At 38.7% G+C, this 41967-nt stretch carries 35 protein-coding genes and 1 tRNA gene; 27 read left to right on the plus strand and 9 right to left on the minus strand.

Annotated features, from left to right (window positions below; genetic code table 11):
* Positions 1-525 precede the first annotated feature (525 nt).
* From H5115_RS16550 to ihfA, 5 genes are all read left to right on the plus strand, one after another.
* Complete coding sequence (locus tag H5115_RS16550; protein WP_182756367.1) at positions 526-1581, plus strand: DUF2066 domain-containing protein; 1056 nt, start codon at positions 526-528, stop codon at positions 1579-1581.
* Entirely contained in the window at positions 1581-2291 is a 711-nt protein-coding gene (hda, locus tag H5115_RS16555; RefSeq protein ID WP_002960693.1) for a DnaA regulatory inactivator Hda, read from the plus strand. The genes H5115_RS16550 and hda overlap by 1 nt, the downstream gene beginning before the upstream one ends.
* Positions 2292-2634: 343 nt before the next feature.
* Positions 2635-3615 (plus strand): phenylalanine--tRNA ligase subunit alpha, encoded by a 981-nt coding sequence (pheS, locus tag H5115_RS16560; protein WP_039486289.1) that lies wholly within the window; start codon positions 2635-2637, stop codon positions 3613-3615.
* A 15-nt stretch (positions 3616-3630) separates the two neighbouring features.
* Complete coding sequence (gene pheT / locus H5115_RS16565; RefSeq protein ID WP_002960691.1) at positions 3631-6018, plus strand: phenylalanine--tRNA ligase subunit beta; 2388 nt, start codon at positions 3631-3633, stop codon at positions 6016-6018.
* 2 nt (positions 6019-6020) lie between these two features.
* On the plus strand, positions 6021-6320 hold the full coding sequence (gene ihfA / locus H5115_RS16570; protein ID WP_002960690.1) for an integration host factor subunit alpha: 300 nt from the start codon (positions 6021-6023) through the stop codon (positions 6318-6320).
* 239 nt (positions 6321-6559) lie between these two features.
* Here ihfA and H5115_RS16575 read toward each other — a convergent pair whose 3' ends face one another.
* Positions 6560-7360 (minus strand): DUF2989 domain-containing protein, encoded by an 801-nt coding sequence (locus H5115_RS16575; protein WP_024596170.1) that lies wholly within the window; start codon positions 7358-7360, stop codon positions 6560-6562.
* Positions 7361-7534: 174 nt separating this feature from the next.
* Between H5115_RS16575 and H5115_RS16580 the strand changes: the two genes are divergently transcribed.
* From H5115_RS16580 to ccoG, 10 genes are all read left to right on the plus strand, one after another.
* Entirely contained in the window at positions 7535-8977 is a 1443-nt protein-coding gene (locus H5115_RS16580) for a glyceraldehyde-3-phosphate dehydrogenase (protein WP_002960684.1), read from the plus strand.
* Between the two features lie 183 nt (positions 8978-9160).
* Complete coding sequence (locus H5115_RS16585) at positions 9161-10288, plus strand: M14-type cytosolic carboxypeptidase (protein WP_002960683.1); 1128 nt, start codon at positions 9161-9163, stop codon at positions 10286-10288.
* Between the two features lie 379 nt (positions 10289-10667).
* Positions 10668-12170 carry a sodium:alanine symporter family protein gene (locus H5115_RS16590; RefSeq protein ID WP_002960681.1) on the plus strand — a complete coding sequence of 501 codons (1503 nt, stop codon included), beginning with the start codon at positions 10668-10670 and terminating at the stop codon, positions 12168-12170.
* Positions 12171-12309: 139 nt separating this feature from the next.
* On the plus strand, positions 12310-12636 hold the full coding sequence (locus tag H5115_RS16595) for a hypothetical protein (RefSeq protein WP_024605018.1): 327 nt from the start codon (positions 12310-12312) through the stop codon (positions 12634-12636).
* A gap of 1 nt (position 12637) precedes the next feature.
* Positions 12638-12919 (plus strand): YeaC family protein, encoded by a 282-nt coding sequence (locus H5115_RS16600; RefSeq protein ID WP_007378333.1) that lies wholly within the window; start codon positions 12638-12640, stop codon positions 12917-12919.
* Entirely contained in the window at positions 12909-15590 is a 2682-nt protein-coding gene (locus tag H5115_RS16605) for a DUF349 domain-containing protein (protein ID WP_182756369.1), read from the plus strand. The genes H5115_RS16600 and H5115_RS16605 overlap by 11 nt, the downstream gene beginning before the upstream one ends.
* Before the next feature lie 99 nt (positions 15591-15689).
* Complete coding sequence (locus tag H5115_RS16610) at positions 15690-16244, plus strand: DUF1439 domain-containing protein (RefSeq protein WP_002960677.1); 555 nt, start codon at positions 15690-15692, stop codon at positions 16242-16244.
* 68 nt (positions 16245-16312) lie between these two features.
* Positions 16313-17617: an AarF/ABC1/UbiB kinase family protein gene (locus H5115_RS16615; protein WP_182756370.1), complete on the plus strand. Its 1305-nt coding sequence runs from the start codon at positions 16313-16315 to the stop codon at positions 17615-17617.
* 93 nt (positions 17618-17710) lie between these two features.
* Positions 17711-19129: a sigma-54-dependent Fis family transcriptional regulator gene (locus tag H5115_RS16620; protein ID WP_182756372.1), complete on the plus strand. Its 1419-nt coding sequence runs from the start codon at positions 17711-17713 to the stop codon at positions 19127-19129.
* A 144-nt stretch (positions 19130-19273) separates the two neighbouring features.
* Positions 19274-20656, plus strand: a complete 1383-nt coding sequence (gene ccoG / locus H5115_RS16625) for a cytochrome c oxidase accessory protein CcoG (RefSeq protein ID WP_182671834.1) — start codon at positions 19274-19276, stop codon at positions 20654-20656.
* Positions 20657-20697: 41 nt separating this feature from the next.
* Here the strand turns inward: ccoG and H5115_RS16630 are convergent, their stop codons facing one another.
* From H5115_RS16630 to H5115_RS16640, 3 genes are all read right to left on the minus strand, one after another.
* The gene (locus tag H5115_RS16630) at positions 20698-21108 is read right to left on the minus strand and encodes a hypothetical protein (protein WP_182756374.1); all 411 of its coding nucleotides are present in this window, start codon (positions 21106-21108) and stop codon (positions 20698-20700) included.
* Between the two features lie 73 nt (positions 21109-21181).
* On the minus strand, positions 21182-22096 hold the full coding sequence (locus H5115_RS16635) for a M14 family metallocarboxypeptidase (RefSeq protein WP_182756376.1): 915 nt from the start codon (positions 22094-22096) through the stop codon (positions 21182-21184).
* A 114-nt stretch (positions 22097-22210) separates the two neighbouring features.
* The gene (locus tag H5115_RS16640; protein WP_182756378.1) at positions 22211-22948 is read right to left on the minus strand and encodes a hypothetical protein; all 738 of its coding nucleotides are present in this window, start codon (positions 22946-22948) and stop codon (positions 22211-22213) included.
* Between the two features lie 271 nt (positions 22949-23219).
* Between H5115_RS16640 and H5115_RS16645 the strand changes: the two genes are divergently transcribed.
* Positions 23220-26069, plus strand: coding sequence for a UvrD-helicase domain-containing protein (locus tag H5115_RS16645; protein WP_182756379.1), 2850 nt, complete (start codon positions 23220-23222; stop codon positions 26067-26069).
* A 126-nt stretch (positions 26070-26195) separates the two neighbouring features.
* A complete protein-coding gene (locus H5115_RS16650) occupies positions 26196-28466 on the plus strand; it encodes an EAL domain-containing protein (protein ID WP_182756382.1) in 2271 nt (756 codons plus the stop codon).
* Between the two features lie 23 nt (positions 28467-28489).
* Here H5115_RS16650 and H5115_RS16655 read toward each other — a convergent pair whose 3' ends face one another.
* The 3 genes from H5115_RS16655 to H5115_RS16665 form a co-directional block, all read right to left on the minus strand.
* Positions 28490-28888 carry a hypothetical protein gene (locus tag H5115_RS16655; protein WP_182721061.1) on the minus strand — a complete coding sequence of 133 codons (399 nt, stop codon included), beginning with the start codon at positions 28886-28888 and terminating at the stop codon, positions 28490-28492.
* A 1-nt stretch (position 28889) separates the two neighbouring features.
* Complete coding sequence (locus H5115_RS16660; RefSeq protein WP_165724316.1) at positions 28890-29804, minus strand: zinc dependent phospholipase C family protein; 915 nt, start codon at positions 29802-29804, stop codon at positions 28890-28892.
* A gap of 95 nt (positions 29805-29899) precedes the next feature.
* Positions 29900-30487 carry a hypothetical protein gene (locus H5115_RS16665; protein WP_182756383.1) on the minus strand — a complete coding sequence of 196 codons (588 nt, stop codon included), beginning with the start codon at positions 30485-30487 and terminating at the stop codon, positions 29900-29902.
* A 262-nt stretch (positions 30488-30749) separates the two neighbouring features.
* Here H5115_RS16665 and H5115_RS16670 point away from each other — a divergent pair, with 262 nt between their 5' ends.
* Positions 30750-32387, plus strand: a complete 1638-nt coding sequence (locus H5115_RS16670; RefSeq protein ID WP_182756385.1) for a cyanophycinase — start codon at positions 30750-30752, stop codon at positions 32385-32387.
* Between the two features lie 92 nt (positions 32388-32479).
* Positions 32480-32728, plus strand: a complete 249-nt coding sequence (locus tag H5115_RS16675) for a hypothetical protein (RefSeq protein ID WP_024596835.1) — start codon at positions 32480-32482, stop codon at positions 32726-32728.
* A 438-nt stretch (positions 32729-33166) separates the two neighbouring features.
* On the opposite strand, the gene H5115_RS16680 is transcribed toward H5115_RS16675, so the two are convergent.
* Positions 33167-33243: transfer RNA gene (locus H5115_RS16680), tRNA-Pro, on the minus strand.
* 111 nt (positions 33244-33354) lie between these two features.
* The gene (locus H5115_RS16685) at positions 33355-33978 is read right to left on the minus strand and encodes an arylesterase (protein WP_039490141.1); all 624 of its coding nucleotides are present in this window, start codon (positions 33976-33978) and stop codon (positions 33355-33357) included.
* Here H5115_RS16685 and H5115_RS16690 point away from each other — a divergent pair, their 5' ends adjacent.
* The 8 genes from H5115_RS16690 to tolA form a co-directional block, all read left to right on the plus strand.
* Positions 33979-34692 carry an ABC transporter ATP-binding protein gene (locus H5115_RS16690; RefSeq protein WP_182756393.1) on the plus strand — a complete coding sequence of 238 codons (714 nt, stop codon included), beginning with the start codon at positions 33979-33981 and terminating at the stop codon, positions 34690-34692.
* Positions 34682-37183: an ABC transporter permease gene (locus tag H5115_RS16695; RefSeq protein ID WP_182756387.1), complete on the plus strand. Its 2502-nt coding sequence runs from the start codon at positions 34682-34684 to the stop codon at positions 37181-37183. The genes H5115_RS16690 and H5115_RS16695 overlap by 11 nt, the downstream gene beginning before the upstream one ends.
* Before the next feature lie 130 nt (positions 37184-37313).
* Positions 37314-37838, plus strand: coding sequence for a crossover junction endodeoxyribonuclease RuvC (gene ruvC, locus H5115_RS16700; protein ID WP_002960649.1), 525 nt, complete (start codon positions 37314-37316; stop codon positions 37836-37838).
* A gap of 2 nt (positions 37839-37840) precedes the next feature.
* Positions 37841-38458: a Holliday junction branch migration protein RuvA gene (gene ruvA / locus H5115_RS16705; RefSeq protein ID WP_002960647.1), complete on the plus strand. Its 618-nt coding sequence runs from the start codon at positions 37841-37843 to the stop codon at positions 38456-38458.
* Between the two features lie 7 nt (positions 38459-38465).
* Entirely contained in the window at positions 38466-39473 is a 1008-nt protein-coding gene (gene ruvB / locus H5115_RS16710; protein ID WP_182756389.1) for a Holliday junction branch migration DNA helicase RuvB, read from the plus strand.
* Between the two features lie 964 nt (positions 39474-40437).
* On the plus strand, positions 40438-41142 hold the full coding sequence (tolQ, locus tag H5115_RS16715; RefSeq protein WP_002960643.1) for a protein TolQ: 705 nt from the start codon (positions 40438-40440) through the stop codon (positions 41140-41142).
* Positions 41129-41557 (plus strand): protein TolR, encoded by a 429-nt coding sequence (tolR, locus tag H5115_RS16720; protein ID WP_182756391.1) that lies wholly within the window; start codon positions 41129-41131, stop codon positions 41555-41557. The genes tolQ and tolR overlap by 14 nt, the downstream gene beginning before the upstream one ends.
* Before the next feature lie 4 nt (positions 41558-41561).
* Positions 41562-41967: cell envelope integrity protein TolA (gene tolA, locus H5115_RS16725; protein ID WP_182682941.1), on the plus strand; the 406-nt coding region annotated here is incomplete at its 3' end.

The raw sequence follows: 41967 nt of genomic DNA on the forward strand, positions 1-41967 counted from the left end.
CCCACCTGACTCCATGCCGAACTCAGTAGTGAAACGAAACAGCGCCGATGATAGTGTAGCATTTGCTATGTGAAAGTAGGACATTACCAGGCTTCAAATTGTAGAGAGCCCGACTAGAAATAGTCTGGCTTTTTTACGTCTGCAGAAAAGTGAAATGCGCGCAATTATCATACACTCATATCGCGACACAAAGATAGTGTAGCATTTCACTGTGGCTCTCTACCGCTGTGGGCACTACGACATCCTACTGCGTAGCGCACCGACCTCACATTGTAGAGAGCCCGACTAGAAATAGTCGGGCTTTTTTACGTCTGCAGAAAAGTAAAATGTGCGCAATTAATATCCACTCACAGCAACACCCATCACGTAGGTCGGGCAAGCGCAGCGACTTCTGATGTTAATTTAATTTTTTTATTTTTTATAAAAGCTAATTACTTTCATTTCCTTAGATAACAAATTTAATTTTGCTTTGTTACTGTCTTTGATTTAGGATCAAATCAGTTTAAAACCAAGAACTAACAGCCTGTGTATAGATTATTAATTAGCGCCATATCCATTTTATTTTGTTTTTCTGTGTCGGCAGTTGAAGTAACTGATCTATATCAAGATATTTTAAAAGTGGATGACAAAACACGAGATACTCGATTAGCTGCGAGTCGTAAAGCTTTGCTTAATGTTTTAGTGAAAGTAAGCGGTGATGAAACTGCGGATCAAAATAAATTAGCGCAGCAACGTACTAAAGATATTTCTGATTATATGCTTAAGTTTGAATATGACGAGAGAGCAAATGGACAATTGAAACTCGTTGTTAAATTTGAAGCTCGAAAGATCAACGCGCTAATCAAAGAGTTAAACTTACCTTTATGGGGAGTACAACGTCCATTAGTCGCAATATGGTTAGGTATTGAAGACAATTGGCGCAGAGAATTAGTAACACAAGAAAGTTACCCGCAGTTAGAGCAGTTAATTTATGACAAAGCAGGGCGTCGTGGTTTACCTGTCGTTGTTCCATTACTTGATTTACAAGATCGACGTCTAGTAGGTATTCCTGAGGTATGGGGTAACTTTTCAGAACCAGTAGAAGAGGCCTCTAGACGCTACAGTGCTGAGCGAAGTATTACAGCAAGAATGTATAAAGAAGCAGATAGCGAGAATTGGATTTTAGATTGGCGTTTTACTAATGATGATCAATTTGATTCAAATCGATTAACTGGTGATAAACAGCAAATAGTTAGCCAGATGATTGACACCTTAGCTCGAGGCCTTGCAAGCGAGTATGCAATTGACCCAAATACTTATTATGAACAAGCAACTGCTACGCTCACGCTAAAGGGTACACAAAGTTTTGTTGATATAGAATTAGCGAAACGAAGATTATTGAGCCTGAGTGTTGTTACGCAAGTCAAAATTGTTCGTAAAACACCGGAATTTGTTGAATTTAAACTAAACCATACTGGTAACTTGAGTGATCTTAAAAAAGGGTTAGGGCTAGACTCTTCATTTAAAGATTATGAGGATCCACGCGCATTTTATCATGTTGTTGATAAAAATAGCTTAGAGTATCAATGGGTAACACCATAATGCTAATGTCTGAGCCGATGCAAATGGCACTACCGGTTACTTTACCGGATGACGAAACATTTGCATCGTATTTTGGGGGAGAAGACTCTTTGGAGGTTAATCACCTAAAAGATAGCTTTTCCAAATTAGCAAAAACGTTTCAGTATACATACCTATGTGGTTTAGGTGATTCGGGCAAGTCTCATCTTTTATATGCAACCTGCATAAAAGCACAAGAGCGTGGCTTATCTAATATGCTACTGTCTATGCGCGAAGTAATTGACTTTGGACCTATGGTATTAGACGGTTTAGAAGCGCTTGATGTTCTATGTATTGATGACGTGCATTTAGTTGCAGGGAATGATGCGTGGGAAAAAGCACTATTTAACTTTTTTAACCGGTTTAACGAACCCGGTAAAATGTTAGTAGTAACTGCTGATTTACTTCCTAGCATGCTCAATATATCTCTGCCTGACTTAGAGTCTCGTTTAACGTGGGGAACAACCTTTCAAATTCGTTCTATGAGTGATGACGATAAAGCACAAGCACTCGTTAAGCGCGCTCACATGCGCGGCCTTGAATTAAGTGATGAGTGTGCACGCTTTTTATTAACCCGTTTAAGCCGTGATATGCGAGCTTTATTAGATGTACTCGACAAATTAGATCATGCATCTATGGCTGCACAGCGAAAATTAACTATTCCTTTTATAAAATCAACGTTAAAGCTGTAGTAGGTCTAGAATCTAGACCCTGCTTTCAGTTATCATAAGCTATTATCAGAGCGTGTTTACCTTTCCTGATTGGAATTTGTTTAACTTAAGGGTGCTTTAATCGCGTCGTGAGGACATTAGCATAGTTTTTATATGTAAAACCCGAACAACAAAGAGAGTAGCCTTCAAGATAAACACTTCAAACAACACGTGTTTGGTCTTTATTTAGCGTTATTGCATGACTGATGTAGAAACTACAGCCCAATGCCTAACCTTATTTATTTGCCAATCACACAGTTGAAAGCAATCTTGAAAGGCCAACACGCTCTTAAGCAATCACCTTCTGTGAAAGATCAGGTATCGAATGAACTTAGAAAACATATTAGCGCAAGCACTTGAGGCGGTAGCCAGTGCCAGTGAAATAGCGCAGTTAGAAGATATCAGGGTTAATTACCTTGGTAAAAAAGGCGAAATCACTAGCTTACTTAAAACGTTAGGTAAAATAGCACCTGAAGAACGTAAAGAAGCAGGCCAAGTTATAAACCAAGCTAAACAAGATGTGCAAGTTGCTATTAACGAAAAGCGTGAATTGCTTGCAAGTAAAGCACTTGAAGAAAAGCTAGCTGCTGAAACTATAGATGTAACTCTACCAGGGCGTGTTATGCCTACCGGCGGTTTACACCCAGTTACGCGCACTATTGAGCGTATAGAAAGCTTTTTTGGTGAGTTAGGTTTTGAAGTTAAATCTGGTCCAGAAATCGAAGACGATTTTCATAACTTTGATGCGCTAAATATTCCAGAGCATCATCCAGCACGTGCTGATCACGATACCTTTTATTTCAATCCTAAATTAGTACTACGCACACAAACCAGTGGCGTGCAAATTCGTACTATGGAAACTGAGCAGCCACCACTGCGCATTATTTCACCTGGACGTGTATACCGTAACGATTACGACCAAACACATACACCAATGTTCCACCAGGTTGAAGGTTTAATGGTTGATACCGATGTTAGCTTTACTGAGCTAAAAGGTATTTTGCATGATTTTTTACGTAACTTCTTTGAAGAAGATATGGAAATTCGTTTTCGTCCTTCATTCTTCCCGTTTACAGAACCTTCAGCTGAAGTAGATGTTATGGGTAAAGACGGTAAGTGGTTAGAAGTACTAGGCTGCGGCATGGTACATCCAAATGTACTTAAGTCTGTGGGCATTGACCCAGAAAAATACACCGGCTTTGCCTTTGGCATGGGTGTAGAGCGTTTAACTATGTTGCGCTATGGCGTAAACGATTTGCGTGCATTTTTCGAAAATGACTTAAAATTCCTGAACCAGTTCCGTTAAGAGTGAAACAATAAAATGAAATTTAGTGAAAAGTGGTTAAGAGAGTGGGTTAATCCTGCTATTGATACGCAAGCTCTTTCGGAACAGCTTTCAATGGCTGGTCTAGAAGTTGATGGTGTTGAGCCTGCTGCTGCCAAATTTAATGGCGTAGTTGTTGGTGAAGTTGTTGAATGTGGTCAACACCCTGATGCAGATAAACTTCGTGTTACCAAAATTAACGTAGGTGGCGATGAGCTACTTGATATTGTGTGTGGTGCACCAAATTGTCGTTTAGGTATTAAAGTTGCTGTTGCAACTGTGGGCGCTGTACTTCCTGGAGACTTTAAAATTAAAAAAGCCAAACTACGCGGCCAACCTTCAAACGGAATGCTATGTGCTTTTGTTGAGCTAGGTATTAGCGAAGAAGGCGACGGCATTATGGAATTGCCAAGCGATGCACCAGTAGGCACTGATTTACGTGACTACCTAGGTCTTGATGACAATATTATAGATGTTGACTTAACACCAAATCGTGGTGATTGTTTAGGTATTAAAGGCCTTGCTCGTGAAGTAGGTGTTTTAAATAGCATTGACGTAAATGTATTAGATATCCCAGCGGTTACGCCAACAATTGATGACAAAGTATCAATTGAGCTAGTTAACGAAGATGCATGTCCTCGTTACCTTGGCCGTGTGATAAAAGGCATTAACCTTGATGCTGAAACACCACTTTGGATGGTTGAAAAATTACGTCGTAGTGGCGTACGTTCAATCGACCCAGTAGTTGATGTTACTAACTATGTTTTACTTGAACTTGGTCACCCAATGCACGCGTTTGATTTAAATGCGATTGAAGGTGGTATTAAAGTTCGTAGTGCAAACGCAGGCGAAGAACTTGTTTTATTAGACGGTAATACCGCTAAATTAAACGACACAACACTTGTGATAGCCGATCATAATAAAGCACTTGCAATTGCGGGTATTTTTGGTGGGGAGCAATCAGGTGTTACAGATAAAACATCTGATATATTACTTGAAAGCGCATTTTTTAATCCTGTAGCAATTGCAGGACAAGCACGTAGCTACGGTTTACACACTGATGCTTCACACCGTTATGAACGCGGTGTTGATTTTGCTCTACAACACGATGCAATGGAACGTGCAACAGCACTTCTTCTTGAAATTGTGGGTGGTCAAGCAGGTCCAGTCGTTGAAGCTGTTGCGGCTGATAAACTACCAAAAGTGACTGAAGTACGTCTTCGTCGTGCACGTTTAGACCGTGTGATTGGTCATCATATTGAAGATGCTAAAGTAACAGACATTCTTACGCGTTTAGGTCTTGATGTTAAAGTAGAAAATGAAAGCTGGAGTGCGGACGTACCAAGCTACCGTTTTGATATTCGCATCGAAGAAGATTTAATTGAAGAAGTAGCACGTGTTTACGGTTACAACAGCATTCCTAATGTTGCACCAACTGCAAAACTTAAAATGACGACACATAACGAAGCAACTATTGCGCTTAGCAAGTTCCGCAATACGTTAGTGACTCGTGGTTACCAAGAAGCAATTACGTACAGCTTTGTAGACCCTAAAGCACAAGCTATTTTACACCCAGAGTGTAAAGCAATGGTATTACCTCATCCTATTTCAATTGAAATGTCAGCAATGCGTGTAAGTTTAATGCCGGGTTTATTAGCGTCTGTAGCGTATAACCAAAATCGCCAACAGCCTCGTATTCGTTTATTCGAACATGGTCTTAAATTTATAAGCGACGAAAGTGCAGAAAATGGTGTTTACCAAGTACCGGTTATTGGCGGTGTTATAACTGGCCTTGTAAATGGCGAGCATTGGGTTGAAGAAAAACGTAATGTTGATTTTTACGATTTAAAAGGTGATGTTGAAGCCTTACTTGCAATTACCAATGACATTACTCGCTTTGAAATTAAAGCCGAGCAGTCAGATGGACTTCACCCTGGTCAATCAGCAGTAATATATGTTGATGGTAAAAAGGTTGGTTTTTTTGGTGCTTTACATCCTCAAGCTCAAAAGTCGTTAGATATCAACAACGCAACTTTTGTTTTTGAAATTGAAATGTCAGCAATAGAAAAAAGAAATTTACCGCAAGCCGAAGGAGTGTCTAAATTCCCTTCAAATCGCCGCGACATCGCGATTTTAGTGGCAGACAGCGTTAAATCTGGCGACATTTTAAGCGTGATCGAAAAAGTTGGCGGAAATCAATTGGTTGACCTAAACTTATTCGATGTGTATAAGGGCAAAGGTATTGAGCCAAATTATAAGAGTTTGGCGATTGCTCTAACACTGCAAGCGGTTGATAGAACACTCGAAGAGAAAGATATCAATCTAGTAGTTGATAACGTGGTGGCCGAATTGGCCGAACAGTTTAATGCATCGTTGAGGGACTAGATATGGCGCTTACTAAAGCCGACATAGCTGAACACCTATTTGAAAAGCTCGGGATCAATAAAAAAGATGCCAAAGATTTAGTTGAAGCGTTTTTTGAAGAAATCCGCTCAGCGCTAGAAAAAGGCGAGCAGGTTAAGCTCTCTGGATTTGGTAACTTTGATCTTCGAGACAAAAAAGAAAGACCAGGCCGCAACCCGAAAACAGGCGAAGATATTCCTATTTCGGCACGTCGCGTGGTGACTTTTCGACCAGGTCAAAAGCTTAAAACCCGCGTAGAAGTGGGCACAAGCAAAGCAAAATAAAAAAAGGCAGCGTAAGCTGCCTTTTTATTTGCCTGAATAACCTAGTTATTAAATTATACCAACCTGCATAAATCTTTGATCAATTTAACGAATTAAATAACACTATAACGTCGTTAAAATATTTTTATCTAGAACAACTAGATACAAAAATTTTTGCCTAGTTCTAGCGTAATTTCCTTAACGTTAAATAGACCCCATACATAAGCAGATTGGTATTAGGTTATTTTTGCGATTATAAATTAAAACTCTCGAGGAGATACAAAATCACCTGCCATTATTTGCTGAAATGTTTGCTCTGCAAGTACATCTAGGCTATCTAAGCTTTTACCATTTGCGACTAATTTCTGCTCAATTTCAAATACATCAATATTTTCAATCCCCGACATTTGCGCTACTTTAGAAAATATATATGCGTGCTTAAACTTATCATGTTTATAAAAAAGACTAATAAGTGATGTATACACTTCCGGATTCGGTATGTTGTCTTTTTTATTGAGCTCTAGAGTTTTATAAAGTAAATCAATGGTTTTTTCATCATCAAATTTAATATAGTACGATGCTAAAAAAAATTGCATTTCGGCACTTTGCGTTACACTTTTATCATTTTCTATAGCCAATAATTTAGTCAACGCACTTTGGTTGTTATTTCGTGACCATTGGTAGTAGAGCAAACCTGGGTGGTTTGTATTTTGGGTATCTTGATATAACCGAGTCATTTCTTTAATACTCGTTAATTGACCATCAATACGTGACGTTTTTTTAGCTTTTAACTTAATATGTTCAATTTTAGCGGCCAAAGTTATGCATTGGTTATAAGATTCAAAGTCCTTGAGTAATTGGTATTTATTTTCATCAGTAGGGTCTTTGTATTCTATGTAGCGTTTGATAATTACATCAGAACGCTCATCCTTGCAGTGACTGTCTTTGTTTAAGTCGCTACAAAAGCCAGGTGTTTCTTTGCACACTTGTGCGAGTGTTAACGGCTCTTCACACCCTGCCAATGTTAGCAAACCCAATAGTACACTTGCTTTTTTAAGCATTCCTTAACCCCAAATGAATATTTACTTTGTTATTCTAACGCAATCATTTAACGCCTAACAGTAGAGAATAACTTCAGTTTAAATTAGAATAGCCCTGCCTGAAGTGCATTACTCTCAAAATATAGTGCATTTTTAAAGGCTATCCGTTCAAAATGATAAACTTAGGTAAATAAAATGACCTCATCTCACGAGTTAGAATACACAAATAGTTGGCAAGAGCGCCAAGATTACGCAGAAAGCATGCAACCAATTATTGGTAAGCTTTACCGTAATCGTGGTATCGAAATCGCTGTATATGGCCGTCCTCTCGTAAATGCCAGTACTATCGATATTATCAAATCTCACAAAACCGTTGCTCAGTTTGAAGGCACTAAATTACGTTTGCGCGAAAGCTTCCCATTTTTAGAAGCTATCAGCAAAATGGAATTAAACTCAGCACGTATTGATATTGGTAAGCTTGCATATAGTTATTTGTTCACTGAAGCCGCAAAAGGTCGTTCAGTAGAAGAGTTTGTAAAAGATGAACTTGCAGAAATAACAGACTCACCAGCGAAAGAGCCACGCGATGTAGTATTGTATGGTTTTGGTCGTATCGGTCGTTTATTAGCGCGCTTATTAATTGAAAAATCAGGTCCATATTCAGATTTACGTTTGCGCGCTATTGTTGTGCGTGGTGGTAAAGATGGGGATCTTGAAAAGCGTGCAAGCTTACTGCGTCGTGATTCAATTCACGGTCCATTCAATGGCTCAATCACGATTGATAAAGAACGCAATGCAATTAAAGCTAACGGTAGCTACATTCAAGTTATTTACGCTAACTCTCCTAGCGAAATTGATTACACTCAATACGGTATCGACAATGCATTAATTGTTGATAACACAGGTATTTGGAAAGACGAAGCGGGCCTTGGCCAGCACCTAGAGTGTAAGGGCGCTGCAAAAGTATTATTAACAGCTCCTGCAAAAGGCAATATCAAAAACATCGTATATGGTGTTAATAACAAAGATATATTACCTGAAGATAAAATTGTTTGTGCAGCAAGCTGTACAACCAATGCAATTACACCAACGCTTAAAGCATTAAACGATAAGTTTGGTATCAATAATGGCCATGTTGAAACTGTACACTCGTACACGAACGATCAAAACCTTATTGATAACTACCACAAAGCAGAGCGCCGTGGCCGTGCCGCAGCTCTTAATATGGTAATTACTGAAACAGGTGCTGCAAAAGCGGTTTCAAAAGCATTACCAGAGCTTGAAGGCAAGTTAACAGGTAACGCAATCCGCGTACCTACACCTAATGTGTCGCTAGCTATTTTAAATCTTAACTTAGCAACAAGCACATCAGTTGAAGAGCTAAACGCATTTTTACGTGACACAGCACTTCATTCAGACTTACGTGATCAAATTGATTACACAGCATCAACGGAAATTGTATCTACCGATTTAGTAGGTAGCCGTTACGCAGGTGTTGTTGATTCACAAGCAACAATTGTTGAAGATAACCGTATTGTTTTATATGTATGGTACGACAATGAGTTTGGTTACAGCTGCCAAGTAGTACGTTGTATGCGCGATATGGCCGAAGTGTCATTCCCAAGCTTACCTCGCTAGTTTATTTGCAGTGACTTAAAAGCCAGCATGTTGCTGGCTTTTTTGGTCGTGTATTATTTTTAAAGCGTATGCCTTGTGATAGGCTTTAATTAAGAAAGTGCACATTCGTTTTACTATTTATAAAATAATGTCAGTTCTGTGAATTAATAAGCAGATAAACTTATTCAACCTAAAGGTTTTTTCATGAAAATCAGCAGCAATTTCGACAGTGGTAATATCAAAGTTATTGAAGCCACCGATCCTTTAAATATTCAATTAGAAATTAATAAAGATCACCAGTCTGAATTTTATCAGTGGTTTCACTTTCGTCTTGAAACAACACCTTACCAATTGCATAAGTTAAATATTAATGAGCTTGATAAATCAGCTTACCCAGATGGTTGGGAAGGGTATCAAGCCGTTGCATCATATGACCGCCAAACATGGTTTCGTGTACCATCAAGCTATGAAAATGGAACATTAAGCTTTGAAATTGAACCAGAGTGCGGCAGCGTATATTTTGCTTACTTTGCGCCATACAGTTACGACCGCCATTTAGATTTATTATCTTGGGCACAAAGCCAAGGCGCTTGCCAATTAATAACGCTTGGTGAAACACTCGATGGCCGCGATATGAGTGTGCTTAAAATTGGTGAGCCAAGTGAAGACAAGAAAACCATTTGGATCACAGCACGTCAACACCCAGGTGAAACGATGGCGCAGTGGTATGTTGAAGGTCTACTGCACAAACTTCTTGATGACGAAGACCCACATGCAGCTGCGCTTCTATCAAAAGCAGTATTTTACGTAGTGCCTAATATGAATCCAGACGGTAGCGCACGCGGACATCTTCGTACTAACGCTAAAGGTGTTAACTTAAACCGTGAATGGCAAACACCAAGCATGGAAAATAGCCCTGAGGTTTACTTAGTGCTTAATAAAATGCGCGAAGCTGGCTTAGATATGCACCTAGACATACACGGCGATGAAGCTATCCCATATAACTTTGTGGCAGGCAGTGAAGGTATTCCAAGTTACGATGAACGCTTAAAAGGCTTAGAAGATAGCTTTAAAGCTGCGCTTTTAACTATTACACCAGAGTTTCAAGATGAGCATGGCTATCCAAAAGATGAGCCAGGTCAAGCTAACCTAACGGTAGGTTCATCAGCTACGGCTGAAGAATTTAAAGCATTAACGTACACAATTGAAATGCCATTTAAAGACAACAACGATTTACCTGATCCAGATTATGGCTGGTCAGATCGTCGTTCGTATCAATTTGGTCAAGATACATTAGCGGCTATTGTTAATGTTGTTGATGATTTGAGATAAAACGCTTATCTAAAAGGGTATCAATAGTTTTGATACCCTTTTTGCTTTTAATAAAACCCCTTGTATAAAAAAATAATAATCATATGGCAGCTTTATTCTTAAAACGTTTTCAACGCTTCTTCGCTGCGTATCATCACCGTATCGGTACAAATCAATCTACTTTCATTTAAATACTACAGATGTAGTGCCTTTCGCCAAGCGTGTAATTATATATTTTGAAAATTAAGTGTTAACAAAGTTAGGTTACTTAAGTTAAGATTAATTAAATCATGAGTCGGGACGGGAGAGGTAAAACCTTATTTCGTAAAGCTTATGTAGCGTAGTAGCTAAAGCAGAGTCTCGTAATTAAAAATAATAAATATAACTATAGAGGATATCCATGGAAGCTTTTGTAAGTGCTGTTAATGATGTTGTTTGGAGTAATGCACTCATCTATTTATGCCTAGGCGCAGGCTTGTTTTATTCAGTATTAACTCGATTTGCTCAAGTTAGACATTTTAAAGAAATGTGTAAGTTATTATTTAGTCCTAACACGTCTGATAAAGGTATCTCATCTTTTCAAGCCCTTGCAGTATCGTTGTCTGGACGAGTAGGCGTTGGTAATATCGCTGGCGTTGCTGCTGCGATCGGCTTTGGTGGACCAGGCGCAATTTTTTGGATGTGGGTTGTTGCATTTTTAGGTGCAAGTACTGCATACGCAGAGTCTACTTTAGGCCAAATTTATAAAACAGAAGAAGACGGGCAATACCGTGGTGGCCCAGCGTATTATTTTGACCGTTGTTTAGGGCAAAAGTGGCTAGCTGTTTTATTTGCTGTTTCGGCGATTATTGCCTGTGGTGTTTTTCTGCCAGGCGTACAAGCAAATGCAGTAGGTAATGCGTTTACCCAAGTGTTTGGCAGTGGCAACATGGTTACTACTAGCTTTGGTGACGTAGGTAGCTTTAAGTTAGTCGCTTTAGCAATCATCCTTATTGTTTTAGCGTTTATTATTTTTGGCGGTATAAAGCGTATTGCAAACTTTACGCAAGTAGTAGTGCCATTTATGGCACTGGGTTACATAGTACTGGCATTAATCGTGGTTTTTTTAAATTTAGATAAAGTAGCTGATATATTCTATTTAATTATTAGTGATGCATTTACTGCACAGGCTGGTTTTGGTGCCGCTATTGGTTGGGGCGTAAAGCGTGGTATATATTCTAATGAAGCTGGCCAAGGTAGTGGGCCTCATGCTGCAGCTGCTGCAGAGGTTGATCACCCAGCTCAACAGGGTTTAGTACAAGCTTTTTCGGTTTATGTTGATACCATTTTTGTGTGTACTGCAACAGCATTAATGATTTTAATAACGCAGCAATATAATGTTGTGGGTGATTTACCAGCAGGACAGTTTATTGTACAAAATGTCGATGCAGCGACTGAAGTAGGCTCAGCAGCCTTTACTCAAATGGCTTTATTTAGTGTATTTGGCAGCTTTGGACAAGCATTTGTCGGTATTGCATTATTCTTCTTTGCCTTTACCACAATACTTGCTTATTACTTCATTGCAGAGACAAATATTGCTTACTTAAATCGTTACTTTAAAGGCAATATCCCGCTTGTCCTTGTGAAATTTGTGATTATGTTCATGGTTGCATACGGTATGGTTAATAATTCAGGTTATATCTGGACTATTGGAGATATTGGCGTTGGCTTAATGGCTTGGATTAACATATTGGGTATTTTAGCTATTTTCTTTGTAGCTAAGCCAGCTTTGTTATGTTTGAGCGATTATGAGGATCAGAAGAAAAAAGGCGGAAAAATCACATTTGATCCAGTTAAATTAGGGATTAAAAACGCCTCGTTTTGGGAAAAGCGTCTAGAGAAACAGTCAAAAGACGCTGAGTAATTAAACTTAGTGGGCAACTTAGAAAATTATAGCCCCTAAATCAGTTGTTGGTTTGAATTCAAAAAAGACAACGAGAAATAAAACAAGTACAATAAAGGCGCCGAAAGGCGCTTTTTTTATGCGTAGTATGGAGAGAAGTATGGCGATTATTCGTTGCCCAAAATGTGCAAAATCAATTTCAGATAAACATAAGCAATGTCCGCATTGCGAAAGCAACATTGCAGAGCTAAACGACGAGCAAGTTTTACAACTTCAGCGCGAACAGCGAATTAAAAAAAAGCAGATGTTTATAAATCACTCCTTTTTGGCGCTTATCTTATTTTTAGGTGGTTTTTTCTGCTTGTACTTTTTACAACCGCAAGAAGAAACACTTCAGTGGTATGCTTACACTGCCGCGATAGGCATAGGCTGTATTTGGTACCTTGTAAATCGTATTATTTTAGTGACTCTAAAAAAGAAAAAATGACATGAACATCGACAATCTTGTACAAAATATTACTCCCGAATTATTTGAACGCTTACAATACGGTGCTTCTACTGGCAAGTGGCCAGACGGTACCGTTTTATCAGATGAACAAAAGCAACAAACAGTGCAGTTGGTTATGTTGTATCAAGCAAAGGTGGCTCAATCAAACGAGCAATTTACGATTGGTGCTAATGGTGAAATGATCCAAAAGACAAAAGCTCAACTACAAAAAGAATTCAAATCAGACAACGAAATAGCTAGGTTTAGTGAACATGATCTTTAAGCACCTTTTTACACCTAAGTGGAAACACCCTAAGCAACAAGTACGTCTTGATGCTATCGAAAAATTAGACATTGAACGTGATGCAACCATATTAAACACGTTAGCACTTGAAGATAGCTCAGCTGAAATTCGCCGTAAAGCGCTGCAAAAGGTAAACAATTTGCCGCTATGGTGGAAAGCGTATAAACAAGATCAAGCATTAAAAGATATAGCAGAGCTGCAAATATCTAATGCTGTTTTAAATAGCGAAAGTACACTAACAGCGCAAATCAAAAATGAATACATAGAGCGTTTTGCACCTGTTAAAACACTTGAAAAGTTAGCATTTGCAGAAAAAGAACTGCAAGTACGCGTTAAATTATTAAAACGTTTAGCAAATCCAAAATTAGTAGAAAAAGCATTTAAAGAAGGTAGCGAAGAGCTTCAAACTCAGTTAGTTGAACTTGTTATTACCCATCAATTAATTAAGCCATTAGTAAAACATGCAAAAGGTGATGCAAAAGCAGCATTTGAAACGCATATTGAAAATGAGCGTTTAGCAATTGAAATGCCACTTCAGGTTGAAAGTGCAACACGTGTTATTTTAGCTAAGTTAAATGCTTTACGTGAAAAAACAGATTTTGGTGTTGTAAATCCACAAGCCGGCGAATTAATGGCCCAGTGGCAAGCACTTGAGCTCAAATGGCTAAGTGATGAACGTGTAAAGCTGCTTGATGAAAAATATATTTCTATTACTACTAAGTTAGACGCACACATTGAACAGCTAAAGGCAGTACATGACAAAGAGCAGCAGCAATTAGCGCTACAACAGCGTCAATTATTAGCACTTGCAACACTTGAAGCTTTAGGTGAAGAAATTGAAAATGCCTTACAGCTTGGTCTTGAAACTCCAGAGCAAATTCAACAAGATTGGCTTGATGCAAAAGTAGCGCAAGCTAAGCAAGCTATTAGCGAAACAGAACTTGCTAATAATGCACAATCAAAACTCGCTGTAAGCAAGTTAGAAAAACTATTTACTCAAGTTGCTAAGTTACCCGAGCTAACAACGGCTATTAAAGAGTACAAACTCGCTTTTGCAGCATTATGCGAAATTAAGCCAGCAGAGGATTTAGCACAATACGATGCAACTCTAACTGAATTTAATAATGGCTTTAAAGCAGCGCGTAATCATTTGAATATATTAGATGGCGCACTGCAAAGTACCTTTAAAACACAGTTAAATGGGCATAAAAAGCAATTTTTAGCACCAATGAATGAGCTAGTTAAGTCACTTGAAAAAAACCAAAGCCAAGCAAAGCGCAAAGCGCGTGATGTTAAGCGCCTAATTGAAGAAGGTCGTTTTAATGTTGCTTTTGGCGTATTTAAAGGCTTTGAAGAGTTATTTAATACACTTACTGAGCAATATCAGCAGCCACTTGTGAACATAAAAGCAGACCTTGAAGCGCAACTTGCAGATGCGAAAGATTGGCAAAAATACGCTGCAGCACCAAAGCGTAAAGCTTTATTAGAAGAAGTAAGTGCATTAGTAAGCGAAGAGTGTACAGACCCACAACAACGCGCAGAGCAAGTAAAAGCGCTACGTAAACGCTGGAATGAGTTAGGTCGTTTAGATACAGATGAAGAAAAGCTACAAGGTGTGCAGTTTGATGAACAAATCGAGTTGTTATTTGCGCCTTGCCGTAGTTACTTCGCAGAGCAAGAAGTGCAACGTGAAGCATCAAAAGCACAGCGTGAAAGTATTATTAACGACATGCATGCGCTCCATTTACAGCCAACTGCTGAGGATGATTTTGATTGGAAACAATATGAAAGCCAATACAATCGTTTAAATAAAGCGTGGCGCAGTGTGGGTAAAGTTGACCCTAAAACATACCGTACACTAAACGATCGTTATAAAAATGAGCAACAACAAGTACTGGCTTTATTAAACGCATTTCATAAAAGTAATGCAGCACTTAAAAATGAACTAGTGGAAAAAGCGCAGCAATTATCACAAAGCGAAGATTTAGCGGCTGCTTGCCAAGAGTTGAAGCAAATGCAGCAGCAATGGCAAACCATTGGCTTTGCTGGCTTAAAGGCTGAAAATGCGTTATGGCAGAAGTTTCGTCAGTATAACGATGAAACATTTACTAAGCGTAGTAGTGAGTTTGAGCAGCAAAAACTCGAGCAAAACGAGTCAGATAAACAAGCAATTGCAGAACTTGCTGAGCTTGAAGCAGCACTTAGTGATGTTAATCAAAGAGCACAGTTGCACGACCTAGAAACAAAAGTGAAAGGATACACGCAATTTAGATCGTTAGCGCCAAGGGTTACTAAGTTACTAGCTGCTATTGACGATAAACTTGCATTGCTTACAAGTAAATCTGAGCAAGCTAATTTAGATGCATTAATTACTGCACTTGAGAACAATGAAACGTTACCAAGTCAGTATCAAGCACCGCTTAAAACAACATTAAGTAAAGAGCAACTTATTACTCGCATGGAAATACTAGCGAACGTAAGTTCAACCGATAAGTCACTTAGAATGGCAGAGCAAGTAGCCATGCTAGATGACAAACATCGTGGTGATCATGCTGATTTAAACTATTATTTAAAACAGTTATTAGCGCTCAGTGACGGTTCAGTTGAACCTGACACACTAACGCGACTTAAAGCGACACTTGCAGCTTAATGTACTAGAACCAGCATAAATGTGCTGGTTACTATTTTAATAAGCCGCTTTAATAGCGGCTTTTTTATGTACCACTAATTTATAAAAAAAAGGGTTCTCATGAGAATTTTAGTTATTATTGCAGCGCTATTTTTAACAGCCTGTAATACCACTCAAGGCATATCAGTATATTCATTTACTAACTCTGAGGTTGAATCTGTACTGGGTAAGCAACTACCAAAGTTAAGTGAAAAAGTAAGCTTAATGGGTTTACCCGTCCAGTTTGATGTAAACGACTTAAGTGTCAACATTGGACCTGATAACCGCGATGTTGTTGTGCTTGGTGCCGATTCGAGCGCTGAAATTAATGCATTCGCACTTAAATATCCAGTGCGTTTAAAGCTGCAAATTGAAGGTAGCCCATTTTACGACAGTGAGAAAAAAGCAGTGTTCTTACGTAATATTAAATTACTTGATTCGAGTGTAGATGCCGGTGGTTTTAAAGGTAATTTAGGTGCGCTTGATAGCCAAGCAATGGATGTTATTAATGCTTTTTTAGCGGTTAACCCAGTTTATACATTAAACATGGATGACCCTAAAATGATGCTACTTAGTAAACTTCCACTTGATATGAAGGTGGTTGAAGGTGCAATTAAGCTAGTACCTCGTCTATAAGTAGATCGACCTACTTACAATATACGTATTGATTAGCCTGACTTTCAGGCTAATTAGGTTTTAATATTATGGCGGCTCCTCGTACTGTCCCCACTTCTCGGCTTTCTCGATTTGCAAAATTAGGCTCACTTGCCACAGGTGTTGCTACCAACATGTTAGTTGATGGTGCTAAGAGCGCGCTAACAGGTAAAGGTTGGGATAATAAAAGCTTACTACTACAACCTAAAAACATTGAAAAACTAGCCACACAGCTATCACATTTACGTGGTGCAGCAATGAAACTCGGGCAATTGCTCTCAATGGATGCCGGTGATCTACTTAGTCCTGAATTAGCTCAGTTACTTGCTTTACTTCGCTCAGACGCGAACCCAATGCCTCATAAGCAGCTTGTTGAAGTGTTAAAAGAGCAATGGGGGGATGAGTGGCTAGCGCGTTTTTCTCACATTGAGCTAAGGCCTTTTGCAGCGGCTTCTATAGGACAAGTTCATTTGGCTTATAAAGAAAATGGCGATCAGCTTGCTGTTAAAATTCAATATCCTGGTATTGCAAAAAGTGTAGTAAGTGATGTCGATAACGTTATTTCGTTATTAACGATTTCTCGATTATTGCCAAAAGATCTTAATATTAAACCACTTATTGGTGAGGCTAAAGCGCAGCTATTAGCCGAGGCTGATTATAAACGTGAGGCTGATTATTTAATACGTTATAAACATGAACTAGCAAGTAATCCCCACTTTAAAGTACCAAACGTATATCCAGAGCACAGCACACAACAAGTACTTACTATGGAATATATAAAAGCAGAGCCCATTGAGAGCATTACAAAGCTACCTGATAGTCAAAAAAGCTTTGTTGCAGAGCAACTGATTGATTTGTTTTTTAAAGAAATGTTTGAATTTAAATTGATTCAAACCGACCCTAACTTTGCCAACTTTCATTATCAACTTGATACACAAAAAATTGTTTTATTTGATTTTGGTGCAACGCGAGAAATATCAACCGAGCTTAGCTTAGCGTACTTAGCCTTATTTGAAGCGGGTAGTGAAAACAACCGAGAAGGTGTACTTAAAGCGGCTTCACACATTGGTTATTTTAAAAATGACTTAGTTGATGAGTATAAAAACAACGTCATTGATTTATTCTTAATGGCGTGCGAGCCACTGAGAGCAGAAGGGGAATTTGATTTTAAAAATAGTGAACTCGCGCTCAAAATTAAAAATGCAGGGCTTGCCCTTAGTGCGCAATCTCAGCAATGGCATACACCGCCCGTTGATGCGTTATTTATTCACCGAAAACTTGCAGGACTTTATTTAATAGCCGCAAGGCTAGGTGCAAAAATAGATGTAAAAACGTTATTTAAGCACTATTTATAGCTTTTTAACTTACGCGTAAGTGCACTTTAAGTAATGAGTGCACTTAGTGTATAAAATTGCCATAATGCTCGCGATATTTCGCGAGGTGTATTTATGATAAAACAATTTTTAAACGATCCTAAATTATTGCTAAACGCAGTAGGTGAGGGCATATACGGTTTTGACCTATCGGGTAATGCGGTGTTTGTTAATCCTGCCGCTGAGCGCATGACAGGTTGGTGCGCTGAGGAACTATTAGGTAAAAAAATACACCAATATCATCACCATACTCATGCTGATGGCACACCTTATCCCGCAGATGAATGCCAAATTTACTGCACCATGTTTGACGGAAAGCGTCGTGAAGTTAAAAATGAAGTTTTTTGGCGTAAAGACGGTAGCTCATTTGCAGTTCAATACACTTCAACACCGGTTTATCAAAATGATAAGTTAATTGGTGCTGTAGCGGTATTTCGCGATATATCACTGCAACAGCAAACACAAAATGCACTGCAAGAGGCACTTACTCAAGTAAAGCACTTAAGTGAGCAGCTAAAAGATGAAAACAACTACTTAATTGCAGAGCTCAACGAAGACTGGCAAGACTCAGGGCTAGTTGGACAAAGCCATATATTTCAAACCATGTTAGATCAAATAAAACTGGTAAGTGAAACCGACAGCACAGTGCTTATACTTGGCGAAAATGGCACGGGTAAAGAATTAGTAGCCCGTAATTTGTATCGACTAAGCAAGCGTAGCGAACAAGCTTTTATAAAAGTAAATTGCGCCGCATTTACCCCAAGCTTGCTAGAATCGGAATTGTTTGGTCATGAAAAGGGCGCGTTTACAGGTGCCAATGACCGCCGTAAAGGGCGCTTTGAACTTGCTGATAAAGGCACCTTGTTTTTAGATGAGATAGCAGAGCTTCCACTTGAGGCGCAAAGTAAATTACTGAGAGTCCTGCAAGAACAAGAGTTTGAACGCGTGGGTGGCAGCAACACGCTAAAAGTAAACATTAGAGTAATTGCAGCGACTAATCGCGACTTGTGGGAAATGGTACAAAAAGGCACGTTTAGAATTGATTTGTATTATCGGCTCAATGTATTTCCTATAAAAGTACCCGCCCTTAAAGATCGAAAAGAAGATATTCCTTATTTATGCGCTAATTTGATTGCGCAGCTAAATAAACGGCTCGGGAAAAACTTAAAAGGGCTAAGTAAAAAAGCAATTACGCAGCTGCAGGCTTACGATTGGCCAGGCAATATTAGAGAGCTGCAAAATGTACTTGAACGCGAAGCTATTTTATCTAATCAAGCGGTACTTCAGCTAAGTCAGCCTTTGCAAGCGGGTGGTGAAGTTGTTATTAATCCTTCACTTACGCTCGATGAAGCGCAAAAGCAGCATATAACCTCTGTTCTTGTGTTATCGCACTGGCAAATATCAGGTGATAAAGGAGCGGCAGTTAAATTGGGCTTACCTGAGAGTACACTACGCTCAAAAATGCGAAAGTTAGGGATCGCTAAAAATTCGTGATATATCGCGAAGTACGCTTTATATCGCGAGGTTGCTTTTTATTTTTGAAATAATTTCTTTAATATCAATGAAGTAATTAAAGTTTCAGCTTGGTCTGAAAGTTGCAAATGCTTGCGTAATACCCGTCATTATGAAGCAAGTACTATGAAGTTTGATATTAAAGAAGAAGACATGATCATTAAGCCCTATAACACCGAAGGGCCAATTTATATCCGCGAGCAAAAAGGATTTTTTCAGCGCATACGCCGTAATTTAGGTTGGCTGCTAATGCTAACTTTTATTGCAATACCGTGGATCCAATATAACGGTCAACAAGCTGTGCTGCTTGATGTGGCAACCCAAACCTTTACTATTTTTGGTTTAACACTCCTTCCTCAAGATTTTATGATTTTAGCCCTGCTATTCATGGTGGGGGCTTTTGCGTTATTTTTTGTAACCAACTGGCTTGGTCGGGTTTGGTGTGGATACACGTGCCCGCAAACAATATGGATGCTCATGTTTTCGTGGGTAGAGCAGCGCATAGAAGGCACGCGAAATCAGCGAATTAAATTAGATAAATCTCAGTGGACGCTAAGTACTTGGCGCAAAAAAATAACTAAGCACAGTGCGTGGATTATTATTTCAGTTTTAACCGCCACCTCGTTTATGGCGTATTTTATTCCAGCAAAAAGTTTGTATATGGAAATGCTTACATTTGAATGGTCAGGTATTACGAGCTTTTGGGTGTTTTTATTCGCTTTTTGCACTTACGGTAATGCAGGGTTTTTGCGCGAAAAAATGTGCACGATTGCTTGCCCGTATTCTCGTTTTCAGGCTGTTATGTTTGATAAAGATACGTTGCTTGTAACCTATGATAGCACGCGCGGTGAAAGCCGAGGGCCACGTAAACGCAAAGCTGATCCAAAAGAGCTTAACTTAGGTGACTGTGTAGACTGTAACTTGTGTGTAGAGGTATGCCCTGCAGGAATAGATATTCGAAATGGCTTACAATATGAATGTATAAACTGTGGCTTATGTATTGATGCTTGCGACGATACCATGGAGAAATTTGGTTATCAAAAAGGCTTAATTAAATACGCCAGTGAAAAACAAATGGAAGGCAAAAAAACCAATCCATTTAGATTAAAACTAATAGGTTACGGCGCATTAACGGCTTTGTTAATAATTTCTATGTTTGCATGGATGCTGCAACGCACACCAATAGAAGCCTCAGTACTACGCGATAGGAACGCGCTTTATAGAGTGAACTACGAGGGCCTGGTAGAAAACCCTTATACACTTACTATTATTAATAAAACGCAGCAAGCACTGCATTACAGTGTTGCCATAGAGGGCTTGCCAGAAGCAACACTCTCAAGTCCAAGTTCTACACTTATACAGCCAGGTGCAATGAAAAGAGTCCCCGTTACTGTAACAGCCGATGGTTACAATATTGCGCACAAAGTGAGTAAGTTACAATTTGTAGTAACAGCGCAAGAAGATGCAAGCATTACTATAACCAAAGACAGCCAATTTTATAAAAATTAGTCCAGTAATAAGCTCTATATAAACAACGACTTGAGCTTTACCTAGCTCAAGTCATTGTTTAATTCATTTAAAATAAAATGCTTTGCCGATTCTAGATTATCAAAAAGACAATCTTTGAAAGAAACGTCTCTTTTGGCGTTTTGCATTATTCGTTGCATTTGGCTTATAGCAATAGGTGATGTAAGCACAAACGCGCTAATTAAACAGTTATTCTGCTGCATGCTGTGGCTTATGGCTACCATTTCTTGCTCGGCTTGTGGGGTTGCAGCTACAACGTTTGATGAGTCACTTATATAACCCCATTTCTTGCCTTTAAATGATTGAATGGTTTCAAAAAGCGCTGTTTTAAAATTACTTAAAAGCTCAAGTTCTAGGTTTCCGCTAAATTGTGCAATAACTATATTATTTTCAAGCGATAAATTAACGAGTCCGTTTTTATTTTTGTATTCCATTAATACCTCCTAAATTAGCTTTTTATCTAAATTTCGTTTAGCAGCCAAGAGGGTACAAGTGGCTGCAAACTTATTAAAGTGCTTTAATATAGTTAAGGGCGCTTTTAATAACCGCTACTTGCGCCAAAATACATTCTTCATCTGTGGCTGTTGGACTATCAGGGTATACCTCTGTTGTGGTTACATAGGGTGCATCTGTAAAGCCCATACACAAACCTAAATCGCGTGCTGCGTAATTAATAACGCCAAATTGCTCTTGAGGGACGCCTATTAACTGGTTATTTTTATCACTCGGTGCAATGTGCGTGACCTTTGCTACATCTTCGATAATTACTTTTTGAAACTCCGGCTCAGGCTTTTTGCTATCTGCAACTAAATAAAACCCATCAGGTATGTTCCAGTTAGTATTAGTGGTGCCTTCACGCGCAGCGAGTGCGGGTCTAAATTCACTGTTATCGCTGTCGGTTGTTTCGTGTAAATCAATATGAGCGACTAAGTCAGTACCTAATGATTTTACAAACGCCATAATAGCTGCTGATTCTTGAGCTGGGCTGCCCTCGTAAAATGAGCGGTTAGGATCAATGGCGTCTGGGTTCCAGCGGTTTATAGTTTCATATCCCCAAGGGCTAATGCAGGGTGCAATTATAATATTAAACTGCTCTGAGTGTTGCATAGCCGATGTTTTAGCAAACCTAAGCGCGCCATGTACGCCACTAGTTTCGTAGCCATGCACACCACCTGTGATTAAAACAGTTGGTTTATTGGCATTAAAGTTAGGCGTTTTTAATATATATAATGGGTAAGTACCAGCGGCGTAATTAAGCTCGCCGTATTGCTCTATATCTAAGGTGCTTTTAAGGTCATTAATTAGCGTTACGACTTCGTTTTGGTAACTGCGTTTAATGTTTTGGCGTGCTAACCACTGAGCTTTATCATTGTTATTCCATTTTTTGCCTGGTGTGCCAATAGGGTATGTGCTGTTAGTCATAATAAACCTTTATATCAACTGTTATTTGTTCTCCTATAAATAAGGAGGGCAATTACAATTGGTAAAATTACTTAATAAAGGCGTAGCTTAACGCTGAGTAAATTAGCGTGCAAATTAAAACGTTAAAGTCATATTTTTAATAGCGCGTGATTGCTGGGCTTTAATATAACTTTGGTTTGCGAACTCACCCGAAATACTACCTAGTCGTTCACGCTTTACACTAACTGTTAAACTACACGTTTTACTTTGATCTACTTGCGAGCTGCTAAACATATCTAAGCTTTGCAAATCTATTTCAAGGCGCGAAGTACTAAGCGCAAAAAGCATTGATTGTAAAAGTGTTTCATTATTATTGCTAGTGCAGCTACTGCTAAGTTCTACTTGACTAGTACTATTGGGGTCAGTGCCATCTAACTGAACTGTAAGGGGACTATTAATACTAAAAGTTTGGTTGTTACTCGGGGTTAAAATAATAAAATTTAAAGGTAGTTCCACACCTGAATTCGCATTTATGCCATCGTCTCGTTTAAATTTTATATCAAACTGTTGGTTATCATCAGTAGCATTTATATACGCTTGGTAATCAACGTCTAAAAAGTCGGTATCTTTTGTAAGTTCAATAGCAGTGTTATTAACAACAGCTTGTAATGAGTCGCTATCGCTTAAAACAATGTTTGAGCCATTAGCATCTCCCGCATTTAGTTCTGCGTTAACACGCGTGCGGTTACCGTCAGAAACCAGCTCAAAGCCTGCCCAAATTCCTTTTGTTTTTACTAAATTAGACTCTGTTTCTGATGTACAGGCGCATAATGATAAAATTAAAGCACTTGTGGTAATGCACTTTTTAAGCATGTTAGCTCCTTTTAACCACTGAATTAGCTATAAATAATTGTTTAATTGCGGATATACCTGGTAAATATATTAAGTGTATTTGTGCATTGTTACACAACACGCTATCTGTAAATGTTTAAAATTGTTAATGGTTGTGAGTAAAATGATAATATTAAGTTTTAAAAGTCAGCCTGCTAAGAGGTTGCTCGATAAATGACTACTATTTAGCGTTAAATGTAATATAAAAGAGTATGTTACAATCAAGTCAAAGCATATCTTCATATTGAGTATTATGGCGCTGTATATTGCTACTCCAAGTTGGCTAGGCCGTTTTTTTACCCGTATTAAACACGTAACTATTGAACAAGAGCGCCTTGTTGTGCATTTTAGAAGTGCTCCCGCACGGACATTTTTAATTAAAGACTTTGATAATTACTCAATACTTAAAAATCGTTTATTTAGCGCCAAAATTAATTTGTGCGATAGTAGCAATACATCAATTAGCTTTTTAAACAAAGCACAAGCTAAGTCTTTAAATACCGCCCTTAATACGCAATTTTCAGCCATGCTTGAGCAAAAAGTAAATAACGCCAAGGCTTTGCTAAAGCGTTATGCTTTAGATGAGTTTTTACGTGATAGTTCCATGAAAATACTTAATAACGAAGTATTTTTACTTGCTAAACAATACGCTCAAAGTACAAATACATGGCAACAACACTTATCGCCAAGCAGTATTAAATTTTTAAATATACTGAGCTCCACACCCAATACTCACGATGCAATCGCACAGCTGCGCCATAAATATGAAAAAAAACAACTAACTCTTAAAAATGACTTTTTTAATCAAGTAGAGTCAAATCCATTAACAACAGAGCAGCGCTTAGCGGTTATACGCGATAACGATAAAAACCTAGTATTAGCGGCAGCAGGCACAGGTAAAACATCTGTGATGGTCGCAAAATCGTTAGATTTAATAGCGTATGATATTGCCAAGCCTGAGCAAATTTTGGTGCTGGCCTATAATAAAACAGCAGCAAATGAGCTTAAAGAGCGCTTTATTAAACGCGCCACGCATGCAAACTTGCATACCAAAGTACCCACTATTTTAACGTTTCATGCGCTTGGGCTTAAATTATTACAAAGTGCTAAAAAGCCAATCGAGTTGTCAAAATTTGCAACCGACCCAGTTCAATTAAATAGTTGGTTAACTGGGTGGGTAAGTAAAAAAATACAAACCGAGCCACAGTTTTTAAAAGCATTTGTAGATTTACTCCATGAGCCGATTGATATATTTAGCTTTAAAGATAATGCACAGTACGAGCGGTACGTACGCGATAACGAATACCGTAGCCTTGCGGGTCATAAAGTAAAAAGTTATCAGGAAGTGCTTATTTCAAACTGGCTACATTTGAATTGCGTGGCGCACAGTTATGAGGTGAATTATCACTTTCATCAAGGCACAGAGCTAAGTGGGCAATACCAACCAGACTTTTATATACCCCAATACGATATTTACTTAGAGCACTTTGGCATTGATAAGCAAGGGAATACTCGTGCCGATATAGATAAAAAACACTATAACGAGCAAATTGCATTTAAGCGTAAGTTACATAAAAAAAATAGCACCACTTTACTCGAGACCTTTCATTACAACTGGGTAGAAGGAAAGCTTGAGCAAACTCTCGCAAAGCAATTAAAGCAGCATAATGTTGAATTAACACCTTTAAGTAGCGACGAAATATTTCATACTTTAAATAACTCAGGACAGTTGCAGCAAGGCATTGGTAAGTACATAAAATGCTTACAAGCTATTCGAGTGGAGCAACTAAGTAATAAGCAAATAGCGCAGCGCATCAAGCAAAGTGGTATTAAAAACTATCAACAATATGCAAACTTGTTAGTGCAAATTCATGACGCTTATATAAATGAACTAAGCACGCAAAATGCCATTGATTTTGACGACATGATTATTCAAGCAACAAAGGCGATAGTAAGCGGAGATTTTAATATTCCATGGAGCCACATTTTAGTTGATGAGTTTCAAGATATATCAAGTGCGCGTATGGGCTTTTTAAATGCGATATTAAAATATGGTAACGGAATACGCTTTACTGCGGTAGGTGATGACTGGCAAGCAATTTATCGGTTCTCGGGTGGTAATTTAGCGCTTACTACACGCTTTAATGAATTAGTGGGCAGCCACTCACTTACTATGTTGCAAAAAACATTTAGATATAACAATAGTATTAGTGATGTAGCGGGGCGCTTTGTAATGCAAAACCCTGAGCAATATAAAAAGCTGATCAGCACACATACACAAGTAACTACACCACAAGTTATTTTGTTAGACGATTTATACCAAGGCACTAAATCGATAGAAATAAAAGTACAGCAGAGCATAAGCACTATTCAAAAAAACGATGCATCAGGGAGCATTGCCATACTTAGTCGATACCGATACATGTTAAATAGCGTGCAGCAGCATTTAAAAGATAAAAAGCATACAAACCCTCTTTATTTTTGGACATTGCATAGCGCTAAAGGGCTTGAAGCCGATTACTGTATTATTATTGGTTTTGAACAAGGTAAATTAGGGTTTCCTAGCGATAATCAAAATAACGTGCTGGTGGAGTCGTTATTACCAGAGCAAGATGAATTCACTCACTCAGAAGAAAGGCGTTTGCTTTATGTAGGTATTACGCGCGCAAAACATAAAGCGTATTTAATTGCAGACCCTTATGCATGCTCAGCGTTTGTAAAAGAACTAGTAAATGACGATTATCCTATTCAAATCGGCTCCACGTTGTTTAACAAGTCGCAACTAAAGCAAAGAGAGTGTAATACGTGCAGCGACGGATTAATTGTGCCAAAAACGGGTCAGTATGGTGATTATTATAGCTGTACTAATACGCAGATTTGCGAAACTAAACTACGAGTGTGTAAAAGCTGTAGTAGCCCATCGGTTGATAAAAGCACGTATTCACAATGTGTGAATACAGAGTGTAAAACGCAGCATCCAATTTGTGAAAAGTGTGGTCGCGAAATGCGTAAACGTAAATCTAAGCACGGTGAATTTTTAGGATGCAGTGGTTTCGCGCTTAAAGAAGATAACTGTAAAAACACTCGAAAAATGAATGTTTAACGGCTAACGAGCAGGTTTACACCTGTCTATTTTATAGAGCAATGTAAATAGAAATTATATTCATTTGATTGATTTTAACAAGTTATCAATGTCTAATAGAAGAATGAGCTTTAACTGTTGTTTATTATGCATTTCTTCAATAGGTTCTTTTTATTAAACGATCACTATTCAGCCCCTGATCAGGTTGCTAATTGGCGAGTAAGTGCACTGCGCATTATTCTATCATTAGTAATGGTGTTATGTTTTGCTGTGGTGTGCCACACGTACGCAAGCGCTATTGAGTTTAACTTAATTTATATTGTTGTATTAACAAGCAGTTTTTTTGCGACTGTATGCGGTTTGCTTATAGCAAGTAAGCGTTTTTATCACTTCAGCGCTCATGTACTTTTAATAGCCATTGTAGCTGCTAGCGTGTCAATGAACTTATTTTTAACAGACCTAGAGCTTGCTAAAGTGGGCTCTATGTATATGTATTCCTGCCCAATAATCGCACTTATGCTACTTGGTTATAGAACAGCCCTTGCTTATGGCGTATTAAATATTGTACCGTTTTACATGATCATCAATAACGTTGATGTATCGGGCTTAACTGGCATTGCTCAACAACTTCCCGATGCCAGCTTATACATTACAGGGCTAATATTCTTATTTTTTAACATTTGTATTCCCCTTGCTGTGGCACGCACAATTGTGGCTGCTAAGCGTTTAAACAAAACAATGATAAGCGCTAATACACACCTTAAAGATAAAAATGAGCTTTATCGAAGCCTGTTCACCGAATCAAATAAAGCCAAAATTATTGTTGATGAAAACCTTGTCATTACTGATTTTAATCAACACGCTATTGATATGTTTGGTATAAAAAAAGAATTAAAAGAAGAATGCGTTAACCTTTCTCATTTATTTCCTACTTTAGTTTTTGACGCCCCTAATGCTCAAAATAAAATTGTGAAGTACAAAAAAAGCTATTTTAAAGCCTGCTACCAGCAAATAACAATGAGTACTAACTACCGTGTATACGACTTTTACGATTGCACGCAAGAGCAGCTCATTAAACAAAATTTATCGATGATGGAACAAGAAAATAAACGTTTACGCTTTAGAGACTCGCAAACAAAACTACCTAATAGAGAATGGTTTGAGCTGCAATGCGACAGATTAACAAGCAAATACCAAAAAGGTTTTTTTATCGTTGTTACCCAAAGTGCAAATAGTGAATACTTAAATTTGAAGCTCACTAAAGCCGACTCTCAAGCATTACTTATTAACGCGTACAAGCGTTTAAAAGCGATGCCAGATGGGCCGTTGTTGTGTGCTCATATAGGAGTAGGAAAGCTTGCTTTTATAATTGGCGCAAACTCGCAAAACGAGCTTGAAGATAAGCTATTAATGCAAATAAAAAATACATTAGATAAAACTTATAATGTGTTTGGCACTAAGTGTCAGCAATCATTTTTATTTGGTTTTGCAAAGTATCCTGATCACGGAAAAAACAGCACAACAGTACTTAGCAATGCGTGCGAAGCACTTAAAGTTGCAAACTGTAATATGCCTCTAAGTGGTTATAACGAAAAACAATCACAAGCTTTTATCGAAAAATACGAAATTTCGATGTTATTAGATGAAGCGCTTCAGCAGGGCGATTTGTCGGTGCATTATCAACCTAAAGTAGATGCAAAGGGTCAATGTATAGGGCTTGAAGCTTTAGCGCGTTGGAACAGTCCCATACTAGGTAATGTGTCGCCAGTGGTATTTATTCCTATTGCCGAAGAATACAGAATGGTCAGTAGATTAACCGATTTGATTATTCAAAAAGTCTGCGCTCAAATTGCCAATTGGACTAAGGCGGGTTTACCGAGTGTGCCGGTGGCAATAAATATATCTCTAATTGATTTTAGCCAAACCGATTTCATGTCAAAACTGGTTAAATACCTTGCCGACTTCAACGTAAAGCCACCTCAAATAGAGTTAGAACTGACTGAAACCTCTCTTGAGGCAAACCAAGCGCATTCGCTAAAGCTTATGCAAACACTGCAATCGTGGGGTTTTACTATTTCGGTTGATGATTTTGGAGTGGGGTATTCTAATATTGCACGCCTTGCCGATTACCCTATTAACAAGCTCAAGTTAGATCGCTCATTAATAAGCCAAGTAACAAGCTCTACGCGTCAAAAAAGTTTAGTTAAAGCGGTGCACGTTATGTGTGAAGAGCTTGATATTAAGTGTGTAGCCGAAGGAGTAGAAACCCAAGAGCAAGTAGCAATAATGGCGCAAATGGGGTGTAAAGAATTTCAGGGCTTTTACTTTGCGAAACCAATGTCAGCCGAAAATTTTGCAGAGCATGTTAGCCGCCATGGCTTAGTGTTTAACCCCAAAGAGATGACGGCTCAACTTTAAATGTATAGCAGGTATTTTATTACCTAGTTACAGAGCTGTTGGGCGTTTATAGTTATTTCGCACTGATGAATAACTCCTGCTCCCCAATGCTGTATATCTGATTGAGCAGTACAGCCTGCATCTTCAATTAAAGCCGTATTGGCATCACATAAAAGTAGCACTGCGCTATCATCTTGTACGTTTACAATAAGCGTGTATTCCCCAAAAGGTGCAAGTTTGCTTAAATCGTTATTAACAGCGGCTTTTAATAACTCATCAGTTGTTGAATAGGATGTTTCACTAAATTTTAGTGTGCCATCAACGGCTGTAGCAATATCTTTTAATTGTGAGGCTAAGTCGGCCATCACTTCTGGATTGTTTTTTTTAGGAGTGTAGCAACCGCTAAGTAATACTATGAGGCTTATATAAAGTAAGTGTTTCATTTTATTTGCTCCATACCGTCATCGTGTTGTGTTCATCGTAGCCTGTATCTAGGTTCCAATTTTTAATTGCACTGTAATCAGTATCTAAAAATACGGCATTGGCAATAATGGTTATGTAGTGCTGAATGTTACTAACGGCAAAGTCAAAAATATCGTTGTAATGCATAGGCTCGTGCGGCGTTTTTAGATGTTCAATAAAAGTGGGGTCTACTTCGTTTGGGCGAGGATAAAACAAGCCTAAATCAGCAGCAACATGGCGTGCACAGGCAAATAATCGATAGCTTTCTTCAACATTATTTACTACAAGCTGAAAACCGTTATGCCATGAATTAAAGTTAGGAGCGTGTTGTGCTGCGTAGCTTGGGTGAACCGTTAATAAAGCATGTCGCCAAATTTTTGCAATATCGGTATCAAAATTATCGTCTTTGTTAGTACAAGATCCAATATTTTGTTGCACGCGGTCAGCATAACCTAACTCACCTAAATTTAAACGTTGCCAAATAAACGCGTCTTGATTCATTTCGCAGGTACGGTGCGCCGTTTGGTTTTGCGCGTAAGGGCCAACTTTTAATTCAACAACCGGATGCACTGTTATATCTGCAGCAACATGGGCCATATAACCGCATAACCAGGCAAAACACTTTTCAAATGCTTCACCTTCAAGTGTTTTACAGTATTCAATCATTGCTTTAAGTAAATCGCCTGTGTGCTCATAGTGCATTAGGTCGGCCCACGCATTTTGGCTAGGCTGCGCTACAGCTAAGTAAGGATAATCGGGGGCTACACAGCCTAGTTCAAGGTATGCTTGGCGTTGGCTTAAAATAAGCTTTGCTTTTTTAGGCATATCCATTTTAGCGAGTGACTTGGTTTGCGTTGCAATATTAACAGCAGTGATGTGCGCAAAAGCACCTGGCATTGTCATATCCTTATGATTTATTAATAGTGGACAGATTAACATTGAGAGGGGGTTAAATAAAGCCAAGCGAAGTGCTTGTGAGTGTTTAAAAGAGACTAAATTAACTGTTCAATTAATTGTCCATCTTCGTACAGCTTAGCATATTGGCGTTTATGTTCTTCAAACAGATAGGCGCGTAATTGCTCTTGTCCGCTATGAATCTGAGTTATTTTTGCTGCGATCCCTAGGCTACTTTGCCTAACGGGTTCTACATCTATAGATATGCTTTCTTGGTTGGGTAAGGTAAAGCTCATGTGCTGTAATTTTTTTACGCTCTTTCCACTTTTTAATGGTTTTAAAAATATACCTGTACTGGAAATCGATTCAATATTAAAACCTTGGCTTTTAATATTTAGCTCACTCCAGCGCCAACTACGTTGAGTGCCCTTTGTATCAATTACTTCTGGTGCGCTCAAGGTGGGGTTAATTACACCTAACTCATCAATTTTTAATTGCAGGGGAAACCAAAGTTGGTAATTAGCAACTTCAGCAAGCAAAGTTAGATTAGCGTGGGTAAAAAGGTGAGCAATATTCGCAGGTATAGAGCTTTTCATTGTAAGCATATGGTCACGAGGGGAACGTTGCTTTGTATTTGGCTTAAATAACTCAGCAAAAAAATTTATCTCTTCATTAGAAAAGTCCATATTTCACCCCAGTTACATAAAATAATTCACCACGGTAATTTAAACAATGGGTTTGATCAATAAATGCGCTGTTTAAATTTGTTTAGTCAATATTTATAAGGGTAAGTATGTTAACTAAACAATCTATTTAAATGAAGTACTTAACGCTATCGCTTTTCAGGGGCTTGAATTATTTAACATTTATAAAAATATATTTAGGCGCAAGTGGCTAGCTGTTAAACTACAGCACATTAGTTTTATTATTTATATTAGAGTTTACATTATGATATGTGAATTTTTACGTGATCAACAGCCGAAGTTACTGGGTATGGTAGTGGTATTGTTCGGTGCAGGATTTTCAATAAATGCAGTGGCTCAAGAGCAAAGCCAAACTTTAATTTTAGTGGGGTCAGAGCTTACTACCTGTACTAGCGCCAAGCTTAATAATTGCCAAAAAGAGGCTGTTATTGATGGTAAGTCACATAATTTATATACACTTAGCAGCTCTCAAATAAAAAACATCGCGCAGCATTGGCCTAATAATAATGTTGAGGCAAAAACGGCTGTATTAAAAACACTTAAAACCATACAAAGTAAATCGTCAAATAGCGTATCAAAAACAGATTTACTCTGGCAGTGGCGCGATATAAATAATCAGCAATTAGAAAGTCTAACTCAGCAAGAGTACAACTTTGTATTTGATATGCTAGAAGTACCGCTACTTAATAAAAACGGTGAGCGTTTAAAAGAGCAAGTAAATACCGATTTTAATAATGAGGTTGCGACTAATAATATTTTACAATTTGTGTCGGGCAGTTTAAAAGTTAATAACGCAAAACCCACCATGCTTGCTATTACGGCTTCGAGCCGCGACCCTTATGAGTCGGCAGATGTAGCGCAAAGTCTTTTGGCACAATCAAATATAAACACTCAATGGTTAGCACTAACGCCAGCGCTTGCTAAAGCGATTACGAGTAACTCGTGCGATGAATTACCAGCGCTTAGAAATACATTAATGAATGTGTATAACCGTGAAGTGATTTATCCCAATCGCACAAAGGCCGAATACGCTTTATGTAAAAATGGCACTAATGCACTTGTATCACTTATTAAAAATAGTACCGGTGTGATGTTTAATAGCGGTAATGCAGCATTAACTCATAAGGTATTATTTGATCAAAACAATAACCCATACCCGTGGACGCAAGCATTGCAAACTCGCCCAGTAATTGTAGGTGAAGGAGCCGGTGCTGCAATCCAAAGTAAAGTGACGGGCATGCTTACAAATACGACAAGCCTTGAGGCACTTCGTAAAAGTGAAAATAACACTAATGCTGGTGGGCTGGGCAGTTTTAACTTTGGTGTACTAGATACTCAATTTAGCGAACAAAACCGTACATTTAGGCTTGCAGCAGCGCTAAATAATAACGAAGTGAAAAATACTAAAACAGAGATTCAACATGGATTTGGTATTGATGAAAATACAGCCTTAGTTGTTATTAAATCGCCAGAAGGTAGTTTAATAACCGTAATAGGCAAAAGTGGTGTAGTGCATTTGGCTAACCAAGGTAAAGCCCAACCTGAGAGTAAGAGCTATAGCTATTCGTACTGGCCTACAAGCAGTGTAATTGAAATTACCAATAACACGTTTACCTTAAGCGCACACACAATAGATGAAGCGTTACCCGCTATAAAAATACCTCCACTGCCAGTGCAGCGTTTTGGCTCAATTTTAACAAATTCAAAACTGCGTTCACTTACTCAAGCTATGTGTTTAAGCCAAGAGCAAAGTGCGGTAGCCCAACAAGACGAGTTTATAATTAGCCTTACAGCAACGAGTGACACGCAGTATCATCGCATCAATGCAAAAGAGTTTGGTTGTGCGCTAAGCAATTTAAAGTTAGCTATAAAGTCGATTTAGTGACTAACCTGAGCCAAGGGTTTAAGTTTTTGGCTCTTCTATATAAAATAGCCACCATAATGATTTAAAAGCCTTACTAAAAGAGTGTTAAAATGAATAAAGAAAATGATGTAATTTCTAGTCTAGCCGAATTAGAAAGCTTTTTATTAAATGTAGAAAACGGCGGTCTTGGCCTTAAGGGTGTTTCGGGCGTTGGTATGGCAACAAACAATAGTGATGGTAGTCGTTTTGTAGCCGTGTTTGACGATAATCAAAAATTACTTTTAGCGCGCGGTATTACAGAAGACGTATTCCAAACAGGGCAAGACATGGTACGTAATGGTGTAGGGCGCAAGCACTAGTACTTTAATAAAAAAGCGCTTAGAGCGCTTTTTTATTTTAATTTCAATAAATTGAAATTAAATGGCTTTATATAGATTCCACAAAGGCCACTTCAAGTTAATAACAATTAAATACAACCCCCTCAAAAACCACAAAACTAGCCAGCTAAACTCAGTTTTATTAAGTGCGCTTAGATAAATAAGGTAGTGCTACGGATAAATTGTAGAATCAAAACAGATGAATTTTGGCTATATTTTGAAGAGAAGTTTAACTTATTGATATAGAGGGAGTTTATACCAATTCGCTTAATTAAGTGATCTATTTTTAGGATGGAAAAACGTGTTGACAGCTAGGCAAAAAATTCGCTATTTAGTTGTTCTAAATGAGAGTTTTTTAACACAGGTAGCGACACGTTTAGCCCCGCAAAATGATTAAGTATTATTGCGGATTGGTATTAATGGTCGGTATGGAGAGATTCGAACTCTCGACCCCTGCCACCCCATGACAGTGCGCTACCAAGCTGCGCTACATACCGACGTTGTTTGCAATAGTACGTGTATTTTTTTAAAAATCAATAAGCGATTGTTTGTTTGGGTATTTATTACGCAAGAGGCCTAAAAAGGCGCCCTTGCGGTGTATTAATTAGCTAGTCTTTATTTAACCACTTTTTGATCGAGTCATACATCTCATCTCGTATTAATGGCTGAGCTTTTTTGTTAGGGTGTAAACTATCGTTTTGCATTAGCTCAGGTTGGCTGGCAATATCGAGCATAAAAAAGTTCATTAAATGCGCATTTGTTTCTTCGCTAACGCGCGAAAAAGTGTCAGTAAACATTTTACTGTAACGCGGGCCGTAATTAGGGGGAATGTAAATCTCCATTAAGGCGGTCATCGCATTAGCTGCTTGGCTTTTTTGAATAAGAGACGTTAAGTTAGTTTGCATTTTTTTGACTGGAAAACCACGCAAACCGTCATTAGCACCTAGCTCAATAAGTACATGAGTGGGTTCGTATTGCTCAAGCAATGCATCTAAACGGCGTAGGGCTCCACCAGATGTTTCGCCACTAATACTGGCGTTGATAAGTTCAATGTCGGCTTGTTCGTCATCGTATTTATCTTGTAACAATTTTACCCAGCCTTCTTCTTGTTGAAGTCCGTAGGCTGCGCTTAAACTGTCACCGAGTATTAAAATCGTGTTGTCGGCTGCTGCGCTCAGCGGTTTGATAACTAAAAATAAAATGAATACTAAACGAAGGATTGAATGAGTCATATGTCAGCGCTTTCTCAATTAAATATAATTCAGGTTAATGGTTTGTCTAAAATAGTTTCTACCTTTGAAGGTGAGCTGCCCATCCTCAGCGACATCAGCTTTAATGTCAAGCATGGTGAGTCTGTTGCTATAGTTGGCACGTCGGGCTCAGGTAAATCTACGTTACTCAGTTTGTTAGCAGGGCTGGATACCGCCAGCAGCGGTGAAATTTTTTTAGATGGGGAGCCATTACACAATTTAGATGAAGAAGAGCGTGCTGCACTGCGCGCGGCTAAAATTGGATTTGTGTTTCAATCGTTTATGTTAGTACAAAGCTTAACAGCACTTGAAAACGTTATGCTACCAGCAGAGCTTGCTGGTGAAAGTGATGCGAAAGAGCAAGCAATTGCTTTGCTTGAAAAAGTAGGCTTGAGCCATCGAATTGATCATTACCCGTCGCAACTCTCTGGCGGTGAGCAACAGCGTGTTGCTATTGCGCGAGCATTTATTGGTACACCTAAAATGCTGTTTGCTGATGAGCCTTCGGCTAATTTAGACAGCAAAAACGGTAAAATGATTGAATCCTTATTATTTGATTTAAACACGCAACACGGCACCACGCTTATTTTAGTGACTCACGATGAAGGGCTTGCACAAAAATGTGAGCACATTATTCAAATAGAGGCGGGTTTACTGGTAAAAAGCCAAGTAGAGGACGTTGCTAATGTGGGTTAAGTTAGCGCTTAAATTATTTTCGCGAGAATTTCGCCGTGGTGAGCTCACGGTTATAAGCGCAGCTATCGCTCTTGCTGTGTTAACCGTGCTTACACTGTCGATGGTTACTGAGCGAATAGGGCAAAGTATTGCGCAAAAAAGCAGTGCTTTTATTGCAGCAGACCGTGTACTTGCAAGCGACCATGTTCTAGACACCGCTTTTATTACTCAAGCACAGAGCCAAAATTTAAAAACGGCGCAAATGGTGTATTTCGACACTATGTTGTTTGCCGATGATGAAATGCAGTTTAGCTCAGTAAAAGCGGCATCTAATGCGTACCCGCTAAAAGGGCAGTTAAAAGTTAAAGATACCCTAACCGGTGAAACTAAAGTTGCTAATAGCGGGCCAACGCCGGGTAATGTGTGGCTAAGTGAGTCGGTATTTTACAGTTTAAATATTGATATAGGCGCGCAAGTAGAGCTTGGCGCGGCATTATTTAATGTTTCAAAAGTTATTGTAGAAGAGCCAGACGCGCCATTTAATGTATTTTCAAGTAGCCGTCGTGTGCTTATTAATATTGACGATGTGGCAAAAACCGAAGTTGTGCAGCCGGGTAGTCGTGTTTATTATCGCCAACTTTATGCAGGTAGTGAGGCCGATATAAATAGCTTTTACGAGTGGCTTAAACCACAAATGAAAGAAAACCAACAATGGTATGGCGTTAAAGACCGCCAATCACCCATTTCAAACAGCTTAAACCGCGCTGAGAGCTTTTTATTACTAGCCGGCTTATTAGGTATTATTTTAGCCGCAGTGGCTATAGCTGTTTCAGCAAAACGTTATTGTGAACGCCAATACGACCCAGTAGCGATGATGAAAACGCTCGGCGGTAGCCGCTCAATGATCCGCAAAATATACATGCTTCATTTATTGCTTGTATGTGCAATGGCGGTAAGTATAGGGCTGTTAATTGGTTATGGTTTGCAAGAAATAGCAACAAGTTACTTATCAAAAAGTATGGGCACAGAGCTGCCTTTAGGTGGCTTTAAACCTTGGCTGGTGGCTATAAGCACTGGCGTAATTTGTGCTGTTATGTTTTCTATTAAACCATTGTTTGATTTATTTGATATTCCACCGCTTAGAGTACTGCGCCGTAACTTAGGCGACAAGTTGGCGGTAAGTCGTGTGCATTTAGGTATGAGTGCGCTAACTGTGTTTTTATTAATGTGGTTATTTAGTAACAACATAAAAATAACGCTTATTTTGTTTATATCAACACTTGCGCTAATTGGTGTGCTGTTTTTAGTATCTAAATTAATATTTGGTGGTGGTCGAAAACTAGGATTAAAGCCAGGTAATAGTTGGTCGCTTGCAATTGCGTCTATTCAAAAGCGTGCAAATGTGAACGCGGTACAGTTAATTAGTTTCTCGTTAGCGATTAAATTACTGCTGTTTTTAGTGGTACTTAAAAACGACATGATATCTGATTGGCAGTCGCAACTTCCAAGCGACGCGCCTAATGCGTTTTTAGTTAATATTACGCAAAATGAGTTTGAGCCAATTAATGAATATTTAGCTCAAAAAGATATTCAGGTATCAGAGTTTTATCCAACTATTCGTGGGCGCGTAAATGCGGTGAACGGCGAGTTGGTAGCACGTTCTGTATCGCTGCAAGACAACGAGAAAAAAGACGAAGAAGCACGTGCAGGTATTGGTCGTGAGCTAAATCTTACATGGCTTAAAGATGTTCCTGATCAAAATGAAGTAACACAAGGCACGTGGTTTGGTGAAAATGCGATGGCTGAGGCTTCAGTAGAGGAGTCGATGCTTGAGCGTTTAGATGTTGAGATAGGCGATACGCTTACATTTTTAATTGGTTCGCAGTCGTTCGACGCTAAAATCACCAGTGTGCGCAAAGTAAATTGGGCCACGCTTAAACCTAACTTTTTTATTATTTTAAGCCCTGATGTACTTGCAGATTTTCCGGCGACGTATATTTCGTCGGTACGTATAAATCCAGATCAAAAACGTGACTTTAGCCAGTTATTACGTACTTACCCTACTATTACAGCCATTGATATTGATAACTTTGTTAAGCAAATACAAACTACTATTTCGCAAGTATCGCTCGCCATTGGCTTTGTACTTGCAATTGTTGTGCTGTGTGGCGCGCTTGTACTTATATCGCAAGTGCAAGCTAGTTTAGGTGAGCGTATGCAAGAAATTGTAATACTTAGAACGCTTGGCGCTAAAAGCCGATTAATTAAAAACGCGACCCTGTATGAGTTTTTATTACTCGGTGGTTTAGCCGGTTTAGTTGCCGCATTTTTTAGTGATATAGCGCTTTTAATTGTGCAGCAACAAATGTTTGATTTAGCAGGTAAGTTACATCCACATATATGGATTATAGGCCCGGTAGCTGGCGGCGTATTTGTGGCTGGTTTAGGCTATTTAATGATTTCCCGAACACTTAAACAAAATACCCAAGGATTAGTGCGTGCCCTAGGGTAAGCTTAAACTAACATGCTCCTGTAAATGCCCACCTAGTACGTGGGCATTTTTGTTTTTCTTTGTACTGGTAATTTATACAGTGCTCTGGCATTATTAGCGTAATTTAAAAATAATAACAATGGAGCGCTGTTTGGCCATCATTTTAGGGATCGATCCTGGTTCACGTTTGACCGGATATGGTGTTGTTGCCCATCAAGGTTCTAAATTTACATACTTAGGCAGTGGCTGTATTAAGTTAGCCGATCATCCTTTTCCGGTTAGGCTTAAAATGATCTACCAAGGCATTACACAGCTTATTGAGCAGTTTTCGCCAGAAACCTTTGCCATTGAAAAAGTATTTATGGCGCACAACCCCGATTCAGCTTTAAAACTAGGCCAAGCTAGAGGTGCTGCGATTGTTGGCGCTGCAATGGCCGACTTACCCGTATTTGAATACTCAGCTAGGCAAATTAAGCAAGCAGTAGTAGGCAACGGTGGCGCAGATAAAACACAAGTGCAACACATGGTAAAAAATATTTTAAAACTACCCGGTACGCCACAGGCCGATGCAGCTGATGCACTCGCTATTGCGATTTGCCACGCCCACTCAGAACAAAATTTAATTAAACTAGCGGGCAGCGCAAGCAAAACCGTTAGAGGACGTTTAAGGAAATAATTATGATAGGCCGCTTAAATGGTATTTTAGTCGAAAAACAGCCACCAGAAATATTACTCGAAGTAAGTGGTGTAGGTTACGAAGTACAAATGCCGATGACCTGTTTTTACGATTTACCAAAAATTGGTGAAAATGCGATTGTTTACACTCACTTTGTAGTGCGTGAAGATGCTCAGCTATTATTTGGTTTTAATAATAAAGTTGAACGTGCCTTGTTTAGAGAGCTATTAAAAGCAAATGGCGTAGGGCCAAAACTTGGCTTAGCTATTTTATCGGGCATGTCGGCAAAACAATTTGTAAGTTGTGTAAATAACGAAGACTCAACATCGCTTGTTAAATTACCCGGTGTAGGTAAAAAAACAGCCGAGCGTTTAGTACTCGAAATGAAAGACAGACTAAAAGATTGGGGCAATGATTTATTTACACCATTTAGCGACAGCGCAGTAATAGAGCCAATGAGCGATGCGACAATTGCTAATAATGCAGCGGATGATGCCGTATCGGCACTGCTTGCATTAGGTTATAAATTGCCACAAGCTCAAAAAGCAGTAAAATCGATAAGTAAACCCGATATGTCTACTGAGGTTCTTATTAGAGAATCTTTAAAATCTATGTTGTGAGTAACCCATGATTGAAGCGGATCGCTTAATTGATGCGACTGAAAAAACAAATGAAGATTCTATAGATCGTGCAATAAGACCAAAACTTTTAGCCGACTATAGAGGCCAGCCTCATGTTAAGCAGCAAATGGAAATTTTTATTGAAGCTGCGCGAACCCGTGGTGAAGCGCTCGATCATTTATTAATATTTGGCCCACCTGGGCTTGGTAAAACCACGCTTGCAAATATTGTCGCCAATGAATTACACGTAAGTATTAAAACAACATCAGGCCCTGTACTTGAAAAAGCAGGTGATTTAGCCGCACTACTTACCAATTTAGAAGAAGGCGATGTACTGTTTATTGATGAAATACACAGGCTAAGCCCGCAAGTTGAAGAAATACTCTATCCCGCAATGGAAGACTACCAGCTTGATATAATGATTGGTGAAGGCCCAGCTGCGCGTTCTATTAAATTAGACTTACCTGCATTTACACTTATTGGTGCAACCACACGAGCAGGCTCACTTACATCGCCACTGCGTGACCGTTTTGGAATTGTGCAGCGATTAGAGTTTTATTCTGTAGAAGATTTATCGCACATAGTAGGGCGTTCAGCACATTATCTTGGTTTAGAAATGTGTGACGATGGCGCTACCGAAATTGCCCAGCGCTCGCGCGGCACACCACGTATTGCAAACCGCTTATTGCGCCGTGTACGCGATTACACTCAAGTAAAATCTGACGGCACAGTAAATGCCGATGTAGCTAAGCGAGCCCTTGATATGATTGACGTAGATAAAAGTGGTTTTGATTATATGGACCGCAAATATTTACTCGCCATAATCGAAAAATTTATGGGCGGCCCAGTAGGGCTCGACAATGTAGCGGCTGCTATTGGTGAAGAGCGCGAAACAATAGAAGATGTAATAGAGCCATTTTTAATCCAGCAAGGATTTATTCAGCGTACACCACGTGGGCGCATAGTGTCTGACAGTGCATATCATCACTTTGGTTTACTTCCTAAAAAAGACTAGCCTATATACTTTACTTGCTGTGGTTTATTGCGCAGCAGGTAATTGTCTCAGTATCCCTTTGTTTCAAATTATTATACTCAAAACCTCAACACTCTGTTGCAAATGTTATTTCAAAATACAAATACGCTTTATAGTTAACTGTTAATTCACAGGGCGTTAAGACTCGCGAAGCTATTCTGCGTACCATTCAAACTAGTAAGCGAATTACTTATTGTAAATTAGGTAGGGCAATTATTAGTTTATAAATAAAATATGTAGCGCACTAAATTGCAGGCAAAAAAAAGCCCGCAAAAAATGCGGGCAAACAACAAGTTGAAGGAAGTAATCCAGGGGAACTACGTTTTACTAAATTTGGTTTTATCCAGAAAGAGTAAAACAATGTAATACGATAAAATATCCTATTACTAAGAACTTGGCTTAATGAAACTATCTCATTCAGTGCGCTAGCTCGGTATGGGAGAATAATACGTAAGTTTACTTTTTTGTTCAAACTAGAAAATTTGTATTTTCAGATTAGAAAAACTAATTTAGTGAATTTTATTGTTGTTTGAATCTTGTGCGTTAATTAATCGTTAAATTTATAAGTTTATGAAATTTATAACTTAAGTAATTTATTTCGTTATAGCTCGGTATTAGTTTTACTATTACGTGCAGGTGAGGCTTATAGGTTTTGAGTGTTTATGCTCTTATTTTGAATAAACGGCGCATTTTATGACGTTTCATGTATATATTTACGCATGTTTATAGTTAGCGAGTTTGTTTAAAAGTTTAAATAAAATACTGAGGCAAAGGGAAATGCCAGCTAAAGCTGTTTTTTTAACGTTTTTTGTTGCCTATTCATAGCAATACCGTTGTCAGCTTGAAATGGACTAGATACACTAGATGCAACTTTTGGCCGTGTAAGCGGTCATATTTACACAAATTAACCAATTTGCCGTATTTTGAAATTATTTAGGAGTTTAACGTGGGATCAGGGCTTAATTTTTTAGATCTAATTTTAGAAGCAAGTTTGCTTGTTCAATTAGTAATGTTAGGGCTAGTTGCCATGTCTGTAATGTCGTGGACAATTATATTTCAACGTAAAAAAGCAATATCGGATGCGCTAATAAATGCTAAGAAATTTGAGCAAAAGTTTTGGTCGGGTATTGATTTAAGCAAATTATATAACGAGATATCGTCACGCAGCGGTCAGTCTCAAGGCATTGAAGCTTTGTTTACTTCGGGCTTTAAAGAGTTTGCTCGTCATAAAAAGAATACATTTCAAAGTGCGAGTATTGTTATGGAAGGAACGCACCGCTCTATGCGTGTTGCGCTTTCTCGTGAAATTGAAAAAATGGAATCTAGTCTATCGTTTTTAGCAACAGTAGGTTCTATTAGTCCGTACATCGGTTTGTTTGGTACAGTGTGGGGCATAATGAATGCCTTTATTGCACTAGGTGAAGTTAAGCAAGCTACATTACAAATGGTAGCACCAGGTATTGCAGAGGCACTTATTGCCACTGCTATGGGTTTATTTGCGGCGATACCTGCTGTTATTGCTTATAACCGTTTTTCAAACAGTGTTGAAAAGCTTGAGTCTCACTATATTAACTTTATGGAAGAGTTTGCTAATATTTTACACCGTCAAGCAGCTACACAAATAGAGGCACAAGCGAATGTATCAGCGTAAAAAGCGCCGTCCGGTCGCAGAGATTAATGTAGTACCTTACATTGATGTAATGTTGGTACTACTTATAATATTTATGGCTACAGCACCGCTTATTACGCATGGTGTAAAAGTTGATTTACCCAAAATGGAAGAGTCTGATTTAGTTGATACTAAAGATACTCCGCCTATTATTGCCTCAATAGATGCACAAGGTAAATATTACGTGAGTGTAGGTACTGATCCTGAAGAGCCTATGGAAGCACTTGCTGTAGCTGCGGTTATAAAATTACAGCTAATGAAAAACCCTGACGTGCCAGTCATGATTAAAGGCTCGGGTAAGGTGTCGTATCAAGAAGTATTATTACTAATGGATTTTTTGAAAAATGCAGGCGTACCATCAGTAGGATTAATGACTGAATCCTTTGAGGGGAAGTAGCTGTATGAATAGTTCAGTAGTAAAATCAATAGTACTTCATTTAGGGATTGGTGGATTTTTGTATGCTTCTGCAAATATTCATCCGCCAACACCTAAAGTAATGGAAGTAACACTTAATTCGGCTATACCTACGCCAGATAAAGCGGTATCAGCCGTTACAGTTGATCAAAAACAAGTTGAGCAAAAAATTGCTGAACTTCAAAAGAAAGAAAAAGATAAAAAAAGTGCTGAAGATAAACGTATCCGTGATTTAGAACGCAGAGCGGCCAATGCACGCAAGCAACGCGAATCAGAAGCACGTAATATTAAAAAGCTAGAGCAAGAGCGTAAAGCTAAAGAGAAAGAAAAAGCGCAAGCCGAGGCAGAAGCTAAAAAAGCACGTGCCATTGAGCAAAAAGAGCGTGCTAAAG

The organism is Pseudoalteromonas sp. SR44-2, from assembly GCF_014163745.1.
Lineage (GTDB): Bacteria > Pseudomonadota > Gammaproteobacteria > Enterobacterales > Alteromonadaceae > Pseudoalteromonas > Pseudoalteromonas distincta.

Coding starts and splice junctions, on each gene's coding strand:
- ruvA (WP_002960647.1), top strand. CDS start 37,841: ATGATAGGCCGCTTAAATGGTATTTTAGTCGAAAAACAGCCACCAGAA.
- H5115_RS16590 (WP_002960681.1), top strand. CDS start 10,668: ATGGAAGCTTTTGTAAGTGCTGTTAATGATGTTGTTTGGAGTAATGCA.
- H5115_RS16670 (WP_182756385.1), top strand. CDS start 30,750: ATGATATGTGAATTTTTACGTGATCAACAGCCGAAGTTACTGGGTATG.
- H5115_RS16640 (WP_182756378.1), bottom strand. CDS start 22,948: ATGCTTAAAAAGTGCATTACCACAAGTGCTTTAATTTTATCATTATGC.
- H5115_RS16675 (WP_024596835.1), top strand. CDS start 32,480: ATGAATAAAGAAAATGATGTAATTTCTAGTCTAGCCGAATTAGAAAGC.
- ccoG (WP_182671834.1), top strand. CDS start 19,274: ATGAAGTTTGATATTAAAGAAGAAGACATGATCATTAAGCCCTATAAC.
- pheS (WP_039486289.1), top strand. CDS start 2,635: ATGAACTTAGAAAACATATTAGCGCAAGCACTTGAGGCGGTAGCCAGT.
- H5115_RS16690 (WP_182756393.1), top strand. CDS start 33,979: ATGTCAGCGCTTTCTCAATTAAATATAATTCAGGTTAATGGTTTGTCT.
- H5115_RS16655 (WP_182721061.1), bottom strand. CDS start 28,888: ATGAAACACTTACTTTATATAAGCCTCATAGTATTACTTAGCGGTTGC.
- H5115_RS16695 (WP_182756387.1), top strand. CDS start 34,682: ATGTGGGTTAAGTTAGCGCTTAAATTATTTTCGCGAGAATTTCGCCGT.
- H5115_RS16595 (WP_024605018.1), top strand. CDS start 12,310: ATGGCGATTATTCGTTGCCCAAAATGTGCAAAATCAATTTCAGATAAA.
- H5115_RS16600 (WP_007378333.1), top strand. CDS start 12,638: ATGAACATCGACAATCTTGTACAAAATATTACTCCCGAATTATTTGAA.
- pheT (WP_002960691.1), top strand. CDS start 3,631: ATGAAATTTAGTGAAAAGTGGTTAAGAGAGTGGGTTAATCCTGCTATT.
- H5115_RS16615 (WP_182756370.1), top strand. CDS start 16,313: ATGGCGGCTCCTCGTACTGTCCCCACTTCTCGGCTTTCTCGATTTGCA.
- ruvB (WP_182756389.1), top strand. CDS start 38,466: ATGATTGAAGCGGATCGCTTAATTGATGCGACTGAAAAAACAAATGAA.
- H5115_RS16575 (WP_024596170.1), bottom strand. CDS start 7,360: ATGCTTAAAAAAGCAAGTGTACTATTGGGTTTGCTAACATTGGCAGGG.
- H5115_RS16580 (WP_002960684.1), top strand. CDS start 7,535: ATGACCTCATCTCACGAGTTAGAATACACAAATAGTTGGCAAGAGCGC.
- H5115_RS16620 (WP_182756372.1), top strand. CDS start 17,711: ATGATAAAACAATTTTTAAACGATCCTAAATTATTGCTAAACGCAGTA.
- H5115_RS16660 (WP_165724316.1), bottom strand. CDS start 29,804: ATGCCAGGTGCTTTTGCGCACATCACTGCTGTTAATATTGCAACGCAA.
- H5115_RS16605 (WP_182756369.1), top strand. CDS start 12,909: ATGATCTTTAAGCACCTTTTTACACCTAAGTGGAAACACCCTAAGCAA.
- H5115_RS16630 (WP_182756374.1), bottom strand. CDS start 21,108: ATGGAATACAAAAATAAAAACGGACTCGTTAATTTATCGCTTGAAAAT.
- H5115_RS16650 (WP_182756382.1), top strand. CDS start 26,196: ATGCATTTCTTCAATAGGTTCTTTTTATTAAACGATCACTATTCAGCC.
- H5115_RS16685 (WP_039490141.1), bottom strand. CDS start 33,978: ATGACTCATTCAATCCTTCGTTTAGTATTCATTTTATTTTTAGTTATC.
- H5115_RS16635 (WP_182756376.1), bottom strand. CDS start 22,096: ATGACTAACAGCACATACCCTATTGGCACACCAGGCAAAAAATGGAAT.
- H5115_RS16585 (WP_002960683.1), top strand. CDS start 9,161: ATGAAAATCAGCAGCAATTTCGACAGTGGTAATATCAAAGTTATTGAA.
- H5115_RS16610 (WP_002960677.1), top strand. CDS start 15,690: ATGAGAATTTTAGTTATTATTGCAGCGCTATTTTTAACAGCCTGTAAT.
- H5115_RS16665 (WP_182756383.1), bottom strand. CDS start 30,487: ATGGACTTTTCTAATGAAGAGATAAATTTTTTTGCTGAGTTATTTAAG.
- ihfA (WP_002960690.1), top strand. CDS start 6,021: ATGGCGCTTACTAAAGCCGACATAGCTGAACACCTATTTGAAAAGCTC.
- tolR (WP_182756391.1), top strand. CDS start 41,129: ATGTATCAGCGTAAAAAGCGCCGTCCGGTCGCAGAGATTAATGTAGTA.
- hda (WP_002960693.1), top strand. CDS start 1,581: ATGCTAATGTCTGAGCCGATGCAAATGGCACTACCGGTTACTTTACCG.
- H5115_RS16645 (WP_182756379.1), top strand. CDS start 23,220: ATGGCGCTGTATATTGCTACTCCAAGTTGGCTAGGCCGTTTTTTTACC.